Here is a 53,534-nt window from a genome sequence, read left to right on the forward strand (position 1 = left end):
GCTCTTGCCCCACCACTCGGCACCTCGCCTAGGCTCGGTGTGCCCGTAATCCGACATTGATTTGGGGGGCCGCCGCGATGGGCCATCCATGGCCCAGCGCGGCTAAACCGGCGTCCTGCCGGTTTACCCCCCAAATCAATATCGGATGACGGCCAGCGTGGTTCAACGGGGCGCTAAGATCAAAATCACAAGCAAAGCGAGGCGGCCTGACAGCCGACCTGATCGTCGAATCGTGCGCGTACCCCTTGTGGGAGCGGGCTTGCTCGCGATGGTCGTTAACGATGACGTTGGATATCTGGCACTTTGCGGGGCTCTTACTGACGCCATCGCGGGCAAGCCCGCTCCCACAGGTAGGCAGCTTTGCTTTTGCTGTTGATCTGGCTTTTGATCTTAGGCGCCCCGTCAAACCACGATGGCCGCAGGCAGGTATTGCGCAGTGGGCACCCCGGCAGGATGCCGGGGTAGCCGCGACACGGCCATGGATGGCCGATCGCGGCGGGCCCACGGAGCAATGCCTGACTGCGGGCATGCCGAGCCTAGGCGAGGCACCGAGTGGTGGGGCAAGAGCGTTTTGCTTACTTTTGCGCTGTTCAAAAGTGAGCCGCCGTAAGGGCGGAACCCATACCCGCCGCGACCGCGGCAACGGATATGTACACATACCCGGAAGAGCGAGTTGTGTAGATACTCATGGCCATCGCAGGCAAGCCAGCTCCCACATTTGTTTTGCGGTGTTACTCAGTAATTAGAACGCGCCCATATAGTCGCGCTTGCCCACTTCCACACCGTTGTGACGCAGCAAGGCGTAGGCGGTGGTGACGTGGAAGAAGAACTGCGGCAGGCCATAGGTCAGCAGGTAGGACTGGCCGCTGAAGCGCTTCTCTTTAGGAGTGCCCGGACGGGTGACGATCTCGATGCCTTCTTTGCCATCGATCTGCGCCGGGGTGATGGTGTCGATGAACCCCAGAACCTTGGCGATCAGCGCTTGCAGGTCAGCGAAGGTGACTTCGTTGTCTTCGTATTTCGGCACTTCAATCTCGGCCAGACGCGCGGAAACGCCCTTGGCAAAATCCACGGCGATCTGCACCTGGCGCACCAGCGGGAACATGTCCGGGAACAGGCGCGCTTGCAGCAAGGCGTTTGGGTCGATGTTCTTGGCGGTGGCGTGGGCCTCGGCCTTGTTCAGCACATCGCTCAAAGCGTTGAGCATTTGCTTGAAGACCGGAAGGGAAGCGGCGTACAGGGAAATAGTCATGACAGTCTCGACAATGGTGGCAGGGTTTGAACAGCCGCGATTATAGACATGAGCGCTGCTTGTCTTTTATTTTTTCGGGATTAGGCTAGTGGGTTCACTGCATAGGGAAAGCGCGATGACCGCCGAGCACGACACCACCTCCTCCGAGCCGCGCCTCAACAGCACGGAAATCCGTGTTCTGGGCTGCCTGATCGAAAAGCAGGCCACCAACCCGGAAACCTACCCGCTGACCCTCAATGCCCTGGTCCTGGCCTGCAACCAGAAAACCAGCCGGGAACCTGTGATGAACCTCAGCCAGGGCCAGGTTGGCCAGAGCCTGCGGGCCCTGGAAGGCCAGGGGTTTACCAAACTGGTGATGGGCAGCCGTGCCGACCGCTGGGAACACCGGGTGGACAAGGCCCTGGAACTGGTGCCGGCGCAGGTGATTCTTACTGGCCTGTTGTTCCTGCGTGGCCCGCAGACGGTCAATGAATTGCTGACCCGCAGCGGGCGCATGCATGACTTTGAAGATGCCGAGCAGGTGGTACACCAACTCGAACGCCTGATCGCCCGCGACCTTGCCGTGCTGGTCCCCAAGCAGGCCGGCCAGCGTGAGGACCGCTACACCCACTCTCTGGGTGACCCGGCGGATATCGAGGCGATCCTGGCCGCCCGTGGCAGCCCGGTGGAGCGCAGCAGCGCTGGCAGCGGGGTTTCTCTGGAGCGCATCGAGGAGCTGGAGGCGCGGATTGCGGCGCTGGAAGAACGCCTCTCACGCCTCGAATAACCGCCCCTTTGTAGGAGCCGGCTCCTACAAGGCCTGCCTTAGCCCTGTCGGGCAAACGCTACGGCTTTCTGGAACTGCTCATCCGTCGGGCGGATGCCGGTGTACAGCACGAACTGCTCCAGTGCCTGGATCGCGATCACTTCCAGGCCGGTAATCACCCGCTTGCCCTGGGCCCGGCCACGCACGATCAGCGGCGTTTCGGCGGGGATCGCCACCACATCGAATACAGTCTCTGCCGCATCAATGGCGTCGGCCTCGAATGCCAGGTCCTCGGCCTGGGCGCCGCCGGTCATGCCGATGGGCGTTACGTTGACCAGCATCTGCGGCCGCGCGTTACCCAATGTCGCCTGCCACTCATACCCCAGGTTGTGCGCCAGGGCACGGCCTGCTCCTTCGTTACGGGCAACGATCAGGCCATTGGCGTAGCCACCATCACGCAAGGCACTGGCCACGGCCTTGGCCATGCCGCCACTGCCGTGCAGGGCAAAGGTCGAGTCCTTGGGCACCGCGTGCTTTTGCAGCAGTTGCTCGATGGCGATGTAATCAGTGTTGTAGGCCTTGAGGTGGCCGGCGGTATTGACGATGGTGTTGATTGAGGCGATGGCGCGGGCCGAGTCGTCGAGTTCGTCCACCAGTTCGATACAGGCTTCCTTGAACGGCATCGACACCCCACAGCCACGAATGCCCAAGGCGCGGATCCCGGCTACAGCGCCGTTCAAGTCCTGGCTGCTGAAAGCCTTGTAGTAAAAATTCAGCCCCAACTGCTCATACAAATGGTTATGAAAGCGCAGGCCGAAATTACCCGGGCGGGCCGACAACGACATGCACAACTGGGTGTCCTTGTTGGGGTTCATCAGCATCGGTAACTCCTCTTCAAGTAAGCAAATCGGTACAGACCTTACACAACCTTTACCTAGCGGCAGTGCTGTTTTGCTGAAATACGTTGTCTTAAAAGTATCCCCGCGACAATCCTTGAGTCTCAGACCACAAGCGCAGGGGCCAACCGAGGAAAGACCATGATGCGTAAAATCCCCAAGATCGCCTTGCTGATCGGTGCACTTGCTGTAGCCGGCCAAGCCTCCGCCCATGGTGGTGGTTGGGGTGGCCCGGCCGTTTTGGGTGCAGTTGTCGGCGCAGCCGTGGTGGGCTCAGTGATCGCCAGCCATGATCGGCCGGTGTATGTGCAGCAACAACCTGTGTACTACCAGCCGCAGCCGGTGTATGCCGCCCCGCCACCGGTCTATTACCAGCCACCACCGGTGTACGTGCAGCAGCCGGTTTATTACCGCCCGGCGCCGGTGTATTACGGGCCACCACGCGGCTACTACGGCCCGCCCCGAGGCTATTACGGGCGCGGCTGGTAAGCCCGGTATACAAAGCCCCGCATTCCAGGCGGGGCTTTTTTGTGGGTGCAGGGTCTGAATAAATCTCGCCGGGGTCGTTATGGAGACATCGCCGACCGTTAAATCCGACATTATTAAGGCCAAAGTGTACTTGCCCAACCGGGGGGCGCGCTGTCATGTTTGTGGCACGCGGCACTCTCACTATCGAAACGGTCCCCCATAACAGGTCATAACAACAAGGACGCCCCAGCATGCCCACACAAAACCCGCACCGCACCGCCGGCCTCTGCACTTCCAGCAAGGTCTACAGCGCCTTGACTGAACTCAAGCACCTTGAAGGCCACCGCAGCGCCAAGTTTCTCTCGTTGCTGGCAGAAAACCTGGTCCACAAGGGCCTGCTCAATGAACAAGAAGTGCTGCACATGCTGGACCAGGTGGTGGACTGAGCCCTGTCGGCGCAGCCTCGATGGCAGTGATGTTGACTATCGAGCAGGGTGATTTTCCCTCGCCGCCCGGCCGCCGTAAGGTGAACTCCATCAGCAATGGAGGTACATATGCCCACTATCCAGATCATGTCCGTCGTTGGCAGTGCCGTCCCCGGCTCCCTGCGCAAACTGGGTTTGCTCGCCTGTTGGTACCTGGTACGCGACGGTGAAGCCATCAGCGGGCCCCTGGCCTCGTTGCCCGACGCCCAGGCCCTGTCCCGCAAGATGGCCCACTGCTTCTCAGCCTAGGGCAATGGCAGCCGCACCCGGGGTTTGGTCTCGACAAACAGCGCCCAGCTGGAGATAAACAGTGCGGCGATCAATGGGCCGATGACAAAGCCATTGAGGCCGAACACCGACAGCCCGCCCAGGGTCGAGATCAGGATCAGGTAATCCGGCATCTTGGTGTCCTTGCCCACCAGGATCGGGCGCAGCACATTGTCCACCAGGCCAATCACAAATACCCCGAACAAGGCCAGCACGACTCCTTGCCAGATTGAACCGCTGAGCAGGAAGTACGCAGCCACCGGCCCCCACACAATCCCCGCCCCCACCGCAGGCAGCAACGACAGGAACGCCATCAATACCGCCCAGAGCAACGCACTGGGAATGTCCAGGAACCAGAAGATCAGGCCACCCAATGCGCCCTGAGTCACCGCCACCAGCACATTGCCTTTGACGGTCGCGCGCACCACGCGGTTGAACTTCAGTTGCAGGCGACGCTTCTGCGGCTCGGCCAGCGGCACCGCCGTGCGCACTTTGCGCACCAGCTCGGGACCGTCGCGCAGCAGGAAGAACAGCAAGTACAGCATGATGAAAAAGCTCACCAGGAAATCAAAGGTGCCCTGGCCGAAGCTGAACGCCTGGCTGGCGAAGAACTGGCTGCCCTGCATCGCGCCCTTGACGATTTTCTCGCGCAGGCCCTCCAGGTTGCCCATGCCGAAGCGGTCCAGCAGGTGCTGGAAGTACGGCGGCAGGAAGTTCTTGAATTGTTCGATGTAGCCCGCCACATCCAGCTTGCCGCTCTCGACGTTCTTGTACAGCGTCGCCCCCTCCTGCACCAGCAAGGCGCTGGTGATGATCACCGGTAAAATCGCGATCACCAGGCACACCATCAAGGTGCACAGCGACGTGAGGTTGCGGTTCCAGCCAAACTTGAGCTGCAGGCGCCGCTGCATGGGCGCAAAAATGATCCCGAGGATGATCGCCCAGAACACCGCGCCATAGAACGGCAACAGGATCCAGAAGAAGCCGACAGTCACCACGACCAGCAGCAACAGCAGGGTTTTGAATTGCAGATTCGTTTGGTTCATGTCCGATCCGTACCAGAAAAACGCCGGGCGCCCAGCGCGCCCTGTTGCTTAGTCCACCGCGCATCCGGCGAGTGCCATCTTTATTTCTACAGCGTAGACCCAGATCAATAAGCGCCCGGCCCGGCTCGGCTACCCTGCCGCCCTTTTGCGACCTGAATCCCCATGCCCCCTGTCCTCGCTCCCGAATTGCTCGCCCCCGCCGGCACCCTGAAAAACATGCGCTACGCCTTTGCCTACGGCGCCGATGCGGTCTACGCCGGCCAGCCGCGCTACAGCTTGCGGGTGCGCAACAACGAGTTCGACCACGCCAACCTGGCCCTGGGTATCGCCGAGGCCCAGGCCCAGGGCAAGCGCTTTTATGTCGTGGTCAACATCGCGCCGCACAACGCCAAGCTGAAGACCTTTCTCAAGGACCTGGAACCGGTGATCGCCATGGGCCCGGACGCGCTGATCATGTCTGACCCCGGCTTGATCATGCTGGTGCGCCGGCACTTCCCGCAGATGCCGATCCACCTGTCAGTACAGGCCAATACGGTGAACTGGGCCAGCGTCGAGTTCTGGCAACAGCAAGGCATCTGCCGGATCATCCTGTCGCGGGAACTGTCCCTGGAAGAAATCGCCGAAATCCGCCAGCAAGTGCCGGCCATGGAGTTGGAAGTGTTTGTGCATGGCGCACTGTGCATGGCCTATTCCGGGCGCTGCCTGTTGTCGGGGTATATGAACAAGCGCGATGCCAACCAGGGCACCTGCACCAACGCCTGCCGCTGGAAGTACCAGGCCAGCCCCGCCGTCGAAAACAGCGTGGGCGATATCGTCCAGCAGTATCAGCCCGAACCGACCCTGGGCCTTGGCGCGCCCACCGACCAGGTGTTCCTGCTCCAGGAGGCCAACCGCCCCGATGAGCAGATGCCGGCCTTCGAGGACGAGCACGGCACCTACATCATGAACGCCAAGGACCTGCGGGCGGTACAGCACGTCGAGCGCCTGACGCAGATGGGCGTGCACTCGCTGAAGATCGAAGGCCGCACCAAATCCCACTTCTATGTGGCGCGCACCACCCAGGTGTACCGCCAGGCCATTGATGACGCGGTGGCCGGGCGCGCGTTCGACCGTGGTTTGATGACCAACCTCGAATCCCTGGCCCAGCGCGGCTACACCGAAGGCTTCCTGCGCCGCCATGTGCATGACGAGTACCAGAACTACCAGAACGGTAGCTCGGTTTCCGAGCGCCAGCAGTTTGTCGGCGAGTTGACCGGCGAGCGGCGCGGGGAACTGGCCGAGGTCAAGGTGAAGAACCGCTTTGCGCTAGGCAACCACCTGGAATTGATGACCCCGGCGGGGAATTTCCATTTTGACTTGGGGAGGATGCATAACGCCAAGGGCGAGGCGACCGAGGTGGCGCCGGGGGATGGGCATACGGTGTATGTGCCGGTGCCGTTGGAGATGGATATCGGGTTTGGGTTGTTGATGCGGGATGTGTAGCAGGCTTTAAAGATAGCGCTCTGTGGCGAGCGGGCTTGTCCCGCGCTGGGCTGCGAAGCAGCCCCAAAACCGGCTGCTAGGGAGTATTTGATACGCCGCATTCGGCTCACTGGGGCTGCTTCGCAGCCCAGCGCGGGGCAAGCCCGCTCGCCACAGGGGAGTTCGTCAGTGTCTACCGATGCCGCGATGAGGCCAGAACAAGCACCGCAATTGCCAGGTCAGATCCTGAACTGCCCCACCAACTGCCCCAATCGCTGCCCCAGATCCGCCAGGCTGCGTGAAGTCTGCGCGCCCTGCTGGGTCTCGTCCGCCACACTGTCCACTGCCACCGCAATCTGATGCACGCTGCGGTTGATCTCTTCCGCCACGGCGGTTTGCTCTTCCGCGGCGCTGGCGATCTGCGCGTTCATCGTGTTGATGGTGCCGATCAACTGCGCCATGGTATCGAGGGACGCCCCGGCCTCATTGGCCTGGGCCGAGGTGCCGTCGCCGGCATCGCTGGAGCGGCGCATGGATTCCACAGCCGCCTCGGTGCCCTTTTGCAGGCGGTCGATCATGCCCTGGATTTCCTGGGTGCTTTGTTGGGTGCGGCTGGCCAGTGCGCGCACTTCATCGGCCACCACCGCAAAGCCACGTCCGGCTTCACCGGCGCGGGCCGCTTCGATGGCGGCGTTGAGGGCCAGCAGGTTGGTCTGTTCGGCAATCGAGCGGATCACCCCGAGTACGCTGACAATCGACGATACGTCCTGTTGCAGGCTGTCCAGGGACACGCCGCTGCTGCGGATGTCATTCACCAGTGCATGAATCTGCGCGATGCTGCCATCCACCACGCGTTTGGCGGCCTGGCCTTCGGCGTCGGTCTGCTGCGCCGCCACCGCGGCGCCCTGGGCACTGCGGGCCACTTCATGGGCGGCAGACGACATTTCGTTGATCGCCGTGGCCACCTGGTCAGTCTCCTGGCGCTGGCGCTCCATGGCCTGCTCCGAACGGTGGGCCTGCTCGGACACCTGGCTGACCAGGCCGGTCAGTTGCGAAGTCATGTCGGTGATCTGGCGCACCAAGCCATGGATCTTGTCGACAAACCGGTTGAACGAACCGGCCAGTTCACCCAACTCGTCCTGGCTGGTGATTGCCAGGCGGCGGGTCAAATCACCCTCGCCGGCGGCGATGTCGTCGAGGTTGGCCTTCATCAGGTGCAAGGGGCGCAGGATGGTATTGGCCAGCACCATGCCCACTGCCGCAATCAGCAACAGAAGGACCACAGCGATACCGACGATGCTCAACAACACCCCTTCCATACGTTCGTTGACCTTGGCTTCCACCTCACTGACCAGGGCGTCGATACCGTCGAGGTTGACCGACGTACCGATCACCATGTCCCACTTGGGCAAGTATTCGGTGTAGCCAAGCTTGGGCACCAGTTCGGTTTGCCCCGGCTGGGTCGAGCTGTATTGCAGGTAGTGGGTGCCGTCCTTGCCGACCTTCACCAGGTCGCGGTTGACGTAGACACCGTTGGGGTCACGGTTGTCCTTGAAGCTTTTGCCCACACCGTCGGGGCTGTTGCCCTTGAACAGGCGGATGGTCTCGGAGTCGTAGCCAAAGAAATAACCGTCCTTGCCGTAGGTGGTGTTGGACAGCAGCTTGACCACTTGCGCCCGCGCCGCCGTGTCGCCAGGTGCGGCGGCGTCGTACAGCGGCTTGATGGTGGTCATCGCCACTTCCACGTAACTCTGCAGGGTGGCCTTGGCATTGTTGAGCAGCCGCTCGCGGGTTTCAGCCACCTCGCTGCGCGCCTGTTCCTTGAGGATCCATACCGTGGTCAGGCTGATGACCACGGCAAACAACAACACCGGCAGTACGGCGAGGGACAGGACTTTGGCCTTCAGACTCAGACGCATGGATCTTCTCTCTTATAGGGCAACGTTAAGAGGTTAACGGCCCTGAGAGAAAAAACTGTAGGAGCGAGCTTGCTCGCGAAAGTCGTCGGCAATAACACCAGGCATCCTGGATGGACGCGGTGCCCTTGAATCCTTCGCGAGCAAGCTCGCTCCTACAGGAGAGGTCAGAGGGTCATCGCGGCAAACCAGCCGAACACCAGCAGCGGCAGGTTGTAGTGCAGGAAGGTCGGGACCACGGTGTCCCAGATATGGTGGTGCTGGCCGTCGATGTTCAAACCCGAGGTCGGCCCCAGGGTGGAGTCCGACGCTGGCGAACCGGCATCGCCCAGGGCGCCAGCGGTGCCGACGATGCAGACAATGGCCAGGGGGCTGAAGCCCAGTTGCACACACAGCGGCACGAAAATCGCCGCCAGGATCGGTACCGTGGAAAACGACGAGCCAATCCCCATGGTCACCAGCAACCCCACCAGCAACATCAACAGCGCGCCCACGCCACGGCTATGGCCGATAAACGCCGCAGAGGCCTGCACCAGTGTCTGCACCTGGCCGGTGGCCTTGAGCACTTCGGCAAACCCGGAGGACGCGATCATGATGAAGCCGATCATCGCCATCATCTTCATGCCTTCGGTGAACAGGTCATCGGTGTCGCGCCAGCGCACGATGCCCGACACCGAGAAGATCAGGAAACCCGCCAGGGCACCGATGATCATTGAGTCTAGCCACAGTTGGATGATAAACGCCGAGGCAATGGCCAGCCCGGCTACCAGCAGGGTCAGCGGGTTGTATTGCACCGCCACTTGCTCGACCCGCTCGATTTTCTCCAGGTCGTAGACGCGCTTCTTGCGGTAGCTGATAAACACCGCCACCAACAGGCCGAACACCATGCCCAGCGCCGGGATGCCCATGGCGTGGGTCACATTGACCTGGCTGATATCCACCCCACTCTTGGCGACGTTGGCCAGCAGGATCTGGTTGAGGAAGATGTTGCCGAAGCCCACCGGCAGGAACATGTACGGGGTGATCAGGCCAAAGGTCATGACACAGGCGATCAGGCGCCGGTCAATCTGCAACTTGGTCAGCACATACAGAAGAGGCGGCACCAGCAGCGGGATAAAGGCGATATGGATCGGCAGGATGTTCTGCGAGGCAATCGCCACCGCGCCCAGCAGGCAGATCAGCAGCCATTTGACATGACTGCCGCCCGTCGCTTCCTGGCGATCCACCAGCAGCAGCGCCTTGTCCGCCAGGGCGTGGGCCAGGCCGGACTTGGCGATCGCCACGGCGAAAGCACCGAGCAATGCGTAAGACAGCGCCACCGTGGCGCCGCCGCCCAGGCCGCTGTTGAACGCGCTGAGCGTCGCGTCGATGCCAAGACCACCGGTCAAGCCGCCGACCAGGGCGCCGACGATGATCGCGATGACCACATGCACGCGGGACAGGCTCAGCACGAGCATGGTGCCGACCGCGGCGATTACTGCGTTAATCATGGTTACCTCAGGACAGAAACATAAAAACAACACGCGCCGGCACCCTGGCCAAATGGCGACCACGGCACACGCAGAAAAGGAGTTTTATTAGAGGGCGCGCACTTTGCAGCAGCCGACACGCCATGTCAAAGCGCGACGTCGTAAACAGAATTCAATTGATCGTATGAATAAAGAAAAAAACCGGGCGGCCGATACAACGGATCATCTCTGTCGTAACGAAGGTTAAAAGATCTCCATGTCGCTCAGGCAGCTGTCCATTCAATGGAAAATCACCCTCCTCGCCGGCCTTTGTCTGTTGGGGATCGTGACCCTGCTAGTGGGTCTTTCGCTGTATCGCATGGATCAGAGCTCACATAGGGTCCAGACCTCCAGCACGCAGATGCTCAATGTCGCGGCCCAATCGCGCATCGAAGCCCAGGGGGAAGTCCAGGCGCTGGGCATCCGCCAACAGTTTATGGACGCTTACCAGTACGGCCATGGTTTTTCGCGCCAGGTGCTGTTTTTGCGGGAACAGGCCGAGAAGCGCTTCCTTGATGCCTTTGACTTGCGTGAAGACCTGACCCGCCAAGTCAAGGCCGCGCTGCAGGCCAATCCGGACCTGCTGGGCCTTTCCCTGGTGTTCGAAGCCAATGCCCTGGATGGCAAGGATGAGTTGTTTACCGGCCAGGACGAGCTGGGCAGTAACGAGAAGGGCCGCTTCGCCCTGTACTGGTCGCAGCCGACACCCGGCAAGCTGACCTCGATGGCACTGCCGGAAAGCGACATGTCCGACACCAGCGTCGGCCCCAGCGGCGAAAAGGCCAACACCTGGTTCACCTGCCCGCGCACTACCCTCAAACCGTGCGTGATCGAACCGTACTTTTATGTGATCGACGGGCAAAACGTGTTGCTCACCAGCATCGTGTTCCCCCTCACGGTCAATGGCAAAGTCATCGCCTCGCTGTCGGTGGACATCAACCTCAACAGCCTGCAGGCGGTCAGCCAGAATGCCAGCCGCAAGCTGTATGACGGCCAGACCAAGGTCAGCATCATCAGCCCGGTAGGTTTGCTCGCCGGCTACAGCCCGGATGCAAGCAAGCTCAGCCAGCGCCTGGACAGCGTCGACACCACCAGCGGCGCACAACTGATCAGTGCCATGGCCAACAGTACCCAAACCTACAGCCTGCGCACCGGCCAGCAACTCAAGGTGCTGGCGCCGTTCCAGCCAATTCCCGATGGCAAGTCCTGGGGCGTGTTGCTGGACGTACCGGAACAAGTCCTGATCGGCCCCGCCCAAGCCCTCAAGGCCGAACTGGATGCCGACAACACCAAAGGCACCTTGCTGGAACTGGGCCTGGGCTTGCTCGCCGCGATTGTCGGTTTGCTGTTGGTGTGGCTGATGGCCCGCAGCGTCACCCGGCCAATCCTCGGCGTGGCCCGCATGCTGGAGGATATCGCCAGCGGCGAAGGCGACCTGACCAGGCGCCTGGCCTACGACAAGCGCGACGAACTCGGTGAACTGGCCAGTTGGTTCAACCGTTTCCTCGACAAGCTGCAACCGATCATTGCCGAGGTCAAACGCTCGGTGCAGGACGCGCGCAGCACCGCCGACCAATCGGCGGCGATTGCCAGCCAGACCAGTGCCGGCATGGACCAGCAATACCGCCAGGTCGACCAGGTGGCCACCGCCTCCCACGAAATGAGCGCCACCGCCCAGGACGTCGCACGCAGCGCTGCCCAGGCCGCACACGCCGCCCGCGATGCCGATCAGGCCACCCGCGAAGGCCTGACCGTGATCGACCGCACCACCACCAGCATCGGCCACCTCGCCGCCGATATGAGTACGGCGATGGCCCAGGTCGAAGGCCTGGCGGCCAATAGCGAGCAGATCGGTTCTGTGCTGGAAGTGATCCGCGCGATTGCCGAACAGACCAACCTGCTGGCCCTCAACGCCGCCATCGAAGCTGCCCGCGCCGGTGAGGCCGGGCGTGGTTTTGCGGTGGTCGCCGATGAAGTGCGCAACCTCGCACGGCGCACCCAGGAGTCGGTGGAAGAAACCCGCCAGGTGATCGAACAGTTGCAAAACGGCACCCAGGAAGTGGTGAGTTCCATGAGCAACAGCCATCGCCAGGCCCAAGGCAGTGTGGAACAGGTCGGCCAGGCAGTGACGGCATTGCGCCAGATCGGCGATGCGGTGACGGTGATCAGCGACATGAACCTGCAGATCGCCAGCGCCGCCGAGCAACAAAGCGCGGTGGCCGAGGAGATCAACAGCAACGTGGCGACGATTCGCGACGTGACCGAGTCGCTGTCGGGTCAGGCCAATGAGTCGGCCCGGGTCAGCCAGACACTCAACAGCCTGGCCAATCAGCAACAAGGCTTGATGGATCAGTTCCGGGTTTGATGGCAATTTGAGATGCACTGGGTTGGGCGATGTACGTCGCCAGCTCACAACTCCAGAGCTCCAACGCTGGCTGGCTCGCCTGTGGCGGGCCAAGCCAGGTACTCATCCAGTGGCAGTGCTGGTTGAAACACAGTTGATAATCCCCGGCCTCGGGGGTTCGCCCCAAGCGCAGGGGTTGCAACGGGGGCAGCTGACGCTGGTAATGCCAGCCGCCCTCACGCAGTTGGGCGCCGTCCGGAATCTCCATACCGGCCCCAGACCCCTTGACCCGTGCCTCACCCAGCACCAGCCCCTCCGGGGTCACGCGGTAATCCTCTTCCCAGCGCACTTTCTCGATCGTATGCGTCCAGGCCAGGGTGAAGGCCGGCGTGGGAACCTGCGCCCACACCGTCCCCGCCAAGCCCAGGCACAAACCGATCACACCGCGGCCACCTGGGCGCGATGGGCACGCCAGCAGTGCTGCGCAATCAACAGCGCTGCCAGGACGAAGCCGATTTCATCGCTTAACGGCGTTGCCAGAATCAAACTGGCACCGGCGGCAAAGCCCACCACCCGCTCCCACCCACTGAGCCTGGTCAGCAGGTAGCCAGTGAACACCGCGCCCCAGATACCGATGGCCAGCAGCGCCTTGGCCACCACATACAGGGTCGCCAGCAGGCTGTCGCCCTGCAGCATCAACGCCGGCTCGTACACCGCCATGAACGGCACGACAAACCCGGCCACGGCGATGCGGATCCCCCACAGGCTGATTTTCAGGCCGCTTGCCCGGGCAATCGGCGCCGCCGCGAAACAGGCCAGCGCTACCGGCGGCGTGAGGTCGGCCATGATGCCGAAATAGAACACGAACATATGCGACACAATCAGCGGCACGCCCAGGTCCAACAGGGCCGGTGCGGCAATCGAGCTGGTGATGATGTAGTTGGGAATGGTCGGTATGCCCATGCCCAACACCAGACAGGTAAGCATGGTGAGTACCAGCGAAAGGAACAGATTGTCCTGGCCGATAGCGAGGATGTAGCCGGCAAAGGTCGAGGCCACCCCGGTCAGCGACACCACCCCGATGATCACCCCCACCAGCGCGCATGCGATGCCCACCGGCACGGCATGGCGTGCGCCTTCAACCAGGGCATGCAGGCAGATTGTCAGGGTGTCGCGGCCGCCCTTGATGAACCAGCACACCGCCACCAACAGCGCCACGACTCCAAACACCATACCGATACCGAGCCGGAAGAAGCCCGCACACAGCACGCCCAGGACGATCCAGAAAACAAAACGCAGGGCCGTGGACGATACCCGCAGGATGATCGCCGAGCCCAGGATGACGATGGAGGTCAGTGCCAGGCCGACCATGCCGGAGAACAACGGAGTGCGTCCGGAGAACAGCAGGTAGATCAGCACGAATAACGGGATCAGCAGATACCAGCGCTGCTTCACCGCGGCCCAGGGGTTCGGGCATTCGCTCTTGGGCAAGCCGCACAGGTTGGAACGCTTGGCTTCCAGGTGAACCATCCAGAACACCGAGCCGAAGTACAACATGGCCGGAATCAACGCGGCCTTGGCCACTTCGAAGAACGGCACGTTGATCGTCTCGGCCATGATAAAAGCCACCGCGCCCATGATCGGCGGCATGATCTGGCTGCCCATCGACGAGGTCGCTTCCACGCCGCCGGCAAACGCCGACTTGTAGCCAAAGCGCTTCATCAACGGGATGGTGAATTGGCCGGTGGTCACCACATTCGCCACCCCCGAACCGGTGATGGTACCCATCAGCGCCGACGACACCACCGACACCTTCGCCGGGCCACCGAGCTTATGGCCGAACAGGCCCATGGCGAAATCGGTGAACAGCTTGATCATCCCGGCCTGTTCGAGGAACGCGCCGAACAGTATAAACAGGAAGATGTAGGTGGCCGAGACATAGGTCGGCGTGCCGTACAGCCCCTCGGTGCCAAAGGCCAGTTGGTTGACGATCTGGTCGATGGCATAGCCGCGGTGCATCAGCTCGCCCGGCAGGTACTGGCCAAACAGGCCGTAGGCCAGGAACAGCGCACAGATCAGCGGCAAGGCAATCCCCATCACCCGCCGCGCGGCTTCGAACACCAGCACGATCAGCACCAGGCCGACGACCATGTCGCTGCCGGTCAGGTCGCCGGAGCGTTGAATCAGCGCGGCTTCGAAATACCACTGGTAGAACGCCGTAGCCATCCCGGCCAGCCCCAACAGCCAGGCCAGCGGTTGCCAGGGCTGGGCCTTGCCCCGCGCCGGAAAGCACAGAAATACCACCAGCAGCAGAAAGCCCACGTGCACGGCCCGCAGAATCTGGCTGGAGACCGGATGGAAGGCTGCGGTGATGATTTGGAACACGGAAAACAACAGCGCGACATAAAACAGTGCTCGGGGCCAATCCCTGGGATTGGCGGCGAGGCTTTGGTCTTGCTCACTCATGCGGGTACTCCCACGTTACAACGTCGATAGACCAACAAAACCCGATGCGCGATGTACGAAGGTTTTATTCGCAGCCCAGGCAAGTGCGCGCAGCGGTGGGTGCTGCACACAGCACCCACCTGCCGCCTACAGGACGCCTGCCTCCGTATAGAAGCGCTCGGCGCCCGGATGCAGCGGGATCGGCAGGCCCTTGGCCGCGCCTTCCAACTGGATATCCTTGGCGGCCGAGTGGGCATTGCCCAGGCGATCGAGGTTGTCGAACATGAGTTTGGTCATCTGGTAGGCCACGTCATCGGGCACGCCGTCATGGCTGACCAGAAGGTTGGTGATGGCCACTGTGGGTACATCGCTGGCCTGACCGTCGTAGGTGCCTGCCGGGATCGTGCCGGCCTGGTAGGCCGCGTTGTCGATCTTGGCGATGACCTCTGGGGGAATGGCAACGAAGGTGACCGGCATCGTTGCGGCCAGGTCACGGATCGCCGCCATACCCAGCCCCGAGGACTGCAGGGTGGCATCCAACTGGCGGTTCTTGATCAATTCGACCGACTCGGCGTAAGGCAGGAACTCGACCTTGCCCAGGTCTTCATAGCTCAGGCCAGCCGCCTTGAAGATCGCGCGGGCGTTGAGCTCGGTGCCGGATTTCGGCGCACCGACGGAGATGCGCTTGTTTTTCAGGTCGGCCAGGGTAGTGATGCCGGACTCCTGGCTGGCAACGATCTGGATGTAGTTCGGATAGGTGCCGGCAATCGCCCGCAGTTTTTGCAACGGGGCCTTGAAGCCGGCCTCTTCGACTCCATTCCACGCATCGGCTACCGAGTCACCCAGGGCAAAGGCCAGCTCGCCGCGACCGGCTTGCAGCAGGTTGAGGTTTTCTACCGACGCCTTGGTGGCCTGCACCGAGGTCTTCGACCCTTCGATGCCATTGCTGTAGAGCTGCGACAGGCCCACGCCGATCGGGTAATACACGCCGCTGGTACCCCCCGTCAGCACGTTGATAAATGTGGGGGCGGCGAGTGCTGCAGTACTTGTGGCAAAGGCTGCGGCAGCAGCAAACACACTGAAACGCTTGGTCATTCGCATGGGAGTCACCTTTTATCTTTCTTATTAGGTACCGAGCAAGCGAGTGCCCGGCTGGCAAGTGCTCTGACAGACACCATGCCTTGAGCGAAAAAAAACACTCGGCATGGTCAGCCAGGTGGCTGTTATAAGCGAAATGGTTGTGGCCAGGCGTTACAAGGAAAAGCCTTGTTGCAAATCCCTACAAATCGAAAACAAAGTGCCATCAGCCCTGGCGTCGGGGTAACTCGATCAGCACCTTGAGGCCGCCGAACTCACTCTCATGCAACTGCAAAGTGCCACCCCACACCTCGACGATATCCCGCACGATCCCTAACCCCAGGCCATGGCCATCGGTCTGCTCATCCAGGCGAGTGCCTCGGCTGAACACCTGGCTACGCTGAGCCTCGGGAATCCCCGGCCCGTCATCCTCGACCCGCAGCTGAAAACTATGGGGCGCCTCGTCAATGCTCACGCGCACCTCGGCATCCGCCCATTTGCAGGCGTTGTCCAGCAGGTTGCCCAGCAGCTCCAGCAGGTCTTCACGGTCCCAAGGCAGCTGCAGGCCGGGGCGTACGTGGTAGCTCAGGTCCAGGTGCTCGCCGTGGATCATGTTCAAGGTCGCCAGCAGGCCTGGCAGTTCGCTGTCGCAGTCGAACAGTGCGCCGGGCAGGGTTTCACCGGCCAGGCGCGCGCGGTTGAGTTCGCGGTTGAGCCGTTGCTGCACCTGCTGCAACTGCTCGCGCAACAACTTGGCCAATTGCGGCTGGTCCTTGAGCTGCTCGCTGGACGCCACACTCAACAGCACTGCCAGGGGCGTCTTCAAGGCGTGGCCGAGGTTGCCCAGGGCGTTGCGCGAGCGTTTGAGGCTGTCTTCGGTATGGGCCAGCAGGTGATTGATCTGTGCCACCAGCGGCTCGAGTTCCACCGGCACCTGGGTGTCCAGTTGCGAGCGCTGGCCTTGCTGCAACTGCGCGATCTGCTCGCGGGCGGTCTCCAGCGGGCGCAGGGCCCGACGCACAGTGACCCGTTGCAGCAGCAGGATCAGCAGCAACGCCGCCATCCCCAGGACCAGGCCGACCTGGCGCATCAGGCGAAAACTCTCGCGCACCGGTGTGTAGTCCTGGGCCACGCTGATGGAAATCGCCTGGCCAAACCGTTTGTAGTCCGAGCGCAGTATCAGCAATTGCTGGCCTTCCGGGCCCAACTGCAGATTGCCCTGCAGGCCGGCCTGGGGCAGCTGCGGCAGTTCCTGGTCCCACAGGGAGCGGGAGCGCCAGTGGTTGTCGCTGAAGTCGATACGAAAATAATGCCCGGAGAACGGCCGCTGATAGGCCGGCGACAAGCGCTGTTCATCCAGTTGCACGCCACCGGGGCCACGCACCAGGGCCACCAGCAGGTTTTCACTGTCGTTGCGCAGGCCCGACTCCAGGTAGCGCTGCAAACCCATTTCGAACAGCCACAGGCTGGTTTGCGCCAGCACCAGGCCGACGATCACCATCACGCTGATCAGCCCCAGGCTCAAACGCCGCTGGATCGACCTCACGTGGGGCTGGCGCCAAAGCGATAACCCTGGCCGCGCCGGGTTTCAATCACGCTACGCCCCAGCTTGCGGCGCAGATGATTGACGTGCACTTCGAGGACGTTGGAGTCGCGCTCGGTTTCACCATCGTACAAGTGCTCGGCCAGGTGGCTTTTGGACAGGATCTGCTCGGGATGCAGCATGAAGTAGCGCAGCAGACGGAACTCGGCAGCGGTCAGTTGCACCTCGGCACCGTCGCGCATCACACATTGGCGGCCTTCATCCAGATGCAGGCCGGCGGCCTGCAGCGTCGGCTGGTTGGCCTGGCCATGGGAGCGGCGCAACAACGCCTGGATGCGCAGGTACAACTCTTCGGGGTGAAACGGTTTGCTCAGGTAATCGTCGGCTCCGGCCTTGAGCCCTTCGATGCGTTCGGCCCAGGAGTCACGGGCGGTGAGGATCAACACCGGGGTCGCCAGGGCGGCGGCGCGCCATTGGCTCAACACCTCAAGCCCCGGCAACCCGGGCAAGCCCAGATCGAGGATGATCAGGTCATACGGCTCGCTACGCCCCTGATACACCGCGTCACGACCGTCCGCCAGCCAATCCACGGCGTACCCCTGGGCTTTGAGCCCGGCCAGCAATTCATCGGCCAGGGGCACGTGGTCTTCCACCAGAAGCAGGCGCATCAGTCATCTTCCTCGTCTTTAAGCAGCGCGCCCGTGGTCGCGTCCAGTTTAATTTCCCGAACCACGCCATCGGTGGTCACCAGCTCTACTTCATAGACGTAGCGGTCGTGCTTGCTCTCAAGCTCGGCCTCCAGCAACCGGGACCCGGGATGCCGCGCCATGGCCTGCTGCAGCAGTTGCTCAAGGGACAGGATCACCCCTTGCTGGCGCAGCGCCAGGGCTTCGTCCTGATTGAGGTCTCGGGCAGCCACCACCGAGCAAAAGGCCAGGAGCACCAGCGCCAGTCGACTGCCGGTGCGTAGATTTACCTTCATTACGTATCCTGATGATCCTTGAGAACTTGCCCGGTGACAGCGTCCAATTCCACGTCCCACTCGACGCCCTGGGCATCGCGCAGGTCAACCTGGTAAATGTATTTGCCGTACTCCTGCTCCAACTCGGTCTCATGCACAGTGCCACCGGGATGTTTGGCCAGGGCGGCAGCGTTGAGCTTCTCGAACGACAGGATGGTACCAGCGTCACGCAGTTTCAGCGCTTCATCCGGTCCCAGGTCCCGGGCCTGGGCCAGGCCGGTGGTGAGGGCGATGATACTGGCGGCGATAACGGCTGTGAGGTATTTCATGATGATTCTCCATTTCAGGATGTTTTGCCTACGCTCCCTACAGTACGGATCGCAACTTAACTGAAACTGAATTGCCACCATGGCAATTGTCCCACAACACCTTGCCAGGCCCCCGGGAAGATTTCCTATACTGCCCTGCTCGCCTGCACAGAGATCGGTATGACCGCCATCCACATCAAGTTTCCAGCCCTGACGCTCAAGGCTGGCCAGCGCGCCTTTGCACGCATTCGCGAACAAGGCCTGCAGCCTGCCGACGTAGGAATTTTGCCCGGCGCAGCCGGGGGCCCCAAGGCCTTGGGCATACAGGGCCTGGACCTGGCGTTGTTCGGTGACTGGCTGGCACGCGCGCCCCGCGAGCGCTCGCTGATCGGTGCCTCCATCGGTTCCTGGCGCTTTGCCAGCGCCTGCCTGCCAGACCCTGTACAAGGCCTGCTCGACCTTGGTCGCTTGTACAACGAGCAACGCTTTGCCAAGGGTGTGACCATGGCCGAAGTCAGCCAGAGCTGCCAGCGCATGCTCGATGACCTGTTGGCCGGGCGCGATGCGACGCTGCTGGATAACCCGCACTATCGCCTGAATATCGTGGTCGTCAAAAGCCATGGCCTGCTGGCCGACGATCACCGTGGCCGCCTGGGCCTGGGCCTGTCCTCGGTAATCGCCGACAACCTGCGTGGCCGTGCGCGGCTGTCCCGGCATTTTGAGCGACTGATCATCCACGACCCGCGCCAGGCGCCGCCGCTGCACCCGCTCAAGGATTTCCCTTCGCGCTTCCTCGACCTGGAACTGGGCAACCTGCGCCAGGCACTGCTGGCGTCCGGCTCGATCCCCATGGTCATGCAAGGCGTGCGCGACCTGCCGGGCGCCGGTGCCGGCACCTATCGCGATGGCGGCCTGCTGGACTACCACCTCGACCTGCCCTACCACGGCGATGACATCGTGCTGTACCCGCACTTCACCGACCGGGTCATCCCCGGCTGGTTCGATAAGAGCCTGCCGTGGCGGCGCAGCAACCCCCAGGGTTTGCAGGATGTGTTGCTATTGGCGCCCTCACGGGAGTACCTGGCTCGCCTGCCCTACGGCAAATTGCCAGATCGCAGCGACTTCAAGCGCTTTGTGGGGGATGACGCCCGACGCAATCAGTACTGGCAAACCGCAATGAGTGAAAGCCAGCGGCTGGGTGATGAGTTCCTCGAACTGGCCGATAACGGCCGATTGGGTGAGCGCCTGATTGCCCTGTGACTCGATTTGATTCCTACCCCGAACGTTTAAGGATGCAGAGGGCGCCATTAGTTTTTTGGAAAAAATTATTGTAATTCGATAATTATTCATGGAATATTCGCCCCATCAACTGCGCTTGGAACGACACATGGACAACAATCTGGATTCCGTCTCCACCAACAGCCGCCTGCGCTCCATCGGAGCCTTTGCCGCGTTGCTGGCGTGGGCCGTGGCACTTGTCGAGTTCGGCTGTACCCCATTGCTCTGGATCTTCGACTATTCGAATATCCTGGCCAGTCACCTGAGCACCTATGGCAGCCAGATGCCTTTGCTGTTGGCCCCGGACTATCAGCCATCGTCCCTGGCAACCGGCCTGCTTCTGGTATTGGATATGCTGCCTGCCGACCTGATGGTGGTTGCCCTGTTACTGACCGGCATTTTTTTCATGCGTCTTTCCAAAGGACAGATCTGGATCGAATCAAATATAAAGATGCTGTGGTGGATGGGACTTCTTTTTATTATCAGCCCACTGTTGGCACCTGTGATTTACACCCTCCAGGGTTTGGCCCTGGCGATTGACATGCCTTCCGGAGAGCGCGCCATCAGCATCGACATTGGTATTTCATCCACCGCGATCTATGAAATCATCCAAGGCATATTTCTGTGTGCGTTCTCATTAATAGTGGCTGAGTCCAAGGCTATTAACGATGAAAACAAAAGCATCATATAAACCATGACGATCATTATTCGTTTGGACGTCATGATGGCGAAGAAAAAAATCCGCTCCAATCAGCTTGCAGAAGCCATTGGGATTACGGAAGCCAATCTATCGCTATTGAAAAACGGAAAAATCAAAGGTTTTAAACTCGAAACCCTGAACAAGCTATGTATCGCTCTGGATTGCCAGCCCGGCGACTTGCTGGAATTCGAGAGTGAAGAGGCCTAGGCCTTGGACCATGCTGCCCGGCTCCTGGGCAGCACTGTAGAACACTGATCAACTTAAAACGGATTACCTCCTATGAACCCCATAAAGCTCCTGGGCCTCTTTACTGTTGCCCTGATTACCAGCGGCTGCAGCACCGGTAGTTTCAACCCGTCCTCGTTCAAGGTTTATGAACCAGGCACGCAGTTCGGCAACCGCTACGGCTCTTCATTCTGGTTGGACACTCCATGCCCTAAACGCGGTTGCGATAACAATAAGTTGTTCTTCAATCCAGCCCATCAAGAATCAACCATGGAAAGATACAATCATGGGTTCTGATCGCCGAATAATGTATGGCCTTGGTTTGTTCCTGCTCCTGGCAGTGGGCCCAGCAAGCGCACAAGACTTGCCCAATCTCTCGCTGCTCAAGCGGTATGGTGTTACCGAAGATCAACTGCCAGCCGCCCCTGCCGAGCTGGCACTGAACATCGAGCCGACGAAAAGCCGGTTTGAAATCAAGCCCGAGCGGCCATTGATCCGGGTCGAGAAAAACGGCGACCTTGTGTCTGAAACCACCGGCAACATCAGCATTGATAACGCGGCGGCCCAAGGCCAGGTGCAGTGTGCCCGTGCACTCACAGAGTTGCAGCGGCGAGGGTCGCAGTACTCACTGCCGTGTGGGGACGGGGTCAAGGTCAGTACAACGTTGTGGTCCCAGGAATAACCACGCTTGATACACGCCACCAGGTCGGCCCTTAAAACAGGTTAGAATGCGCGCCAAGTCGGTCGCTTGGGCCCATCAAACGCCCACCCGACACTGACAACCGCACACCGCCCTAGAAACTCCTGCCTTACAGGTCATACCGTGGAAATTTTCAAAGATTCCACGGTAGACTCCCGCCTAAAACCCCTCAGTATCACTAACACCCTCCATCCCCCCAAAGCATGAAACATGCGTGTACCACTCCGTACCGCGCAATACCTTCCCATTGGCATTTTCTTAGTACATCATCCAGTACATCGGGAATATTTTTCAGAGGATGTACTAGTGGCTCTCACGGATACCGCAGCCAGGCAGGCAAAGCCAAAGGACAAGGCGTACACCCTCCCCGACACACTCGGGCTATCCCTATACGTGGCCGCCAGCGGAATAAAGAGCTGGCACTTTCGGTTCACATGGCTTGGCAAGCAGGCGAGGATTTCTTTTGGGACATACCCGGACACGGGCCTAAAGGACGCGCGCTCACGAAGAGATGAGGCGCGGGAAGATATTGCACGCGGAATTGATCCGCGTGAATCGAGGAAGGAAAAGAAGGCGGGATTGATTGAGGCCGGCAGTCGAACGTTCCGCAGGATCTACGATGAATGGTTGGCCTTCAGAAAGGGAAGTATCTCCCCAGGCACCTATCGAATTATCAGCAACCTGATGGAGTTGGATGTGCTTCCGGTCTTCGGTATCCGACAGATCGACTCTATCAAGCGATCAGATGTGATCAGCCTGATACGAAAGATTGAAAAGCGCGGCTCAGTCGTTACCGCGGTGAAGGCCCGGCAGCGCATGGGCCAGGTTTTCAGCTACGCCATTGCAACGGGGATCATAGAGTCGAACCCAACCGCTGAAATGCATGCTGTAACCGAAAAGGGCGCGCAGAGCAGCCACCACCCATTCCTGCCGATGAGCGAGCTACCTAAGACCATTGCGGCCATTCAACAGAACATTACGAGCTATCAGCTCCGATCTGCGGTAATGCTCATGATCTACACCGCGTCTCGCCCGGGCGAGGTCAGGCAGATTGAGTGGTCTGAAATCGACCTTGATGCTGCGACCTGGATAACCCCGGCGCAAAAAATGAAGGCTCGCCGCGAACATGCGGTACCGCTATCGACCCAGGCCGTTGAACTCCTGAGGGGAATGCTTCCAATATCTGGCAATCTTCGATACGTCTTCACCAACAGAAGCGACTCTACAGCCCCGATCGGCATCAACTATGCAAGCAACGTAATGGGGACGTGCGGGCTTACGGGGAAGCAGTCCCCGCACGGCTTCCGCCACCTATTCTCCACCGAGATGAACGGGCGCGGATACAACAGGGACTGGATTGAGAGGCAGCTTGCTCACGCCGATAGCAGCTTCATAAGGGACGTATACAACCACGCGGCCTATATTGAGCAGCGACGTGAAATGATGCAGGAGTGGGCTGATCTGGTGAGCGCAGAACTACTTCAACCACCCAACCCATCATAGGCCCGCTCGCACGTCACTCCGCGGCCTCGGCTTTGATCAGCATCTGCCGCCAAGTCTCCCGCTCTTTGATCAGCGCGCTTGAGCACGTCGGCAAACACCATGACGGCGCGGGTAGCTGCCTGGCTTGCGGCGGCAGTGCAGGAATGGCCGCCGGCTTGACTGGCTGCGACTCGACCGGCGGTTTCGTCGGCTGCGTCCCGCAAGCTGCGATCATCGCGAGAAGCGGCACCATCAGCATATGCTTGGTCAATGACTTTCTGGCCATCCTGAATCACCTTGTTGATTGTATTTTGCCGGGCTTGCTCTTTGGCGCGCTCGGTGGATTCGTTGAGGGCCTTCGCATCTGCGTCCAGGGCGTCCCGGGCGCTCCACTTGGCCTGCCACTCGGCATCCTTGACCGACTGGCCGTGGCTGTACGCCAGGAGCAGGCCGCCCAGGACCATAGCTACAGCTGCTATATAAGGAAGGATCCGCAGCCAGAGAGCGTTCATGCCAGCACCTTCAGCGCAGCGTTATAGAAGGCAACGCGCTCAGCCAGGCCGTTGACGCCGCCGTTGATTCGCCGGGTGATCATCTCGAACGACCCGGAGTCGGCCAGCTTGTTCAGGTCGCGGGAATTCCAGAACCAAGCCGCAGACTTGGCCGCCCACTCTGCCTGCTCCAGTAGCTCAGGGGTGCGCAGTAGGCGGTCATCGCCGAACAGGGCCTTGCTGCACGCCAGGTAGTTGTCGCGGCCCGTAACCTGAATCAAGCCGCGCCCGCGGTACTTCTGCCCGTCACCATCAGCCTCTGGCGTATTCCCAAGGCGCTTGGCCAAGGTGCCAGTATCGTACTTGCTCAGGTACTGGTCGCCGCCCAACTCGCGCACGTATCGGAACTGTCCCGACTCATGCCCGACCTGGGCAATGAAAGCCGCCATTCGCAGCTTTGTGCTGATCTGGTACCGCTCCATGGCCAGGCTCAGCGCAGATGCAAAAACGCCAGCTTGGCGGCCGGCGTTAGGGAGGATGCGCAGCAACTGCTGCTCGGTGATCGGCATGCTTTTCTCCAGTCAAAAAGAAACCCGCTCAATGGCGGGTCTCAATTAATCGCGCACGTTAAGTGCAGCTAATCTGATGTGTATTCAAGGATGAGAGCTATCCTCTACGGAGCACGGCACCCTCACTTAACTATTTCAATTTCCTGTGGAAACCCGACGACATTACCGTCAAGCGCTGGTCCATCAAGGTAGATATTAAGATACGGCGACGATCCGACCACGCTCACGATGGTTCTAAGCTCACCATTTGAAAATTTAACCACCGAGCCTACCTTATATTTTTTTATGTTTGAACTTTTGTCCTCTACAACAAAACCGTTCCCACTCCTTGACACACCATTCAGCCAGTTCGCATCGGTTAAGCTTAAAGCTGACTTAGAAGGAACCGCCCTCAACTCTGCTTGGCTGGCATAAATACCGCCGATGACAATTGCAGGAAAAAGAAAGTAAGCTAATACAAGCGCGCGAGAAAACATCAAATATCTGCCATCTCCCTCATTTACGCGCGCAGACAGAAAATCTCGTGAGTGCCTGTAGCTATCGACCCGCTTATCAACAAGGTGATAAACAACAAGACCAAGACAGCAAGAAATAATTGCTACCAGCGTCCCGAGGTTCACAAAGGAAAAGTACTGAGGGTGTGATACTGAATACTCTTTGAGGAACAGCAATATCGGGAAGTGCAGAATGTATGCCGGATATGACAATTCACCAACAAGCCGATCAACACGATTGCTTTTCGTGTACTTGAACACTACTGGAATTGAAATTGCAAAAAACAAAAGATGCCAAAACGGCATTACTGTTGTGGTGAATGCAAGCGCAAGCACTGTAGCGATGCTAAGAAAATAGCTTGGCTCCGAAGCTCTTTTGCTCAAGTGGTACGCCAAAGCGCCACCACCAAAGAATATGAAGGATGACGGGTAGAAATAGTAATTGAACACGGGCGAATTCGCCGCCCCTACTGGTGCGAGCCACTCCCCCAAGAGCGATAGTGCGCTTGTCGGGAACGAAACTCCATTCAGCAGCAAGAGATAGATACAGCCGACAGCAAAAAACAGATACGTCTTTTTGGCTGACTTCAAAACAAACGGCGCGATCAGATAAAACCCTAGCTCGACTGCAAGAGACCATGCAGGCGGGTTAATTGTCATCGCCACAGGGTGAGCGCACACACCGGTAGACGTTCCCACACAGAAAACGTAAGCCAGATCCTGGCCGACTATAAAAATATTTTGAAGTATGAAATATATCTTGGAGCCTATCGACAGCGTATCAAAATGAATCGATATTGCCGAATATGAAACGACAAGGGCCAGTATAAGCCCCACGTAGTAGGTTGGGAAAAGTCGAAAAATCCTGCTCTTGTAGAAAGTAACGGAACTAAGATCTTTGTATTTTTCATTAAGGACCATCGCCATATAGAACCCTGAAATAACGAAGAAAGCGTTTACAGCATACCAGCCGCTAACGCCCCAGAATCCAAACACCGGAGTATTTGAGTGCCCTGCAATTACAGACAACGCCAAGAACAGTCTCAAAAACCCCATTACCTACCCCAAAATAAAAACTAATCGACTAATCATTCTGTTGCGCCGCTTCTGTTTATTGGCGGTGCATTGCTTGCACGCCACTCACATTTCCTTGTTCAAATACAAAACTCCGTATCGCGCTAAAGAACGTTTGTTGATCGACTTCTATAGTGAAGCTCTAATCAGGTACCGCCAAAACAATCAATGAAAATAGCTTTGGCGGGGCGATTTTTGCCGAAGGTTACCATCCATCCATAGGCGAGTCGATGATATCACCATGGTGATTGCACCAGAAACAAGACGCCGGCATAAGCCGGCGCATCGCGTCTCAAGGCCTATTTGGACCTATCCACCGTGAACGTGAAGTCACTGTCTTGATATGGCGTGCTCGAAGGACCCCGGAACGCAAACTGGAACTCATTGGCGCTGTTCCTGGTGATATAGGCAAGACGAACATCTGCGACCAGGCCGATGGGAATAACCGAGGGCACATAGCCCTCCTTCGTGCTTCCGTAGCCGCCAGGCGTCGACATTTTATATTCCCCAGGATTGATTCTGGTGAGGAATGTGTTGAAGGGGGCGTTTAGGATGGTGCCGCCGCCCGTAGCCGATCCACTGATCCTCGCGCTGCTCGCAGAGTTAAAGGCGGAGCCAATTGAAACGACTTCACTTGTCGTGCAGGTATCCCAGCCGATCACATGACAGTCCGCGCCTTCATCAATGAATGGTCGTGATTGAGATGGGGCGTAATCCCCGCCACTCAAAAAACCACAGCCCTCCAGTATGAGTGTGAGTTTTCCGCCCCCACTTGATCTGAGTCGGATGTTACAAGTGGTGAAGTTGCTATTGGACAAGCGATGGAAATTACATTTTTTGAGGACAACAACTACGGGTTTGGAGCCAACGTTATCTAGGTCAAGGTCAGCGACTCCTGCATTACTCTCAAAGTAAACGTTGTCCATCTCAAGGCAGGCAAGGCCATTGTCACCGAGGAGGTTGGCCTTGAAGCCGAACGAATTTAGGGCGCCAGGCGTACCATTACCCTCAATGCTGCCATCGCGCCAAGAATTACCGGCCCCCATCAAGTCGAAGTAAATCGCCGTGGTTGAGCAACCTGTCGCGACGACCTTGCTGAAATTCATTGCATTAGGAAGTGTTTCTCCTGCAAAACGACTAACAACCATCCCGATGTTGTTTTCGCGCAGATAAATGTTCGTGTACTCGTTGCTCAGGCATCCCTGAATCAGAATCCCTGTATCCATGTGCTGCACGGACAGATCGGAAATGTGGTCATACCCAATCGTTCTATGGTGTACGCCAACCCCGGTACGGTTGGCCGGCACCATAGAACGATCCTTGCCAACGATCGTCATCCGCCCAAACCGGCTATACCCCCATCCGCCCTGGCTTCTGGTAAGGATGCCGCCCTTAAGCAAGAAGCCTACTGGCAGGCCTGCGGCAACCTCAAATATCGTGTTGCCAAGTGAGTTTCCGAGGAATGTCAGGCGCTTAGATGGCTCACCAGTGTGCGGAAAGTCCACCGCTGAATGGTCATACGAGACGGTAGAGCCCAGCAGGTACACGCCATCGGCGGCGCTCTTGGTCCCGCCGTCGTCGAATGCCTTTTGGGCTTGAGGGCTGGAAGAAGTGGCCGATCCATTTCTGGCGCCAAACTGCCGGATATCGACCACATCGGTAGTCGCCAACTTCCAGCGGGCTCCATCGGCGGCCACGATCACTGTGCCGCCGTTGTCGGCCGTAGTGGTATCAGTCAGGTCTGCGTAATAGACACCGCCGCCTCCATCGCCCTTGGCGTAATAGCCAATCACAGTAGCTCGCTGGATGTTTGAGGAGTCCAGCGCCTTAAGAGCAGCAATGCTGTCGACTGCGCGCGCACTATTGATCGCAGATTCATGGGCAGCCAGGGCAGATGCTTCTGCTGCGTCTGCGCTGTCCTGGGCCGCGTTAACAGCATCTTCTGCCGCCTGAGACGAGAGAGCGCGCTTACCGGTGTCCACCGCGACACCACCGACCTTTCTCCATACGACGTAGACCTCATCGTCTTCATCGGACTGCACAAGAAACATGCCGCCCTCAGATGTAGCAGCCAGGCCTGCCGCGACAGACGTATAGATCGAGGTGGATACGCTGGCCTTATCTTCAATCTCCTTGATAATCAGCTTCAGGTTTTTGATATCACCCGATTCGGTTGGGATTCCGCCTGCATCAATTGCGTCATTATTGAATCGGTAGGTGATGTTGCTGCCGATCTCCGCGCGAACTGTGGCGATCTCAAGACGCTGAGCCTGGTCAGTCATGTCATTTCCTTGGGGCGTGTTTAATGAGCGCAGCCGGGGTCGGCCAACGAAAGTCGGGGTTTGTTAGGGAGTTGGGTTAAAGCCAGTTGCCGGAGAAGAAGTCGCCGTTGTTGCTGATGAGCATGTCTGCGACCGCGTCGAACAGGGTGTCTACTTGGTCGTCGTGGTCGTGAGTGTCGTCCGCGGTGAAGGCGGATGCCTCTGTGAGAAACGGCGTTACCCAGTCCGTATAGGCAATAATCTCGCCGCGATGATCCTTGACGTGTTCGATCTTGCGGCCCTGATCGTCATAGATTGCCGGAACGAATACCCGGCCCGACTTGAGCCACGGAACCGCATCCATACAGCGCGTCACCTTGTTCGCAGCAGGGCCGCGAGGCTGAGGCTCGATTGGAATGGACCCCTTCTTGCTGATGGTTTGGATCAGGCCGGTGCCAGACGACTTGTCTTCGACGCGCATATACCGAAGTGCGGCCGGACGGAATTGGTCCCAGTCCTTCCACTTTTGCCACACGCGCAACGCTTCAGCCTCAAGATCGCCGGCGTCCCATTTACCGCGATGAACATCGATCAGGTATAGGTTTCCGTCGACGCCCAGTCCGCAGTGGTTGAAAACCGAGAAGTCGTGCTGCTCACCGGTTTTCTGTGCGGTATCGACGTACACCCCACGCCAAACCAGAAACGGTAACTGCTCGTAGGTCTTGAACCAGTCGGCATCGATCATGCCGCCAGTCAGCGCCACGGGCTCTTGCTGGTATTGGCTGACCATGGTGTATGGGTCGCGATCCCACAGCGCCATGAGGTCAGTAACGGACTCCTTGGCAGGCCAGTAGGACCAGTACTCAACGCCGCCACGGACGATGGACGGACCTCCGAAAACGTCACGCTCGGCGTGTTCACGGATCTCCGCAGGCAAGCTCGCGATGTAATCCCGCGTTACCAGTGCCGGAACCTTGATGTGCGCGAAGTCCAGACCCATGCCTCCCTTGAGCAGGAATCCAGACACATCGTCCGTGTGCAGGCGTTGCTGGGTGCAGATGACAGGGGTATCTGGTGAGGCCCTTCGACTGCGCAGGGTATTGGTGACAATGCGCTGGGCCTTGGCGCGCATAGTCGCGCTGAACGCACTGTCGGCCTTCTCTGGGTCGTCCAAGTTGACGAACCCTGTAAAGCCCTGGGATATGTAACCGCCACGAACACCGGTGATCTGGCCCCCAGTGGAGCGGCTGAATATCTGGTGTTTGTTGCGGCCGTCCTGGTCGGTGATGATCCAGTTGGCCACATCGGCCTTGCCGAGGTCGCAGGGCCACAAATCCTGATATTCAGAGCTGGTTATGATCGACTTGATGCGGTTTGAGTTCTCTTCGACCAGTGACTTCGAGTAGGAAACACTGAGGTTTCGCGTACGCTCGAACTTGGTCATCACGTAGGCCGGCAGGTGGATAGACCAGTATTCAGTCTTGGTGCCGCCAGGGGGCATGTTGAAAACGACGTTCTTGAGTTGACCAGACAAGACCTGGCGGGCCGTGTGGTCCATGTAGCGGTGGTGCCAGTTACAGAGAAACTTCATTCCTTGGTTGAGTTGAAACCAGACGCGCATGAAGGCAAGCGGCGAGTGTTCGCTTACTAACTTTGCTGCTTGCTTTTCTTCGCTGCTCATTGAATCCCAATCGAGCAGGTCACTCATAGGCGGTCAATAATTGAGTTCATGACCTTTTCAGACACCGTGACCGTGGAAGTGGTCTTGATGTCGCCGCCATTCTTTCCGGTGATTTCAACGATCTTCTTGTCCAGGCCCAACAGCTTTGCCTTGCCCATGGTGGCCGATACCGCCGCAGAGGTTTGCGGTGTTTCAGCGTCGAGCGCTGCCTTGCGCGCCTCTTCCAGCTCAGCAAGGAGCGTGTCCACGGTTATTTCGTGACGCTCCATGACCTTCTTCCTTAATTCTTCGAGCCTGGCTTGAACCTGGGGCTTCTGCAGGGTGTTGTAGCCTTCCCGGCCGATGGTGGCGGTTGCCATATTTTCGGTGTTGTAGGCGATTCGATAGGACTCAGCGGCGTTGGCCGTCTCGACATAGGCAAGACAGAACTTTTCCATCTTGTCGCTGAAGTGGCGCTTGCGCTTACGTTCCATGCTTCACCTACATACTGGTTATCTTCCACTTGTAGCCGGCCCATTGAGGGCGATTGCTACCGGTAAAAGGTGGTGGTTTCATTTCTACGCAGCCGGCCGGCAGAAGCCAGTGGCCCGGGTTTTGAGGGTCTGGGTCTGCCACTGTTTCGCCGACATAGAATTGGTCGGAGTCGGTCTGGTAGACGATCTTTTGTGAATCTCTTGGTTGAGTAGCCATCAGTATCTAATCCAGCAGTTCACGGTTTTGTTTCTTGGGCGCGTTTCAGATCCACCAGTGGTTCCGGTCAAGCCAATGTCATCTATGGAGAAAAGGCTTGCATTGCCCATCCCCCTGTCGATGTCATTCACTCTCAATGGCACGTTGCCATGTGAGTGAGCCTGAACCTCGAAACTCTGGAATGATCCAAAAACCCTGGATGGGTCAACTCCTTTTCCATCGTCAAAGACGCGAAGAAACTCCCCGCGAAAATCAGGAAGTCGAAACTGTAGGGAGCTCTCACCGCCGGTGTTCCAGGTTGTCCCGATTTGATCAAAAAGACGCGGGTAAGAAGCACGAAGTACTACGGCTCCGTTGCACTTCAGCCACCCAGCTGACGGTGGATTGTTGTGAGCCACCGTTTTTAGGTCGCCTGGGTCCGCCCCTGAAAAGAACGATGAGCCGACAAACCTCCAGAACCCGGAAGTGCTTACAGGGTCATTCCCGGTATTCCCCGAGGCAATGCTTTCGTAATAGTTGCCATCTGATGCATAAGTTGGTGCACCAGCGGAATAAACCGCCTGAGGGTGGAACGGCATGACGCCCATCCGCTCCAAGCCCTGCAAAGCAGAGTCAACGCGGTTGTGCCAATAGTTTTCGTGCCCTGCAGGTGGGGCATCCTTGTCTTGTCCGCCCTCCCAGCCAGTGCTGATGCGTACTGACCCAGGGTCTTTGAAGGTGTTCAGGTTGTCTTCTGACTCAACACCTTGCGCCCAGCGCGTATTGAAAGGCTGTCTTGGCATTAGGCTAAATCTCCGGGAAGAGTAAAGTTTCCGTACTCGTAGATGCGCCCTGACGCATGCTCAATTTCGGTGATGTTTACTGGAAGAACGAACACCTGGCCGATTCTTGTGCCCTGCGGCCTCGGGACCAGATCGAAATTTTGGATGAGGTAGAGCGTGGTGTTATCAAGCTGGGTTGCTACGCCAATATCGAACGACTTATCGCCGTTATCTACCAGGGCAGTTACCTTTGTATCGATGATGATTTCCAGCAGCTGGATAATGCTGTCAGCGGTTCCGTCGCTTATGTTTCTGGCAATCTTTGCCTTTATCAGCTTTCGGTAGAGATCGTTATTCAGCGGGGCATCAAAGGCTTCCCCATCGCCGATATAGGGGGCGATGTTGTAATTGGTATAACTGTCATTGCCGGCATACCCGAAAACATCAAACTCGGCCCCCCGCAGAATCGGACGGTCAACCCCAACAATTCTCCCTATCACGTCAAGCATTTCGCCCGAGACCGTATCCACGTCATAGCTGCCGTAGATCACATCCAATGGTGCTTCGAGGTGTTGATTTGCGATCTCTGGAGTGATTGTCAGCCACCGAACCATTCGGCTCTTATCGCGATACTCGTTGATGATCCTCGACTCGGCCTTTTCAACATGATTCATTCTCATGGGATCACCGTAACCGCGATATTGTCGGCATCAAAAGTGGCGATCTGCGCGATTGTCGGCTGAATCGGCGTAAGACCCTGGGCGCCGGCGCTTAGGCCAATAGTCAATGAGGTGACGTAGCTATCGCCGTACTTTCCGAGAATCTTGTTCACTGGCGTGTACAGGCGCCCAGGAACTACCTTCTCCCCTATGTCGTAACCGCCCTTGTTGAAGCCGGTGGTGGTTTCGCCGTTGAAAAGGCTTCGCGTTGAGTCTGCGACAATTGCGGCCTTTATCTGGTCTTCTATATCGCTTGGCAGGTCGCCTTCCTTCTGAACGGACAACGCCACGAAGATCGGCAACCCTGTAACTCGCTGAAAGGTCATTACAGCTTTATTGCCGGTCACTGGAGATACAACGTCTACCTTGACTCCATTCGCTCCAGGGGCATCAATCCAGGTGTCGGTCTTGGCACTGTAGCGCGGGAGCATTGGCGTGCCCGGATTGTGCTTCTGGTACATTGCCAGACCGATGTCGGCGTCTGAGCCGCCGTTAACAATCACGGCAATCCCGGTATAGGGAACTCCGTCAATGTCGAAAGGAGAGTCGCTGCTGTTCTCCAGGACCTTTACGTCAGTGACGCCAGTGACGCTAGCGATGTTGGCCTCCATGTTGTCCCGCATGTTGCTGCCGGCCCTGGAAACTGCGTTGGTTCGACGGATTCGAAAGTCTTCATCGCTCTCTGCGTTCTCTCCAGGCGCCGCCTCTCCGTTGGTGACGGATGACCATCCACCAATAGGCGTTCCAATGATGGTCAGCTCGCCAGGCGAGGCCAAAATCCGGCCAGGGGTAGAGCAGGTAGCAAAACCGGTTCCTGTCTGACTAATGCCAATGACGATAGATGCCGTGGTAAGCCATAGCGTGTTATCGATACGGCTCCTGATCTGAGAGCCAGCAGGGATTGCCGACCCTGATTGACCTGAAAGAGTGACGGGCGCAATCGAGTACGTTGCATCCCGAATGGGAACCCCTGATATCTTGCCGATATCACGCAACGCCTCTCCTGTTGCGCTGTCAGGATCTTTGCTGCGATAGGCGGCGACTACGGCCTCATCCAGGTTGGCCAGCATCTCGGCTTCGATCCCGATGCGCTGCCCGTCCGGACTATCCGCATCGATATTCCATTCTGGATCGATCGCAAGCGTCTTTTCCTTAAGATCGCCCAGGTACTCATTCAGCGAGCGTCCGGTGATTCCTTGATCTGTTATTTGAGCCATTAGACGATCGCCTGAACAAAATTGATTTCTGCGTTATCGCCTGAAGTGCTGACGATTGACGCGGTGACGTTGAGCTCGCGCGTGGCAATGTCCGTGGTGAGGCTGAAGGCCGTCATTCCCGCACAACCAGGTGTTAATAGGATGCGACGACGAATCACTGACTCGCGAGACGCCAGAACGGACCCCTTGCCCAGCACGCTGCCGAACCAGTCAGTGCCGTCAGTGGTATCAAGAAACCATTCACCCAGGAAGAACTTGAGTCGGGTAACCACGTTCTGCGCGACTTCCTCGGCGGTGTAGCCTGTAAGGAATTCCTGCGGGCCCAGCGCAAGGTCGCCGGCGGCGTCCAGTTTTCGTACCGTCATGGGTTCACTACTCCAGAGTTCCCGCTTCCTGACTGAACACCGTTATGGGTGTGCGTTCTGCCGATGTTCACACCCTGGTTATGGATCGTGGTCGCAGTGGTGACGGCCTGTTCAAAGTTGGCTGGACACTTCACGTTGAGCGAAACGCCGCCAATCTCCAGAGCCTTGTTGTCGTGGATCCAGAAATAAGCTGATCCATCGTTGCTGCGCAGGCGTATGCCATCATTTGAGAAGTCACTGATCGCTCCGGGGATTGATCGAACTCCCGGGATGAAGTAGGCATCGTTGATCGAGAAGCGCCGAGGCTCTGACTTGACCGCTACACCACCCTGGTCGACCCATGAGTCGATGCACTCTTGCGAGAAGAACAGAACGCCCTCAGTGCCGTTGTCCACCCGGCATTCCAGCGTACCGCCGGAAGCACCCCAGAACTGAACGGGGACGTGGATGATTGGCCGGCGGGGCTGTTGCGTTCCCAGACGGTCTTCCAGCATCAGGCCGATTTGAACCTCTGCCATCTGAGTTTCAGGATCGAAACTCAGGACATGACCAGGAACGCTGGTGCGCATGTTGTCTTTCAGGTACTCGCCGAATATCCCGCGCAGCATCTTGGAGTAATCAGCTTGCGTTCTTGAAGAGAGCGGATCACTCATCGGGTTGCCCTTTCTGAAATTCCGGCCTGGGCCGCCGCGCTGAGGCGTAGACAGCTGATCTGACTTTCCCACTGGTCGCCGTGGGAGTCGCCCGCGAACACCAATGAGTTGACCTTGTAGTAGCCCTCGCCGATCGTGCGCGGCACGTCGTAGAAGAATGCCCCGGAGAACTCGAAGCGCGGCGCCATTGATTCAAGCTTGATAGTGTCACCAAGCTTGAGCTTGGGGTTGAGGAGGTAGCGAATGCCTACCTCGGTGTCGCTCACCACTGGTGATCCGATCATGCCGCTGCCTGACGTGATTACCAATCCACTGAAAGGCATTGCGAACCCGTTCCTGATTATCTTTATCGCGTCGTTTTCAACCATCCACCTGAAGCCGTAGGTGGCTGAAAGCTCGTTTAGGCAGGCGGTCGGACTCCCCTGAAGGACAGAACCGCGTGATCGCCTTGGCAGGTCAGAGAAGTCGCCATAGAAGCGGATCTCAGCCCCGAAGGGCGCTGCGCATTCCTCGATGATCTGGACCGGGGCCGTCTCTGGCGATAGCGTCAGATTGATCAGCACTTGATCTTTGCGCTGGGCCAGCGACTGACAGAAGAAACGCACGCCCTGAGTGGCTCCACCATCCTCAAGCACCCGCTGCACGTTGACGATCTGGCCGGCGAAGACAGAGCCGAATGCCTTGTCATAGCCAGCTTCAAGTGAGATGAACTCATAGCGCTTCTCGGAGCCGTCACCCAGCATCTGGTTCGTGCTGCCGCGAGTCACGTTGTAGATCGTGATTTCAGCGATGCTGAAGGCGTTGCCTGCGAAGTGGGTTACCTGAAAAGTTATCCGCAGGCCATCAATGATCAGCGCCAACTCACCCTTTTTTGTCCCAGGGGTGCCGCTAGGAACCAGCTCGAAGATTTTGGTACCCGTACCGCGCCCGACCTTCAGGCGGTATCGACGCAAATAATATTCATCACTCATCGGACCATACCAGTGTGTTGGTTAGGCCCAGATTGTCCGGGCTCGGCTGATCCCCCTCTATCGTCAGGGAGCCATAGCTAACTTGTGGCGGAGGGTAGAGGTTGGCGAGCAGGTCGACGCCAGGCAACAAGAATCTGCCAGAGGTCAGCGGCACTCCCAGGGCGTTCAGAATGTTCACGCGGAACACCTCAAGCCTGGCCATCCATTGCAGCTCGATGACCAGTGCGGTCTTGCCAAATCTTGCGCTGAAGGTCTGAGCTGGAAGTGGTTGAACTGCTACGGAATAGCGGGTCATGCAATCACCTCTAGGGCGGCTTCACCCGTCCTGACCATAGGGGCTGCTTGCGCGGCCACGTCTGGCAAAAGCTGGTCAGCCGATTGAACGCCTTGACCGACAGTGCTGCTACCTGTACGCAGCTGCTGAAGCTCGGCAATGAAGATCAGGCCGTCTTCATCCTCGGGCCTGGTGCGCTGGCTCAGGCGAATCAGCACCATGTCCTTCATGATCTCAAGGCCCGTATCCAGCTCAAGGCGCGACCTTGAATCGCGGATGGCGCACAAGGCCGCCCAGGCAGTGCGAGCCTTTGTTTCTTCTGATCCGGAAAGAAGGTAGGCAGAGACCGCGCTAATCGCCGCGCCACCAATGCCGCCCACTGCCGTTGCGAGCGCACCCGCGCCCATCATCCCGATATCATTCAGGCCAAGCCCCAGCGGTGAGTTGGATACCGCTCCGACAAGAAGGTAATGATCCGGAAGAAGAATGGCATGGTCATTAGCAGGGGCGCCAAACTCGACCGGATATTGCGTCAGGTAGACCGCCTTATCCGTAGACCCTTCTAGCTTGGCGTCAAACTCCAATGTTCCAATTTTCGGAAGTGTCTTTGCAAAGATGCTCATCAGGCTCATTTTTCGGGGCTCTTGAAGTCTTGCATGGTCTGCTCGGTCATCTGCGACATGGACTCATTGAGGATCTGGCGAACCTTTCCGATGTCTGCGCCATTGATGTGGTACACGCGGTTGTCGGTGTAGCCCGCCGCGCTTGCTCCGCGCCTAGATGCCTCGCCTGCAGCATCTGCAGGCCGCTCGTACTCGCGAGAAACGATCGAGGCGGCATCGTATGCGCTGGTCGCGGCGCGCAGCTTGGTGCCTGCCGACTTCTCGTTGCCACGGGTGAGTTCGTGATTGATGAACTCAAGCTGCTCGGCGCCAGTAGAATTGCGAATGTCCTTGCCGTACTGCTTGGCGAACTCAGCCTGTCGGTCTGGGTGCCACTGAGCCAGGCCGTAAGCTTGACCGCCATCACCAGAGGCATTTGCCTTGAAGGCGCTTTCTGCCTCGATGTTGGCGGCAATCCCCTCGGCCTGGTCCTGGGTCCACCCTTTCGCCATGAAGTAATCCACGACCGCGCCAACCGCCTCTCCACCGCCCTTCTTCAGGCGGTTGTTGAGTAGTTCCGTGTCTTCGCCACTGTTCAGACTGCTGGAGTAAATAAGAGCGGCCGCGCCGCCGGCTGCCACGCCGAGCATAGATGCTCCCGCGCCGGCTGCTGCAGCGCCACCCGCAGCACCTGCACCTGCTGCTCCAAGGCCAACCATAGCACGTAGGGCGGCCAGGCCTTTCAGGGCGCCGGCGCCACCCATGAGGATCAGCGCAGCAGAAACCAGCTCGATATTGTCGGCCAGGCCACCGAAGAACTCTTTCAGGCCAGAATCGATCAAATCCTTGTTGTCGCGGTAGAAGGCCACGAAGTCCTCGGCCATTTCCGCCAAAGCCGGGGTAAGCTCGCCGGCGATGGTGTTGCCCATGTCGGTGAATACCTGGTCAAGCTCGCTGGTGGCGTGTGTGAGCCTGGCTGCGTCCTCGATCTGCTTCTGCGTCATAAGGGCGAGCTTGCCGCGCGAGTCCAGCTGCTTCTCCACCTCATCCCGGCCGCGCATCAGCAGGCGAACGGTAGAGTCGTCCAGCCCCAGGGCCTGGCCTGCCAGTCGCTGGTTGAGCGAGCTCATGTGCTCGAACTCGCCTGCAATACCCGCCAGGGCGTCCGCTGTGTTCTGTGCGCCGATGATCACGTCAGGGTTAAGCCCGAGCTTGGCCACGTCGCCAAACCATCCTGTATCACCGGTGATCGGCGATGCCATCAGGTCTTGAATCTTCTTCATTGCAGAAAAGGCATCAGAGGCGCTGCCGCCCTGGGCCTTCAATGCCTGGCCGAGAGATTGCACGTTTTGGGTGCTCAACCCGGTCAGCTTGTTGAAGTTGTTCAGCTCGGTACCGGCCTGCTTGAAGTCGCCCACCACCTTGTCGATTGCCAGCTTACCGGCGAACACTGCGCCAAGCTGAAGGGCTGACTTGGTCAGTCCACCAAACGCCGCGTCAGCCTTCTGGAATGACTTTTCGTCAACCTTCATGCCAAGGGCGATCAAGAAGCTCTCTAATACTTTCAAGTGCAAGCTCCCTGAAAAGCAAAAACCCCGCATTTGCGAGGCTATTTCGGTCGATTGGCTTCGGCCAGATGGCGTGCGTAGATCATTTCATCCATGACCAGGTTGGCCCGCTTAACCCATCCAAGCGAATGGGTGCCATCTGTGAGCTGGCTATAGGTGCACAGCGGCGGGCAAAGCCCAGGTATACCAACGCACGGGCGCCACAGCTCCCAATCGACAGCCGGGTTTAGGCGCTCTCCTGACTCGAATCCGGCGCCTCGGCTGAAGCGGTAGATTTCTGGAAGGGGGTCAGGAGCCCGGAAAAATCCTCGAAGGCATTCCCGAGGGCCAGAACCACGATGGTGAAGTAAGTCTTCAAGCGGCCGGAGAAATCTTCCATGGTTAGCGGAGTAGAGCTGCCTTCCTTGAAAAGCTTGCCCAGCATCGAGTCGCAGACGAAGTTGAAGTCGTCCTCGGGCATGCGTGAAAGCATGGAGCCGACGATTCCGCCTGCCACGATGAAGGATGACGCGCTACCGATCTCGGCCAGCGCCAAGCCTTTTATCATTGGCTCAACACCGTATTTTCCGAGGCGGAACAGCACGGCCCGCTGCTTCTCGGCACTGGGCATGCCAAAACGGTAGGTTACCCCGTCATGCTCAATGGTCCGGATATAGGATTCAGCCTGACTCATACAATCACGCCCTTGTTGAATTCCATGACGAAGGTGGCGTCATTCATACCTGGGCCGCCGCGGGCCATCGACTTGCCGCGGGTAATCACGCCCTCGGAGAAAACCGCTCCCTCCAAGCCTGCAATTGAGGCATAGGAGCCTGACATCTCGGTTCGAGCCAAGATAAGCGCCTGCATGGCCAGGGCCTGAGGACTACCTGGCATAAGGTTGGCGGTCACGCGAAGTCCAGGGTTTTTACGATGGAACCGCACAGCGTTGCCGCCCAGGCCTCGACTCAAGTTCGCCTGATCGTCGATCACCTCAACTGTGAATGGCGGATCAGTGCGGCCCCAGTCATCCAGCACGCCGACGCCAGTGATGACCATGATTGTGTTTTCTACGGAAAGATCAGCTACAGACATGGGTCAGAGCTCCTTATTCAACGTTGGCGGTCAGGTCGACAGCATGGATGGCGCCAGCGCGGAAGATGCGCATGCGGATTGGTGCGGATTCACGATTGGCGCGCTCAGAATCAGGAATCCGAAGAATTTCTTCCGCCTTGGTGAGCATCTCGTAGCCACGGCTGATTTTTTCTTCACCGGTTTCGTCATCGGTGAAGATCCGTTCGCCCAGATAGCCGTTGTCGATGAATACCTCACCGACCTGAGAGCCTGCGTTGATAAGCACTTGCTGGCCTGGCGGGGTCTGCCGGAGCTTCGTCGGAACCTTGGTGAGGGCGTTGTACAGCGCCACGCGCTCAAAGTTTACGAATGCATCCAGGTTGAACACATCGTCGATGTACTCGCCGAAGGTGGAAGTGGTCTTGGAGTTGATGATTCGCCCCATGTCCTTCTCGCCACCGGTCTCGACAACCGTGTAGAAGATCGCGCCCTTCGACTTCATGGTGCTGTAGGCGGTAGGCGTCAGGCTTTCGGCGTCGATGCCCGGGAGCTTTTTGAATTCACCGGTGATGGTCGAGTTGGCCGCATTGAAATTTACGCGGCTGAACACGGCCGCCAGCTCGAAGCCGGCGTATGGCTCGGTTGCGTGGCTCACAATGAACATGCGGCGAGAGCCCTGGACAAATGCCTTGCTAACAATGTCGGTAGTTACAGACGGGTCGCGAACCGTTGCCTGGTTGGTGGTAAAAGCAAAGAACTTGCTCGCGGCATCGCCAGCAGCAGCCAGGGCCAAAACATCAGCATCCACGGCACGAATAGAGGTTTCGAACTCGTACCAGTAGAACCAGATGCCCTTGCTGATCGCGTCATTCAGCGACTCGACAGGGGTGTCTTCCTCGATGCGCAGGTAGATTCGCAGTGTCTTCGGCTTGGGAATAGCAGAGAACCAAGCAAGCGCGGCAGCGTATGGGTCGGAGGCAATGTTGAAATCCTCCGCCACCTGAGCCGCTGTGCCGTAGTCCCGGTAGGTGCCGCCAAGGAACGCTGCATCACTCGATGAATCGAAGTCAGCAAACACCATGCCCGCGCCGAAGTTGGAAGTCCCCAGCCCGGCCGAGTTGATCAGGACGTTGATGTTGATGATTTCTTCAGCCGGATAAGCCATTTACTTCCCCTTGCGCGACAGCGCCAGATTGTTCGGTTTGCACGGAGAAGCCCGCGCGATAGATCCGCTGAACGCGGTCTTCTGCGATGGATTCGCCATACAGGTAGAGGGTGAGCTGGGATCGCTCTTCCATGGCGGCCTGATATAGGCCGGTCAGGTTGTTGATTGGTGACACACGGGACCAGCCAAGCTTTGCAGCGCGCAGAATGGTTTTCACCGGCTCGCGCTTATTCGCCTCACACAGGGCGGCGGCATACATTACGGCGCCGGACCGGTAGAAGTTGATGCTGAAGCCCAGCGTGAACTGGGTAGCCACCTTGGCGATGATGTCCTCGTACTGAGGGTCATCCACGGCCGGCACGTTTGTTTGCGAGTTGAGCGCCTGGCCCCATTGCTCTGGGTTCTGCAGGCGCACGGCGCAGTAGCTGCCAGATGGCGCCGCCGTGTTGTTGTCCGCAAGGATCACCTTGTCCGCCGGCAGCCCTGTAACAGCCACGACAATCCGGCAAACAGCCTTCGATAGAGCTTTGGAGTCAAGCATCAGTGTGCGCCTCCAGGCTGGCTATCTCGGCAGGGTCAAGCTTGGCCACCACGGCGCGGCAGAAGTTGTGCCAGGGCCGGTAGTCGGTCGCAATGGACTTCCACCAGGTGGCGGGCTTGTCTGGCGTCTCGGCGAACACCAGGATGTCGGCCAGCTTGCCTTGGGTCGAAACCTCGATTCCCTTGCCGTCGTTGCGGTGAATCACCCGAACATCGTTGATGCGTTCGGCGCCGATTTGCAGGAATTCGATCTCCTTGTCGCTGACCGGCTGCACGTTTGCGTCGAAGGCGTCGGTGTAGGTGATGGCCAGGACGGGCTCAAAGTCCACGATCTCGCTGGAGTAGCGGTTTAGCACCACGCCCTTGTGGGTAATGAATGGCCCGCTGACGTGGCCGCGCATGTTCAGGCCCATCACAAACCCTCTTCGAATGGTTCCGTGCTCTCGTCGATGACGTAGCGGATGGATTGACGAAGAGCCCCCGTATCAATCAGTGGGCTGCTTGAGCCCTTTCTGTCGATGGTGGACTGCGCGTTTGGCGGAGTATCCAGATCGGTGATTTCTTGCTTTACATGCCCTTCGGCCAGGTTCCCCATCTGTTCAAGTAGGGTCGTCATGGCCATAGAGCCCGAAAGCACCTTTGGAATCATTATCTCGGCGAGTCGCTGGTACTGCGGCGCGCCCTTCGTGATTGCAGGCTCAAGGAACGGTCGAGCCGGGATATGCCCATCTGCAGAGCCGAAGTTGTTCACCGCGGCGATGGTGGCGATGGTCAATCCGTCTTCGTATGAGCCGGCACCTTCTGGCACCCCAACCAATACGCGGGTCTGTCCTTCAAGTCGCTTGGCGAGCTGCTTCAGCGCCTCTTCAACCTGCTGCTTACCTATCAGGCCTATGGTTGGCTCGATCATACGCAGATCGCTCCCATTCCAGCCCGTGAGCGCAGGTGCAGGTATTCGACACCGTACGGGGTTAGGGCTAGGGCCGCCTCCCAGGTCGTCAGCGAGGCGTTCGCGCCGGGAATGGCGTAGGACACCGACTCGTCGCGTACGCTCTTGCTGGACTGCGCGTAGGGTGTCGAGGCGCTACCGTCTGCAGTTGTGGCATCAGTCGCCAGCTTGTTCCATGTCAGGTAATGCGCCGCGAGGGCGAACCAGCCGCGCTGGAGGAATGAGTAGGGCTTGTAATCCCCCCAACCAGCACAGCCACAGCCGCCAAACTCGCCGCGTGCGATGTACAGCGCCTTGGTGATCTTGGTATCAGACCAGACGGCACTGTCTGTGAATTCTTCGTAGAACGCTCGGAAGTCCGCAATGATCGCCGGCGTCACTTCAATTGTCAGTTCAGCCACGGGTCAGACTCCAGAATGAAACAGCCCCTCGGGTTAGGAGGGGCTGCGGGGTGTTACTTGGCTTTCGCCCTGTGCTCGATCTTCAGCCAGCCAGCCTTGACGAACAGGTCGTCTTTCAGCTTGTCGGCTTCCTTGTCGTCGAAGTCGGTGATGACCTCGCCGGGCTGGATCGTGCGGTCAGGCATAACCAGCGGGCTAGCGCTGGTATTGGTCAGAGTTGCCATGCGACCCCCTTAGATGCCATCTACGTACAAATGGCTCAAAGGAACCCGCAGTTCGGTGCCGGCAGTGCGCACAACACCCGCAGCCTCGAAGCGCAGACCGCCATGCGACGGGATCGGCGCATTGAGGGTGAATGGCATCGGCAGGTGGAACTTGGCGAACTGGGCGTTCTTGGTGTAGATCATCATGCGGTTGCCGCCGCCAGCACCGGCGGTTGCCGCCTGCAGGATTGGCTCGATGGTGATCTTAAGCACGCGCTCCAGGTAGCTGATCAACGTTTCCGCGGTGTTCGGGATACGGAAGGTGGTCAGCAAGCCGTATTCGATCAGCGGCAGCAGGATGTGCGTTGGGCGGAAAATAGAGTTGGTCTGAGTGCCGTAAACGCGAAGGATGCCGTTGTTCAGCAGGGTCAGGATCTCGTTTGCCGCGGTCTCGCCGCCAGCAGCCAGGATCGCCGCGATGGTCTTGTTGGCGCCGCCCAACAGAGTGCCGGTGGCAACGACTGGTACGCCTGGATACTTCAGCAGGCCACCAGTGGTCAGCGAAGGCCAGCGAGCGTCACCAACGAATGCCACGCGGTCCAACCACTGCTCGGTCAGAGTGCGGGTCGCGATTGGCTTCTCGGCCAACAGGTTGATCGCGCCGCCGAAGCCGACAGAGTTGGCGATTTGCATGGCCTTGCCGACTTCGATCTGGGTGTAGGTGTAGCCCAGGCCAGCCTGAACCACGTCAACACCGCCGACCTTGGCAGCGATTTCAGCCAGCGGGAAGTCGTGGGAAACATCACCGATTGGTGCCGGCTCACCCTTGTAGTCGAGAACCTTGAAGGCGATCGACTCGGTATAGTCAGGCGCCGAGGTGTCCACGGTCAGGATCGAAGGGTATTTGATTTCTGGGTACGGCTGGCGCAGGACTTCCTGTTCAACGTAGGTCAGTTGACCCAACAGGAAGCCCAGTTGCGCCTGGGGGGAAGTGTCGAAAGTCTTCATTCGATCTGATCCTTAAGCGGCGATGGTGGTAGGCGCGATGGCTTTGATCTGTACCAGCACCAGCTCACCGGCGGCGGCGTCCGTCAGGAACGTGCAGCCGGCCAGGACGTGGTTGCCAGCGGTCGCGGCGTTGGTGATCTCGCCGGTGGTCGGCAGGGCGTACACCTGCGCGCCCTTGACGGCGCCGGCCAGGGTCTTGACCCAGATGCGGCCGTGGGCCAACAGGCTGACCTCTTCGCCGGCACGATAGCCTCCGACTGCGTTGCCGCTATCCGAGACTTGGCCGGTGAGGTAGCTGCCACTGACACCGACAGGCTTGCGCACCGAGATACCGAGGAAGAAACCGGCGCCGGCGGCAGGCAGCTTGCCCGAGCGATCAGCAGTGTCCGACACGACGACGCGACCGAAGGGGATGGCGACCGTGGCAACAGCGGTAGTTACATCCGCCATGCTCAGGTCATTGATCTGGCCTTCGTAAGCCTTGCCGGCGTACTGGCCAAAGGTATCAATTGCAGTACCCATTATTTGCCACCACTCAGGAATTTGTTGTAGGCGTCAGTGCCATCAGTGGTCGGCTTCAGGCCGCGAGCAGCTGCGTCCTTGGCAAACTGCTTGAGGCTGTCGTTGACTTTCGACTTGTCGTCATCGTCATCTTCGTCCTCGGTTTTCTTCTCTTCGGCCTCTTCAGCGGCGGAGTCGAATACGTGAGTGACATAAGCGTCAGACTTGCTGGCCCAGTCACGAGTCGGCTTAAGCTTCGCCATCGCTGCGCGCTTGATTTCGATTGGGGAAACCAGGCCCTTGGCGTCAAAGCTCTTCACGAGCTTGGCTGCCACGGCAATGGTGTCGAGAGTTGCTTTCACGCGCAGGCCGATAGCGGCGTCGGAAGTTTCCTTCTTGGCCTCTTCCAGCTTCTCTTCGGCTTCGTCCTTGGTGGCTTCAGCTTTGTCTGCGCGCTCCGCTTCTTCGTCCGCGAACTTTTGCAAGGCTGCCACGGCGTCTTCGACTACCGTTGCTGCCTCTTCGTCCAGGATGATGGAGCGGCTTTTCTTGGAGTCCAGAAAGACTTTCCGGGTCGCCATATGGGTAATACCTTTCGGTTTGTGGTCAAAAATGCGGGCGACCTTTCCGGCCCGCGCTGCTGCTACAACGGCGTTGTGATTGATTTGAATGTCACGCTGCTCGTATTCGTAGGCGGTGCCTGATACAGGGTCTACGCCGGGGGCTTCCACGTATTCAGCGAGGTAGCCAGGGGAAAGTTCGGCCTTGCCGGACTGGATGTCGTCGATGGCCGACTGATCCTTGATGATCATGTCCACCACCAGATTGTCGCCGTCACGCTCAACACCGCGCACATGACCTACCGACACTTCCTTGAAGGTGGTCGAGTCGACCAGGTCGTCCGGGTGGTCGTTGGTCACGTCCTTGTCGAGGTAGGTCGCCATTGATTCGGGCGAGAACACTTCCTCTGGGGAGCGGTAGACGTTGACGATTCGCTCAGGCCCATCCAGATCCAGCTCGCTCGACAGGTACTGATAAACCCCTGTTCGAGCTGCAATGCCCTTCACGCAGAGGAATCCTTCAGGCGTGAGCGTTCGCGACGTAGGCTTGAAGGCCTCATCGATGGTCATTCTTTTCATAAGGTTGGTTTCGCCTATTGCGATACAGGAACACTGTTCCTATATTGGTAGCCATGCCAGCCGGTTGGGCTAGGCGAACAGGAGTAGTGCGAGATGAGTTCCGAAAAAATACGCGAGCAATTCGAGTCCTGGGTTGTCGAGGAAGCAAAGAGGCGCGATTACAAATTCATGGACAACGTGCTTAAGCGCGATCCATCGGGCGAATACTCAACAACTTGGGTTGATATGGCGTGGATGGGCTGGGAAGCATCCCGCGATGCATTGTTTATCGCTCTTCCTGAGAAGGACTGGGCGCCAGATTACGGAGAGGTCATATTTTATGAAGAGGCCGTCTCAGCCATTGAGGCTGCTGGCGTGAAGGTTAAAACCTAATGAAGCCTGATGCGTCCAATCACAACCCAAGCCCGCACTACCTGCGCGGCGTTCTGGAGCAGGCTGGCATCAGTCAGCGAGAGGCAGCAACGATGCTGGGCCTGTCCGACAGGGTTATTCGCTACTACCTGAGCGACACTTCATCGCCCAGTCACAGGCCGGCGCCGTATGTCGTTCAGTTCGCTATCGAATGCCTGGCGGATCACCCCTTGCTGGGGAAGTAATTCACGCCGGGGATCATGGCGATGGCGATGCAGCGGCAGAGAACGTGGTGCTTTCCGGGGTGCAGGCCGGTCTTTCCACCCCACGGAGCGCCGTCGGCGACCTTGTACACGCCTGGCCCGTAGCCAATGTCCTGGCGGGCAATTCCGTAGCAACTGATCTTGGCGTTTGGGTATTTCCCGCCTGGCGCACCAGATACACGTTGATCGCCTGCATCTACGGCCTTGTAGAGCTCTATGCCGGCCGCTGCCTGGCGCTGGCGGGTCAGGTCGCTATTGAGCTGAGACACTTGGTCCCGCGCAATGAGCTTGGCCCGCCTGGCGCTTACACCGGTCTGTTCCTGTATCTGCTTGGCGATGGCGGTTGGCGCGAGCCCATCCTTCATGCCGCCAAGTACGATGGTCTCGACGTTTTTGAAGTACTCGTCGGGGATCGACTTAATCAGGTTGACGTTTTCAGCCGTGGAGGCTTCCAGATAGTCCTGCATACCCTTGGGCCGCGTGATTAGCTGGAAGTCGACACCGACTGCCTGATTTACCGACTTTCGGAAGTCTTCGGCGTTATCTGCCTCGGCTCGGCTGACAGTGCTGGACGCCACCCGCTGGATCTGGGATTCGAACAGGGATGAGCTGAAACGGCGCGACACCCCGCGTATTGCTGCGAGAACTTCATCAGTCCAGCCGTCCATGGTCGGCAGGGCGTCGGCGATGTAGTCGCGCTTCAAGCGCTTCAGCTCAGGCTCAAGCGCCTTTACCAGTTCCCCAGCCATCAGCCTAACCATGCCTCGAAGCTGGCCGCTGTAGTAGCGCTCAGCCTCTTGGCTTGGCAGAACAGGCTTAGGGGCGCGGGGTTTCTTTTTCCGCTGCTCCATCATCGCCAGGTTTGTCGCCTTCAGTTTCTCCAAGGGAGAAGCCGGGGAGACCTTCGCCGTCATCGCCGATTCCATTGTCTTGATCCTTCTCGATCTTTTCTTGGGCGGCGATCTGTTCGTCGGTGATGGCGTACGTGCCTTTCGACTGTACGCGGCGCATGGCGTGGCTGCGACGAATGACCCCGGCCTCAATGCTCAGCGCGTCAGATTGAGCGTCCGCCAGATCTTCCTGGGCCTGTTCAGTACCCGTAGGCAGGGATAGAGGCTTCCATTCAAATTCAAGACCTTCAGGGTAGTCACCCAGGGCGGACCGAATAAGAACCTGGTCAAGCGCCTCAAGGTCGAGACGCATCTGGCCGTCTTGCTTGCCTTTGATCGTGCCTTCGTAGGTCTTGCGGTCACCTTCACCTGTAGCACTCAAGCCCGAGGCTGATTGCCCCCACAACTCAGTGACAGGCATCTCAGCTGCGCCAGCAGTCCATACCATGAATTGCTCCATGATCTGGCTCAGGCCGGAGAAGGCGATGCTGTTGCGCTCGTACTTCTCGTTGTCCTGGTCAAGCAGGCCGAGGTTGATTAGCGACTTCATCATGCCGAACAGACGATAGCGCTCGGTGATCTTGTCGCTCTGGGCGCTGGCGAGAGCTCCCTGCAAGCCCTTCACACTGACAGTGTCGACGTTCGCCTCAAGCACCAGGGAAGCAATACCGCTCTTGGTCGCCACCACATCGCGCAGGTCAGACATGCAGCGACGTAGGCGGCTGTCACCCCAGCCATGCTCAAACATGCGCATACGGCGCGGCAGGCGAGCCCCAGTGCGGCGAATGATGTGGTTGTAGTGAATACGCTGCTCGCCGTTCACCATCATGTAGTACTCGGGGAGCATCCAGTTTGGCTTGAGCGGGTCGGTCAGGTTGAATTCTGTTGGCTGGATGTCCCAGCGGTCGAGGACGACAAGGTTCTTCAGGTCACCCTTCTTGATCTTCTTCAGGTCGAGGGGCTCACTCAGGTCCTGGCCGGTCACCATCAGCAACGCGGCACCACCGTACAGGTCAGCCCAGCAGCACGTATCAAGGTAGGCCTGCTGCACGCCCAGGCGGCGCTCTTCGTTCGCGATGTCCTTGGCCTGCTTGCCATTGAACGTGCGCCACTCACGCAGGGCGTCTTCGTTCGGCTTGTCCACGATACGGCGGGCAATCCAGTTCGACTGATACGCCGCTTCAAGCTCAATCTGGTTGACGAACTCAAAGCCGAATACGTTGTGGGTGCGCTTGTCGCGATTGGTGCCGATGTTGGCAACCATGTTCGACAAACTATCAGTTGACACGACCTTGCCGGCCTGAATCTGAATTCGCGGTTTTGATGTGGTCATAAATTGATCTATCTCGCGCCACGAAACGGCGGTTGTGAAAACGTGGCGCGGATTAATCGACCTTGCGGCCTGGCAGCTTGAAGTCTGTTACCCGATCAGCGATGGACCGGATCTTCTCCACGCCGAGGAAGCCAACCCAGCCACCTACAAAGGTAGCCATGCTCTGTGGGAGCGAGAAGAACTCAAGCCCGCTAATGATGGTAAGGGCCAATCCACCACAGATAGCGCCCTCCACGATCATCTGACGCCGGGTACCACCACCGTAGGTGATTCGCAGAACAGCCATCGCACAGGACAACGCAGCCGCATAGAGGATTGGCGAATGCTGGCTCAACCACGCAAGCGCTATCGCCCAGGTGTCTGGATTTTTCTCTGGCATATTCATTCTCTACTCGCCTCATCTGGGCGCTAAACAGCTACGGCCTTCAGTGGCCCTGGAACACCATGTAGCTGGTGATAGCCGAGCTCTACCTCAAGCGCCTTACGAGCCTTGGCAGCATCATCAATTGATGAGTAATAGCCGATACACCTGTGCTTGCCGTTCGCGGTTATTTGCCCAGTCCACTTCATTGTCTTACGACACCAATAAACGCCAATCACCCCGCTCCGATTTGTAACCCGGAGCGCTTGATTCCTTTGATTGTCTGAATGGGTGACGAGTCGCAGATTCGCCAGACGGTTGTCCGTCCCTACCCCGTTCAGATGGTCAATGACTAGGGCCTCATCAATACTCCCGTGCAGCAAAATCCATATCAGCCGGTGGCATGGATAGACACGTCCATCCACGCCCACTTGAATGTATTGCTTTCCCGCACTCTGTTTCTTGGTTCCAGCTATAGCACCAGCAAACCTGGCATTCCATCCACGACAACGGCTATCGCTAGCGAACAATGAACGATCCCTTGCCCGCCATCGGAGAAGGCCGCTATCTGCCTCATATTCAAAAAGCAGGCGCAGCTCTTCCTGGCTGAGGCTTATTGGCCTGGCCATCTTCAAGGGCATGTTGGACATCTCGGTTCCTCCCCGTCAGGGAGTTAGGGATACGACAGGCCATGACCTGCGGAATTGAATCGGCTCACACAGCACTCCCAGCTCGGAGCAATGGGTGTGGTGGAGCCGAAAACTGAAAGGCCCCGATCAATGTCGAGGCCCTGAATAGGTGCGCGCGTCTTTCCGCGCTGTCTGCCAAAGACGATCCCAGCGTCGACGCCCCTATGCACCGATCTCGCCGTTTCTGTCTCGCGCCACCCTGTAAGCATTGAGGTAAGGGTGCGCGGGCTGCCGGGGTTGTTCTCGTACGTCGCACTGTCCGGCTATCGACGTCCAGGCCTTCCCGAAGGCTGCCCTGGCTACAGGTGAAACTCAGGCAATAAAAAACCCGGCGCGGTGGCCGGGTTCTTTTTAGTCAGTCCTACACACGCAGGAATGACAGGATGGGTGAATAATGCGACATGGCGACATGATATTGCAAGCCCTTTTGAGGGACTATTTTCATGCGGCCTCACCAGACAGAACCCCTACGGCCTCAAGCATGTGCTGTGCATCGACCAAAGCCTCGTCCACCATCGACTCCAGCGCTCCCTTGATGCTCTTGTTCCAGCGCTGATAGGTGCGCTCCGTCAGACCCTGGGCATCCCAGTTCGTCATGTCGTAGTTCGACTCGGCGAGGACGATCATCTCGCCCGGCTTCGTCTCGGCCACCGACCTGGCGTGCTTGTTGGCGCGCGCAACATCTGCGTCGGCTGCTTTGTTGCGCCAGTCCCACTGGCCCTCACCCTTGTTTTCTCGATGCTTTGGAGCTTTGACCTCGATCACGGCGCGCTTGATGCCTTTCGACTGCTGCGGCACAGCCCACACCAGTACCGCCTGCTGAGTGAAGCGCAGTGGCGCCGGCGAAGGCACAACCGCGACAAGCCGCCCGATGGAATCGATCTTGCGCCCGCGGTGGGTGCTGTACTTCGCCACCAATGCATTCCAGTGGCGCGGGCTGAGCTGGGCATGCAGAAGCTTGTGCACGATGCAGTCAGCAAGTAGGGCCGCATCCTTGCCAGTGATTTCCCCCTTCAGTTTGCTGGTCTGCACTCGAGGCTCGACGTTGCTCCCACCGGCACTGTTGATGGTTTCCGCTGCCAGAGCGCGGACGACTGCAGAAATGACGTTTTGGTAGTTCATGCTGCAGCCCTCTTGAGTTCTCTGGTCTTTGTCCGGTACGCAGACTTGATGGCCTTGATCTCATCCACGGTGTACTTGCGCACGCTCTGGTCGGATTCCAGGGCGTCGACGGCCTCCTGGCCAATCCGCGCTATCAGACCGATCCGGTAGTCCACGGCATTCCCGGAAAGGAACCGGTTATCCTGCTTACTTTGGGCATGGCAGTTGCGCTCATCGAAGCGCAGGTGCGGTGCTGAGCCAACGCTGCGGTAATGGCCTGCATCTACCGCGTTACCGCTCCAGTCCAATGGCTTGCCGCTGGATATGCAGAAGTGGCCGGCGGCCTGGTCCCGGGTGCGGATGTACTCGTTGAACGCCTGCTGTGCTTCGCGAATGTGGTAGCCACGAGTCTTGAGCGCCTCCTTGCGCACCTTGATCTCCCGGCGGCCGGCCTGGGCCAGCGACTTCTTCTCCTTGGCCTTCTGCACCTCTACGGTGGCCAGCGCACACTTAGGGCTGCACACCGCCTGACCGAGGCGCTGCGGGACAAATGAGGCCCTGCATGCTGGGTTCTTGCAGGTCTTTGGCTTGGGTTGTTTGGCGGGAAGGCTCATGCGTCGCGCCCCCACAGAAACCCAACGAGGGCCATTGCATCCGCAATAGCTGCTACCGCCCAGAACGAGGCAGGAGCATCAAACGGGCCTATTCCGGCCTGCTTCAGCACTGCGCACATTGCAATGACGAGGATGCACTGAATCATTAAAAAGATAGGGGCCGGGCTCATGCCTCCACCTCCTTGGCTTTCTGCTGCTCGGGGGTGAAGTCACCGCGCAGAGGCATCAGGTTCTTCTCAAGCACCATGGTGTATCCTGTTGATCCAGACGTAGAGACAAGTGCATCCCCAGCGACAAACCAACCAGGCTTATCACCCGTGTGGCGCACGCCGTCGAACCCGATGACAGGGAAATCAATCCGATCCCCAGGGAGTAGGAAGGCCACCAGCTCACAAGACTTCCCCACATTCTCAGGCGATCTGCTGTACCCAACGATCAGCGCCAGGTCGCCCGGCTTGAAGTTATGGCTCATGCCGCCACCTCGCCCAGCAGATCAGTGAACACCACACCCTTGGCGCTGAACTCGGCAACGATCTGGTCCGTGTATGCGATGCCCTGGGCGCGATTGAACAGGCGAGTCACTGGGAAGCCATCCGGGCCGAAAAGCGAGCAAGGCCCCATCAGTTCGATCTTTGTCTCGTAGTCCAGGTGCAGGAACATCAGGTTCCAGCCATTGCGGAAGTCGGCGTCGGCGCTGCGCATGATCGGCACGCCGAAATGCAGCTTGCAGTACTTGCGGGCGTCCTCCACGTCGCCGATCTGGGTCATCTGGGCGATTCGCTGGTACAGGGCGAACCACAGGGCGTTCTGGTCAAGGGTGCGGTCCTTGCCTGGGCGCAGGGAGACCACCACGAACTTCTTGTCCCGGTACATGGCTGTCAGGGCGTTGATGGCCTCGGATAGCTTGGTGGAGCTGTTTACGCTGATCTTGTCGGTCATTGCCCGCCACCCTTCGACCCTTCTGGATCGGCGCTTTGAGACGTTTTTGAGGTCGATTGCCCGCCACGCTCTCCCTGGCCCAGGGCGGCGTTGGCAATTTCCTTGATAGCCTCGCACTCGTCGTAGAAGTCATTCGGGTTGATCCTTGGCGTACCCCAGTTAACCAAGTCGCGCACCAAGCACTCGGTGTTGCCCTCGACGTGGTTGAAGATGTCAGTCAGCGCTTGGCGCAGCGCTTTCAGTTCATCAGGAGTATCGAGGTGAGGCTCGACCCTCCCATTAGCGGCATCGCAGTTCTCGCAAACATCCCCGTTGGCAGCCATGAATCCGGCACCGTAGCTGTTAACTGGATAGCCGTCACCGCAGGCGCACCAGATGATTGCATCCGTCTCGTCTCGATTCTTTGGGCGCCGCGCATCCCGAAGTCTGTTGACAGTGGCAATCACCGCTCCTGCAGCGCTTGATATCAGCGCATGCTGCGATCCTGTGAGTTCGGGCCATGGCGTAGACTCGAATCGCGAGTACTTGTGAAGCTCCATTGCCGCCGCCCGGAAATCACCGGAAAACAGGTGCCCTTCAGCGGACTTGGCGCGCTGTTTCCAGTACGCAGCGCGGTCAGCATCCTTGCGCAGTACCTCCACCTCAGCCTTCAGCTCAGCATTCACCCGCTCGTAGGCTTCGTAGCCGGTCTTGAGGCCGGCGTTTTCGGCCTGGAGTGCTTCAACCTCCTGCCAGAGTCGGTCGGAAAGCGGATCGAACCAGCCAGCCATTTTTTGCAAGCTGCGAATGTGTGCGGAAAGCTCTGCGGATGTTTGTTCGCGGACGTATGTCATAGCTCTTGCTCCAGTGACTCACCGCCATCACCCGGCACAGAACCGGCCTTGGCCATCGCAATGACCTTCTCGGCCTGCTCAAGCAGCTCTGGATAATGATCGTTCCAATTCTGTTTGTAGGCCTTGGCCATCATCGCTTCAAGGGTCTTCAGCAGCTCTGGAGCGGTGCGCATCAGATAAGCATTCGCCCAGCTTTCGTCGCCGATCACGAACTTGATGCCGTTGTGGTCCATCGCGCCAATCGTGGCTATCTCAAGCGGCTCACCGTCTCGCTCTACGCTGATGCAATAGTCCTGGCGGTCTACGAGCCATTGCTCTTTGGTGTGGTTGCTCATGTCCGCTTCTCCGCTGCTTCTGCGATCAATGCCATGTGCTCCAGGCGCTCGGCGGCCTGGCTGGCCAGATTCATACCGTCCGCCTCATCCACCACCGGCATGCACACGAAACGGATTCCGTGCTTGACCATTGTGTTGGCCATCTCAAGGGATTGGAGTAGCTGGGCTGGGTTTGCTCGTTTCATCAGAAACCACCCCGTGGGTTAAAGTCGTTCAAAAGGGATTTGGAGGATTTACGAGGTGGTGGTGCTGAAGCTTCCTGCTGCTGCTCGCGCTGGCCGGCGTAGTTGACGAAGCGTGCGAACTCACCCTGGTGCTGGAGCAGGCAATGACCTACCGATGCGTGGCGGTGCTTAACCACGTCGATCTCGGTCACGCCGCTGCGCCCGAGGTCAGAATCGGCGTCACGGTGGGCAATCATGATGATGTCGGCGTCCTGCTCGAGCTCGCCGGAGTCGCGCAGGTCGGACATTTGCGGCTTCTTGGTCGAGCGCGTTTCGATGCTGCGGTTGAGTTGGGCCAAAACGATGATCGGGATGTCCAGTTCCTTGGCCATCGCCTTGATGCCCCGACTGATCGCGCCAAGCTCCAGGTTCCGGTTCTGCTGGCGAGAGGTAGCCTCTGGTGCGATCAGGCCGATGTAGTCGATGACAATCAGGTCCAGCGGCTTGGCGCGGTGCTGAAAACGGGCGATGTTGCGGATGCGGCTCAGTGGCAGCCCGCCCTTCTGGCAGATGCGCAGGTCGGCAGAGTGCATGCGGCTCACGGCGCCGGTGATTCGAGTAATCGATTCGCCGTTGCCCATGGCCTGGCCGGTGTCGATGCTGCCAAGCGTTACCGCCGAAGAAGACGCCAGGCTGCGTTTGGAAAGCTCCTTGGCAGACATTTCGAGCGAGAAAACCAGCGCTGACTTGCTTTCGCGGATGGTCAGGTTTTCGGCGATACCCAGGCCCAGCGTGGTTTTACCGGTGCCTGGGCGACCGGCTATGATGATTACGTGCGAGCCGCGCAGGCCTTGGACCAGTTCATCCAGATCCTTCAGGCCTGTTGCGTGGCCGTTGATGCCCTCGCCATTGAAGCGAGCGTCCATTTCGTCAACGACCGGGCCGAGCGCTTCATGCAGGCTGATCACATCCGGCTCGTCGTCTTCGCTGTTCAGGGCCAGGACGGCCTCTTGAGCGTCGGCGATGATCCCGGCCAATGGTCGTGCGTGGCTCGCCATGTCGATGATGGCTTGACCGATCTCCGCGACTTTGCGGGCTTTGGAGCGCTCTACCACGATTCGGGCGTACTCAAGCCCATTCGCGGCGCTTGGTACGCCGTTGTAGATCTCCGAAGCGCGGATCATCGTCAGCTCGCCGCTGGACAG

General features: G+C 58.7%; 62 protein-coding genes and 2 pseudogenes (1 of these 64 running past the window's edge). 13 read left to right on the top strand and 51 right to left on the bottom strand.

Annotated elements, in window-relative coordinates:
• Positions 1 to 742: 742 nt before the first annotated feature.
• Complete coding sequence (locus FIV38_RS23780) at positions 743 to 1,252, bottom strand: DUF1993 domain-containing protein (RefSeq protein ID WP_070995567.1); 510 nt, start codon at positions 1,250 to 1,252, stop codon at positions 743 to 745.
• A gap of 115 nt (positions 1,253 to 1,367) precedes the next feature.
• Here FIV38_RS23780 and FIV38_RS23785 point away from each other — a divergent pair, with 115 nt between their 5' ends.
• Entirely contained in the window at positions 1,368 to 2,018 is a 651-nt protein-coding gene (locus FIV38_RS23785; RefSeq protein ID WP_029296621.1) for a YceH family protein, read from the top strand.
• A gap of 38 nt (positions 2,019 to 2,056) precedes the next feature.
• Here the strand turns inward: FIV38_RS23785 and FIV38_RS23790 are convergent, their stop codons facing one another.
• A complete protein-coding gene (locus FIV38_RS23790; RefSeq protein WP_029296623.1) occupies positions 2,057 to 2,878 on the bottom strand; it encodes a shikimate 5-dehydrogenase in 822 nt (273 codons plus the stop codon).
• Positions 2,879 to 3,034: 156 nt separating this feature from the next.
• Here FIV38_RS23790 and FIV38_RS23795 point away from each other — a divergent pair, with 156 nt between their 5' ends.
• The 3 genes from FIV38_RS23795 (at position 3,035) to FIV38_RS23805 (ending at position 4,095) form a co-directional block, all read left to right on the top strand.
• A complete protein-coding gene (locus tag FIV38_RS23795) occupies positions 3,035 to 3,382 on the top strand; it encodes a hypothetical protein (RefSeq protein WP_092238920.1) in 348 nt (115 codons plus the stop codon).
• Positions 3,383 to 3,612: 230 nt separating this feature from the next.
• Positions 3,613 to 3,807: a hypothetical protein gene (locus FIV38_RS23800; protein WP_029296627.1), complete on the top strand. Its 195-nt coding sequence runs from the start codon at positions 3,613 to 3,615 to the stop codon at positions 3,805 to 3,807.
• Positions 3,808 to 3,915: 108 nt separating this feature from the next.
• Positions 3,916 to 4,095 carry a hypothetical protein gene (locus FIV38_RS23805; protein WP_092238918.1) on the top strand — a complete coding sequence of 60 codons (180 nt, stop codon included), beginning with the start codon at positions 3,916 to 3,918 and terminating at the stop codon, positions 4,093 to 4,095.
• Here FIV38_RS23805 and FIV38_RS23810 read toward each other — a convergent pair.
• Positions 4,092 to 5,159 carry an AI-2E family transporter gene (locus tag FIV38_RS23810; protein ID WP_029296631.1) on the bottom strand — a complete coding sequence of 356 codons (1,068 nt, stop codon included), beginning with the start codon at positions 5,157 to 5,159 and terminating at the stop codon, positions 4,092 to 4,094. The genes FIV38_RS23805 and FIV38_RS23810 overlap by 4 nt on opposite strands.
• Positions 5,160 to 5,321: 162 nt before the next feature.
• Between FIV38_RS23810 and trhP the strand changes: the two genes are divergently transcribed.
• Positions 5,322 to 6,641, top strand: a complete 1,320-nt coding sequence (gene trhP, locus FIV38_RS23815; RefSeq protein ID WP_092238916.1) for a prephenate-dependent tRNA uridine(34) hydroxylase TrhP — start codon at positions 5,322 to 5,324, stop codon at positions 6,639 to 6,641.
• A gap of 218 nt (positions 6,642 to 6,859) precedes the next feature.
• Here trhP and FIV38_RS30995 read toward each other — a convergent pair whose 3' ends face one another.
• The 3 genes and pseudogenes from FIV38_RS30995 to FIV38_RS23825 form a co-directional block, all read right to left on the bottom strand.
• Positions 6,860 to 7,681, bottom strand: a complete 822-nt coding sequence (locus FIV38_RS30995; protein ID WP_371923830.1) for a methyl-accepting chemotaxis protein — start codon at positions 7,679 to 7,681, stop codon at positions 6,860 to 6,862.
• A gap of 36 nt (positions 7,682 to 7,717) precedes the next feature.
• Positions 7,718 to 8,539 (bottom strand): annotated as a pseudogene (locus FIV38_RS31000) (cache domain-containing protein); the annotation flags it as partial.
• A gap of 164 nt (positions 8,540 to 8,703) precedes the next feature.
• On the bottom strand, positions 8,704 to 10,023 hold the full coding sequence (locus tag FIV38_RS23825) for a Na+/H+ antiporter family protein (protein ID WP_166647879.1): 1,320 nt from the start codon (positions 10,021 to 10,023) through the stop codon (positions 8,704 to 8,706).
• A 238-nt stretch (positions 10,024 to 10,261) separates the two neighbouring features.
• Between FIV38_RS23825 and FIV38_RS31110 the strand changes: the two genes are divergently transcribed.
• Positions 10,262 to 12,409 (top strand): methyl-accepting chemotaxis protein, encoded by a 2,148-nt coding sequence (locus FIV38_RS31110; protein WP_029296640.1) that lies wholly within the window; start codon positions 10,262 to 10,264, stop codon positions 12,407 to 12,409.
• A 34-nt stretch (positions 12,410 to 12,443) separates the two neighbouring features.
• Here FIV38_RS31110 and FIV38_RS23835 read toward each other — a convergent pair.
• From FIV38_RS23835 to FIV38_RS23865, 7 genes and pseudogenes are all read right to left on the bottom strand, one after another.
• Positions 12,444 to 12,830, bottom strand: a pseudogene (locus FIV38_RS23835) (DUF1850 domain-containing protein); the annotation flags it as partial.
• Positions 12,827 to 14,854, bottom strand: coding sequence for a TRAP transporter permease (locus FIV38_RS23840; protein ID WP_092238910.1), 2,028 nt, complete (start codon positions 14,852 to 14,854; stop codon positions 12,827 to 12,829). The gene FIV38_RS23840 and the pseudogene FIV38_RS23835, both read right to left, overlap by 4 nt.
• Before the next feature lie 126 nt (positions 14,855 to 14,980).
• Entirely contained in the window at positions 14,981 to 15,934 is a 954-nt protein-coding gene (locus FIV38_RS23845) for a TAXI family TRAP transporter solute-binding subunit (protein WP_070995559.1), read from the bottom strand.
• A 202-nt stretch (positions 15,935 to 16,136) separates the two neighbouring features.
• The gene (locus FIV38_RS23850; RefSeq protein ID WP_070995558.1) at positions 16,137 to 17,456 is read right to left on the bottom strand and encodes a sensor histidine kinase; all 1,320 of its coding nucleotides are present in this window, start codon (positions 17,454 to 17,456) and stop codon (positions 16,137 to 16,139) included.
• Positions 17,453 to 18,121: a response regulator transcription factor gene (locus tag FIV38_RS23855; RefSeq protein WP_029296647.1), complete on the bottom strand. Its 669-nt coding sequence runs from the start codon at positions 18,119 to 18,121 to the stop codon at positions 17,453 to 17,455. Before FIV38_RS23855 ends, FIV38_RS23850 begins: the two co-directional genes overlap by 4 nt.
• On the bottom strand, positions 18,121 to 18,435 hold the full coding sequence (locus FIV38_RS23860; protein ID WP_029296649.1) for a PepSY domain-containing protein: 315 nt from the start codon (positions 18,433 to 18,435) through the stop codon (positions 18,121 to 18,123). The genes FIV38_RS23855 and FIV38_RS23860 overlap by 1 nt, the downstream gene beginning before the upstream one ends.
• Positions 18,435 to 18,743, bottom strand: a complete 309-nt coding sequence (locus FIV38_RS23865) for a PepSY domain-containing protein (RefSeq protein ID WP_029296650.1) — start codon at positions 18,741 to 18,743, stop codon at positions 18,435 to 18,437. Before FIV38_RS23865 ends, FIV38_RS23860 begins: the two co-directional genes overlap by 1 nt.
• Before the next feature lie 159 nt (positions 18,744 to 18,902).
• On the opposite strand from FIV38_RS23865, the gene FIV38_RS23870 reads away from it, so the two are divergent.
• The 5 genes from FIV38_RS23870 to FIV38_RS23890 all read left to right on the top strand — a co-directional run bounded on the left by FIV38_RS23870 (position 18,903) and on the right by FIV38_RS23890 (position 23,128).
• A complete protein-coding gene (locus tag FIV38_RS23870; protein WP_092238909.1) occupies positions 18,903 to 19,982 on the top strand; it encodes a patatin-like phospholipase domain-containing protein in 1,080 nt (359 codons plus the stop codon).
• A 127-nt stretch (positions 19,983 to 20,109) separates the two neighbouring features.
• Positions 20,110 to 20,691: a hypothetical protein gene (locus FIV38_RS23875; protein WP_029296654.1), complete on the top strand. Its 582-nt coding sequence runs from the start codon at positions 20,110 to 20,112 to the stop codon at positions 20,689 to 20,691.
• Between the two features lie 3 nt (positions 20,692 to 20,694).
• Positions 20,695 to 20,907, top strand: a complete 213-nt coding sequence (locus FIV38_RS23880) for a helix-turn-helix domain-containing protein (RefSeq protein WP_029296656.1) — start codon at positions 20,695 to 20,697, stop codon at positions 20,905 to 20,907.
• 304 nt (positions 20,908 to 21,211) lie between these two features.
• A complete protein-coding gene (locus tag FIV38_RS23885; RefSeq protein WP_211368510.1) occupies positions 21,212 to 21,607 on the top strand; it encodes a hypothetical protein in 396 nt (131 codons plus the stop codon).
• 324 nt (positions 21,608 to 21,931) lie between these two features.
• Positions 21,932 to 23,128, top strand: coding sequence for a tyrosine-type recombinase/integrase (locus tag FIV38_RS23890; protein WP_092238907.1), 1,197 nt, complete (start codon positions 21,932 to 21,934; stop codon positions 23,126 to 23,128).
• On the opposite strand, the gene FIV38_RS23895 is transcribed toward FIV38_RS23890, so the two are convergent.
• The 26 genes from FIV38_RS23895 to FIV38_RS24015 form a co-directional block, all read right to left on the bottom strand.
• Positions 23,107 to 23,619 (bottom strand): DUF2514 family protein, encoded by a 513-nt coding sequence (locus FIV38_RS23895; RefSeq protein ID WP_092238905.1) that lies wholly within the window; start codon positions 23,617 to 23,619, stop codon positions 23,107 to 23,109. The two genes, FIV38_RS23890 and FIV38_RS23895, sit on opposite strands and share 22 nt — an antisense overlap.
• Positions 23,616 to 24,167, bottom strand: a complete 552-nt coding sequence (locus FIV38_RS23900; RefSeq protein WP_092238903.1) for a glycoside hydrolase family 19 protein — start codon at positions 24,165 to 24,167, stop codon at positions 23,616 to 23,618. The genes FIV38_RS23895 and FIV38_RS23900 overlap by 4 nt, the downstream gene beginning before the upstream one ends.
• A gap of 122 nt (positions 24,168 to 24,289) precedes the next feature.
• Positions 24,290 to 25,717, bottom strand: coding sequence for an acyltransferase family protein (locus FIV38_RS23905; protein ID WP_092238901.1), 1,428 nt, complete (start codon positions 25,715 to 25,717; stop codon positions 24,290 to 24,292).
• Positions 25,718 to 26,034: 317 nt separating this feature from the next.
• Positions 26,035 to 28,017, bottom strand: coding sequence for a hypothetical protein (locus FIV38_RS23910; RefSeq protein ID WP_092238899.1), 1,983 nt, complete (start codon positions 28,015 to 28,017; stop codon positions 26,035 to 26,037).
• 76 nt (positions 28,018 to 28,093) lie between these two features.
• Positions 28,094 to 29,704, bottom strand: a complete 1,611-nt coding sequence (terL, locus tag FIV38_RS23915; RefSeq protein ID WP_092238897.1) for a phage terminase large subunit — start codon at positions 29,702 to 29,704, stop codon at positions 28,094 to 28,096.
• Positions 29,701 to 30,150 (bottom strand): terminase small subunit, encoded by a 450-nt coding sequence (locus tag FIV38_RS23920; protein ID WP_092238895.1) that lies wholly within the window; start codon positions 30,148 to 30,150, stop codon positions 29,701 to 29,703. Before FIV38_RS23920 ends, terL begins: the two co-directional genes overlap by 4 nt.
• A gap of 216 nt (positions 30,151 to 30,366) precedes the next feature.
• Positions 30,367 to 31,149 (bottom strand): phage tail protein, encoded by a 783-nt coding sequence (locus FIV38_RS23925; protein WP_092238893.1) that lies wholly within the window; start codon positions 31,147 to 31,149, stop codon positions 30,367 to 30,369.
• A complete protein-coding gene (locus tag FIV38_RS23930) occupies positions 31,149 to 31,808 on the bottom strand; it encodes a baseplate wedge 1 family protein (protein ID WP_092238891.1) in 660 nt (219 codons plus the stop codon). The genes FIV38_RS23925 and FIV38_RS23930 overlap by 1 nt, the downstream gene beginning before the upstream one ends.
• On the bottom strand, positions 31,805 to 33,064 hold the full coding sequence (locus FIV38_RS23935; protein ID WP_092238889.1) for a baseplate J/gp47 family protein: 1,260 nt from the start codon (positions 33,062 to 33,064) through the stop codon (positions 31,805 to 31,807). Before FIV38_RS23935 ends, FIV38_RS23930 begins: the two co-directional genes overlap by 4 nt.
• Positions 33,064 to 33,429 carry a contractile injection system sheath initiator gene (locus tag FIV38_RS23940; RefSeq protein WP_092238887.1) on the bottom strand — a complete coding sequence of 122 codons (366 nt, stop codon included), beginning with the start codon at positions 33,427 to 33,429 and terminating at the stop codon, positions 33,064 to 33,066. Before FIV38_RS23940 ends, FIV38_RS23935 begins: the two co-directional genes overlap by 1 nt.
• Entirely contained in the window at positions 33,426 to 34,082 is a 657-nt protein-coding gene (locus tag FIV38_RS23945; RefSeq protein ID WP_092238885.1) for a Gp138 family membrane-puncturing spike protein, read from the bottom strand. Before FIV38_RS23945 ends, FIV38_RS23940 begins: the two co-directional genes overlap by 4 nt.
• A complete protein-coding gene (locus tag FIV38_RS23950) occupies positions 34,079 to 35,053 on the bottom strand; it encodes a baseplate hub protein (RefSeq protein ID WP_092238883.1) in 975 nt (324 codons plus the stop codon). Before FIV38_RS23950 ends, FIV38_RS23945 begins: the two co-directional genes overlap by 4 nt.
• Positions 35,046 to 35,348 (bottom strand): phage baseplate plug family protein, encoded by a 303-nt coding sequence (locus FIV38_RS23955; RefSeq protein ID WP_092238881.1) that lies wholly within the window; start codon positions 35,346 to 35,348, stop codon positions 35,046 to 35,048. Before FIV38_RS23955 ends, FIV38_RS23950 begins: the two co-directional genes overlap by 8 nt.
• Positions 35,345 to 35,959 (bottom strand): phage baseplate protein, encoded by a 615-nt coding sequence (locus FIV38_RS23960; protein WP_092238880.1) that lies wholly within the window; start codon positions 35,957 to 35,959, stop codon positions 35,345 to 35,347. Before FIV38_RS23960 ends, FIV38_RS23955 begins: the two co-directional genes overlap by 4 nt.
• Positions 35,956 to 37,497, bottom strand: coding sequence for a phage tail tip lysozyme (locus FIV38_RS30120; protein WP_139273595.1), 1,542 nt, complete (start codon positions 37,495 to 37,497; stop codon positions 35,956 to 35,958). The genes FIV38_RS23960 and FIV38_RS30120 overlap by 4 nt, the downstream gene beginning before the upstream one ends.
• A 226-nt stretch (positions 37,498 to 37,723) precedes the next feature.
• A complete protein-coding gene (locus tag FIV38_RS23970; protein ID WP_092238876.1) occupies positions 37,724 to 38,170 on the bottom strand; it encodes a phage tail assembly chaperone in 447 nt (148 codons plus the stop codon).
• On the bottom strand, positions 38,167 to 38,571 hold the full coding sequence (locus FIV38_RS23975; protein WP_092238873.1) for a hypothetical protein: 405 nt from the start codon (positions 38,569 to 38,571) through the stop codon (positions 38,167 to 38,169). The genes FIV38_RS23970 and FIV38_RS23975 overlap by 4 nt, the downstream gene beginning before the upstream one ends.
• 13 nt (positions 38,572 to 38,584) lie before the next feature.
• Positions 38,585 to 39,715 (bottom strand): DUF3383 family protein, encoded by a 1,131-nt coding sequence (locus FIV38_RS23980; protein ID WP_092238869.1) that lies wholly within the window; start codon positions 39,713 to 39,715, stop codon positions 38,585 to 38,587.
• The gene (locus FIV38_RS23985) at positions 39,699 to 40,256 is read right to left on the bottom strand and encodes a phage neck terminator protein (protein WP_092238867.1); all 558 of its coding nucleotides are present in this window, start codon (positions 40,254 to 40,256) and stop codon (positions 39,699 to 39,701) included. Before FIV38_RS23985 ends, FIV38_RS23980 begins: the two co-directional genes overlap by 17 nt.
• A complete protein-coding gene (locus FIV38_RS23990) occupies positions 40,249 to 40,668 on the bottom strand; it encodes a hypothetical protein (protein ID WP_092238865.1) in 420 nt (139 codons plus the stop codon). Before FIV38_RS23990 ends, FIV38_RS23985 begins: the two co-directional genes overlap by 8 nt.
• A complete protein-coding gene (locus tag FIV38_RS23995) occupies positions 40,668 to 41,165 on the bottom strand; it encodes a hypothetical protein (protein ID WP_092238863.1) in 498 nt (165 codons plus the stop codon). The genes FIV38_RS23990 and FIV38_RS23995 overlap by 1 nt, the downstream gene beginning before the upstream one ends.
• On the bottom strand, positions 41,162 to 41,605 hold the full coding sequence (locus FIV38_RS24000) for a DUF4054 domain-containing protein (RefSeq protein ID WP_092238860.1): 444 nt from the start codon (positions 41,603 to 41,605) through the stop codon (positions 41,162 to 41,164). The genes FIV38_RS23995 and FIV38_RS24000 overlap by 4 nt, the downstream gene beginning before the upstream one ends.
• A gap of 53 nt (positions 41,606 to 41,658) precedes the next feature.
• Entirely contained in the window at positions 41,659 to 41,829 is a 171-nt protein-coding gene (locus tag FIV38_RS30040; protein WP_159439631.1) for a hypothetical protein, read from the bottom strand.
• Between the two features lie 9 nt (positions 41,830 to 41,838).
• Complete coding sequence (locus FIV38_RS24005; protein ID WP_092238857.1) at positions 41,839 to 42,816, bottom strand: major capsid family protein; 978 nt, start codon at positions 42,814 to 42,816, stop codon at positions 41,839 to 41,841.
• Between the two features lie 12 nt (positions 42,817 to 42,828).
• The gene (locus tag FIV38_RS24010) at positions 42,829 to 43,338 is read right to left on the bottom strand and encodes a structural cement protein Gp24 (protein ID WP_092238854.1); all 510 of its coding nucleotides are present in this window, start codon (positions 43,336 to 43,338) and stop codon (positions 42,829 to 42,831) included.
• Positions 43,338 to 44,447 carry a DUF2213 domain-containing protein gene (locus FIV38_RS24015; RefSeq protein ID WP_170228391.1) on the bottom strand — a complete coding sequence of 370 codons (1,110 nt, stop codon included), beginning with the start codon at positions 44,445 to 44,447 and terminating at the stop codon, positions 43,338 to 43,340. The genes FIV38_RS24010 and FIV38_RS24015 overlap by 1 nt, the downstream gene beginning before the upstream one ends.
• 102 nt (positions 44,448 to 44,549) lie before the next feature.
• Between FIV38_RS24015 and FIV38_RS24020 the strand changes: the two genes are divergently transcribed.
• The gene (locus FIV38_RS24020; protein WP_092238848.1) at positions 44,550 to 44,828 is read left to right on the top strand and encodes a phiTE_015 family protein; all 279 of its coding nucleotides are present in this window, start codon (positions 44,550 to 44,552) and stop codon (positions 44,826 to 44,828) included.
• Positions 44,828 to 45,052 carry a helix-turn-helix domain-containing protein gene (locus FIV38_RS24025; protein ID WP_092238844.1) on the top strand — a complete coding sequence of 75 codons (225 nt, stop codon included), beginning with the start codon at positions 44,828 to 44,830 and terminating at the stop codon, positions 45,050 to 45,052. The genes FIV38_RS24020 and FIV38_RS24025 overlap by 1 nt, the downstream gene beginning before the upstream one ends.
• On the opposite strand, the gene FIV38_RS24030 is transcribed toward FIV38_RS24025, so the two are convergent.
• The 12 genes from FIV38_RS24030 to FIV38_RS24085 all read right to left on the bottom strand — a co-directional run.
• Positions 45,031 to 45,996, bottom strand: a complete 966-nt coding sequence (locus tag FIV38_RS24030; protein ID WP_249043019.1) for a phage head morphogenesis protein — start codon at positions 45,994 to 45,996, stop codon at positions 45,031 to 45,033. The genes FIV38_RS24025 and FIV38_RS24030 overlap by 22 nt on opposite strands.
• Complete coding sequence (locus FIV38_RS24035; RefSeq protein ID WP_092238841.1) at positions 45,887 to 47,293, bottom strand: DUF1073 domain-containing protein; 1,407 nt, start codon at positions 47,291 to 47,293, stop codon at positions 45,887 to 45,889. Before FIV38_RS24035 ends, FIV38_RS24030 begins: the two co-directional genes overlap by 110 nt.
• A 52-nt stretch (positions 47,294 to 47,345) precedes the next feature.
• Positions 47,346 to 47,678 carry a phage holin, lambda family gene (locus tag FIV38_RS24040; protein WP_092238838.1) on the bottom strand — a complete coding sequence of 111 codons (333 nt, stop codon included), beginning with the start codon at positions 47,676 to 47,678 and terminating at the stop codon, positions 47,346 to 47,348.
• Between the two features lie 23 nt (positions 47,679 to 47,701).
• Complete coding sequence (locus FIV38_RS24045; protein ID WP_092238834.1) at positions 47,702 to 48,304, bottom strand: HNH endonuclease; 603 nt, start codon at positions 48,302 to 48,304, stop codon at positions 47,702 to 47,704.
• A gap of 480 nt (positions 48,305 to 48,784) precedes the next feature.
• Positions 48,785 to 49,465: a hypothetical protein gene (locus tag FIV38_RS24050; protein WP_092238831.1), complete on the bottom strand. Its 681-nt coding sequence runs from the start codon at positions 49,463 to 49,465 to the stop codon at positions 48,785 to 48,787.
• Positions 49,462 to 50,058 (bottom strand): recombination protein NinG, encoded by a 597-nt coding sequence (locus FIV38_RS24055; protein WP_092238828.1) that lies wholly within the window; start codon positions 50,056 to 50,058, stop codon positions 49,462 to 49,464. Before FIV38_RS24055 ends, FIV38_RS24050 begins: the two co-directional genes overlap by 4 nt.
• Before the next feature lie 166 nt (positions 50,059 to 50,224).
• Complete coding sequence (locus tag FIV38_RS24060) at positions 50,225 to 50,530, bottom strand: hypothetical protein (protein ID WP_092238825.1); 306 nt, start codon at positions 50,528 to 50,530, stop codon at positions 50,225 to 50,227.
• The gene (locus tag FIV38_RS24065; RefSeq protein WP_092238822.1) at positions 50,527 to 50,997 is read right to left on the bottom strand and encodes a NinB/YbcN family protein; all 471 of its coding nucleotides are present in this window, start codon (positions 50,995 to 50,997) and stop codon (positions 50,527 to 50,529) included. Before FIV38_RS24065 ends, FIV38_RS24060 begins: the two co-directional genes overlap by 4 nt.
• Entirely contained in the window at positions 50,994 to 51,830 is an 837-nt protein-coding gene (locus FIV38_RS24070; RefSeq protein WP_092238819.1) for a coiled-coil domain-containing protein, read from the bottom strand. The genes FIV38_RS24065 and FIV38_RS24070 overlap by 4 nt, the downstream gene beginning before the upstream one ends.
• A complete protein-coding gene (locus FIV38_RS24075) occupies positions 51,827 to 52,165 on the bottom strand; it encodes a hypothetical protein (RefSeq protein WP_092238816.1) in 339 nt (112 codons plus the stop codon). Before FIV38_RS24075 ends, FIV38_RS24070 begins: the two co-directional genes overlap by 4 nt.
• Complete coding sequence (locus tag FIV38_RS24080) at positions 52,162 to 52,350, bottom strand: DUF1382 family protein (protein ID WP_092238813.1); 189 nt, start codon at positions 52,348 to 52,350, stop codon at positions 52,162 to 52,164. Before FIV38_RS24080 ends, FIV38_RS24075 begins: the two co-directional genes overlap by 4 nt.
• Positions 52,350 to 53,534, bottom strand: partial view of a DnaB-like helicase C-terminal domain-containing protein gene (locus FIV38_RS24085; RefSeq protein WP_092238810.1) — the 3' portion only. Its footprint extends 216 nt past the window's final position; only the last 1,185 of its 1,401 coding nucleotides appear in the window; the start codon falls outside the window, past its right edge — the gene reads right to left on this strand; its stop codon occupies positions 52,350 to 52,352. Before FIV38_RS24085 ends, FIV38_RS24080 begins: the two co-directional genes overlap by 1 nt.

It is taken from the genome of Pseudomonas proteolytica, from assembly GCF_007858275.1.
GTDB lineage: Bacteria > Pseudomonadota > Gammaproteobacteria > Pseudomonadales > Pseudomonadaceae > Aquipseudomonas > Aquipseudomonas proteolytica.

Bases quoted from the DNA above. Each gene is read 5' to 3' on its own strand.
- FIV38_RS30040 (WP_159439631.1), bottom strand. From the start codon at position 41,829: ATGGCAACTCTGACCAATACCAGCGCTAGCCCGCTGGTTATGCCTGAC.
- FIV38_RS23865 (WP_029296650.1), bottom strand. From the start codon at position 18,743: ATGAAATACCTCACAGCCGTTATCGCCGCCAGTATCATCGCCCTCACC.
- FIV38_RS24020 (WP_092238848.1), top strand. From the start codon at position 44,550: ATGAGTTCCGAAAAAATACGCGAGCAATTCGAGTCCTGGGTTGTCGAG.
- FIV38_RS24080 (WP_092238813.1), bottom strand. From the start codon at position 52,350: ATGAAACGAGCAAACCCAGCCCAGCTACTCCAATCCCTTGAGATGGCC.
- FIV38_RS24045 (WP_092238834.1), bottom strand. From the start codon at position 48,304: ATGTCCAACATGCCCTTGAAGATGGCCAGGCCAATAAGCCTCAGCCAG.
- FIV38_RS24065 (WP_092238822.1), bottom strand. From the start codon at position 50,997: ATGACCGACAAGATCAGCGTAAACAGCTCCACCAAGCTATCCGAGGCC.
- FIV38_RS23855 (WP_029296647.1), bottom strand. From the start codon at position 18,121: ATGCGCCTGCTTCTGGTGGAAGACCACGTGCCCCTGGCCGATGAATTG.
- FIV38_RS24025 (WP_092238844.1), top strand. From the start codon at position 44,828: ATGAAGCCTGATGCGTCCAATCACAACCCAAGCCCGCACTACCTGCGC.
- terL (WP_092238897.1), bottom strand. From the start codon at position 29,704: ATGAGTGACCTGCTCGATTGGGATTCAATGAGCAGCGAAGAAAAGCAA.
- FIV38_RS23785 (WP_029296621.1), top strand. From the start codon at position 1,368: ATGACCGCCGAGCACGACACCACCTCCTCCGAGCCGCGCCTCAACAGC.
- FIV38_RS23880 (WP_029296656.1), top strand. From the start codon at position 20,695: ATGACGATCATTATTCGTTTGGACGTCATGATGGCGAAGAAAAAAATC.
- FIV38_RS23840 (WP_092238910.1), bottom strand. From the start codon at position 14,854: ATGAGTGAGCAAGACCAAAGCCTCGCCGCCAATCCCAGGGATTGGCCC.
- FIV38_RS23925 (WP_092238893.1), bottom strand. From the start codon at position 31,149: ATGCCAAGACAGCCTTTCAATACGCGCTGGGCGCAAGGTGTTGAGTCA.
- FIV38_RS23795 (WP_092238920.1), top strand. From the start codon at position 3,035: ATGATGCGTAAAATCCCCAAGATCGCCTTGCTGATCGGTGCACTTGCT.
- FIV38_RS23780 (WP_070995567.1), bottom strand. From the start codon at position 1,252: ATGACTATTTCCCTGTACGCCGCTTCCCTTCCGGTCTTCAAGCAAATG.
- FIV38_RS23800 (WP_029296627.1), top strand. From the start codon at position 3,613: ATGCCCACACAAAACCCGCACCGCACCGCCGGCCTCTGCACTTCCAGC.
- trhP (WP_092238916.1), top strand. From the start codon at position 5,322: ATGCCCCCTGTCCTCGCTCCCGAATTGCTCGCCCCCGCCGGCACCCTG.
- FIV38_RS23885 (WP_211368510.1), top strand. From the start codon at position 21,212: ATGGGTTCTGATCGCCGAATAATGTATGGCCTTGGTTTGTTCCTGCTC.
- FIV38_RS23950 (WP_092238883.1), bottom strand. From the start codon at position 35,053: ATGAGTGATGAATATTATTTGCGTCGATACCGCCTGAAGGTCGGGCGC.
- FIV38_RS24070 (WP_092238819.1), bottom strand. From the start codon at position 51,830: ATGACATACGTCCGCGAACAAACATCCGCAGAGCTTTCCGCACACATT.
- FIV38_RS23810 (WP_029296631.1), bottom strand. From the start codon at position 5,159: ATGAACCAAACGAATCTGCAATTCAAAACCCTGCTGTTGCTGCTGGTC.
- FIV38_RS24075 (WP_092238816.1), bottom strand. From the start codon at position 52,165: ATGAGCAACCACACCAAAGAGCAATGGCTCGTAGACCGCCAGGACTAT.
- FIV38_RS23985 (WP_092238867.1), bottom strand. From the start codon at position 40,256: ATGCTTGACTCCAAAGCTCTATCGAAGGCTGTTTGCCGGATTGTCGTG.
- FIV38_RS23870 (WP_092238909.1), top strand. From the start codon at position 18,903: ATGACCGCCATCCACATCAAGTTTCCAGCCCTGACGCTCAAGGCTGGC.
- FIV38_RS23895 (WP_092238905.1), bottom strand. From the start codon at position 23,619: ATGAACGCTCTCTGGCTGCGGATCCTTCCTTATATAGCAGCTGTAGCT.
- FIV38_RS23955 (WP_092238881.1), bottom strand. From the start codon at position 35,348: ATGACCCGCTATTCCGTAGCAGTTCAACCACTTCCAGCTCAGACCTTC.
- FIV38_RS23860 (WP_029296649.1), bottom strand. From the start codon at position 18,435: ATGAAGGTAAATCTACGCACCGGCAGTCGACTGGCGCTGGTGCTCCTG.
- FIV38_RS23905 (WP_092238901.1), bottom strand. From the start codon at position 25,717: ATGGGGTTTTTGAGACTGTTCTTGGCGTTGTCTGTAATTGCAGGGCAC.
- FIV38_RS24055 (WP_092238828.1), bottom strand. From the start codon at position 50,058: ATGAGCCTTCCCGCCAAACAACCCAAGCCAAAGACCTGCAAGAACCCA.
- FIV38_RS23980 (WP_092238869.1), bottom strand. From the start codon at position 39,715: ATGGCTTATCCGGCTGAAGAAATCATCAACATCAACGTCCTGATCAAC.
- FIV38_RS24035 (WP_092238841.1), bottom strand. From the start codon at position 47,293: ATGACCACATCAAAACCGCGAATTCAGATTCAGGCCGGCAAGGTCGTG.
- FIV38_RS23960 (WP_092238880.1), bottom strand. From the start codon at position 35,959: ATGAGCCTGATGAGCATCTTTGCAAAGACACTTCCGAAAATTGGAACA.
- FIV38_RS24005 (WP_092238857.1), bottom strand. From the start codon at position 42,816: ATGAAGACTTTCGACACTTCCCCCCAGGCGCAACTGGGCTTCCTGTTG.
- FIV38_RS24050 (WP_092238831.1), bottom strand. From the start codon at position 49,465: ATGAACTACCAAAACGTCATTTCTGCAGTCGTCCGCGCTCTGGCAGCG.
- FIV38_RS23930 (WP_092238891.1), bottom strand. From the start codon at position 31,808: ATGAGAATGAATCATGTTGAAAAGGCCGAGTCGAGGATCATCAACGAG.
- FIV38_RS30995 (WP_371923830.1), bottom strand. From the start codon at position 7,681: ATGACTTCGCAACTGACCGGCCTGGTCAGCCAGGTGTCCGAGCAGGCC.
- FIV38_RS23995 (WP_092238863.1), bottom strand. From the start codon at position 41,165: ATGATCGAGCCAACCATAGGCCTGATAGGTAAGCAGCAGGTTGAAGAG.
- FIV38_RS24060 (WP_092238825.1), bottom strand. From the start codon at position 50,530: ATGAGCCATAACTTCAAGCCGGGCGACCTGGCGCTGATCGTTGGGTAC.
- FIV38_RS24010 (WP_092238854.1), bottom strand. From the start codon at position 43,338: ATGGGTACTGCAATTGATACCTTTGGCCAGTACGCCGGCAAGGCTTAC.
- FIV38_RS23940 (WP_092238887.1), bottom strand. From the start codon at position 33,429: ATGACGGTACGAAAACTGGACGCCGCCGGCGACCTTGCGCTGGGCCCG.
- FIV38_RS23990 (WP_092238865.1), bottom strand. From the start codon at position 40,668: ATGGGCCTGAACATGCGCGGCCACGTCAGCGGGCCATTCATTACCCAC.
- FIV38_RS23970 (WP_092238876.1), bottom strand. From the start codon at position 38,170: ATGAGTCAGGCTGAATCCTATATCCGGACCATTGAGCATGACGGGGTA.
- FIV38_RS23935 (WP_092238889.1), bottom strand. From the start codon at position 33,064: ATGGCTCAAATAACAGATCAAGGAATCACCGGACGCTCGCTGAATGAG.
- FIV38_RS23900 (WP_092238903.1), bottom strand. From the start codon at position 24,167: ATGCCGATCACCGAGCAGCAGTTGCTGCGCATCCTCCCTAACGCCGGC.
- FIV38_RS23790 (WP_029296623.1), bottom strand. From the start codon at position 2,878: ATGCTGATGAACCCCAACAAGGACACCCAGTTGTGCATGTCGTTGTCG.
- FIV38_RS24030 (WP_249043019.1), bottom strand. From the start codon at position 45,996: ATGGAATCGGCGATGACGGCGAAGGTCTCCCCGGCTTCTCCCTTGGAG.
- FIV38_RS23845 (WP_070995559.1), bottom strand. From the start codon at position 15,934: ATGCGAATGACCAAGCGTTTCAGTGTGTTTGCTGCTGCCGCAGCCTTT.
- FIV38_RS23920 (WP_092238895.1), bottom strand. From the start codon at position 30,150: ATGGAACGTAAGCGCAAGCGCCACTTCAGCGACAAGATGGAAAAGTTC.
- FIV38_RS23910 (WP_092238899.1), bottom strand. From the start codon at position 28,017: ATGACTGACCAGGCTCAGCGTCTTGAGATCGCCACAGTTCGCGCGGAG.
- FIV38_RS23875 (WP_029296654.1), top strand. From the start codon at position 20,110: ATGGACAACAATCTGGATTCCGTCTCCACCAACAGCCGCCTGCGCTCC.
- FIV38_RS31110 (WP_029296640.1), top strand. From the start codon at position 10,262: ATGTCGCTCAGGCAGCTGTCCATTCAATGGAAAATCACCCTCCTCGCC.
- FIV38_RS23805 (WP_092238918.1), top strand. From the start codon at position 3,916: ATGCCCACTATCCAGATCATGTCCGTCGTTGGCAGTGCCGTCCCCGGC.
- FIV38_RS23945 (WP_092238885.1), bottom strand. From the start codon at position 34,082: ATGAGTGATCCGCTCTCTTCAAGAACGCAAGCTGATTACTCCAAGATG.
- FIV38_RS24015 (WP_170228391.1), bottom strand. From the start codon at position 44,447: ATGACCATCGATGAGGCCTTCAAGCCTACGTCGCGAACGCTCACGCCT.
- FIV38_RS23975 (WP_092238873.1), bottom strand. From the start codon at position 38,571: ATGTCTGTAGCTGATCTTTCCGTAGAAAACACAATCATGGTCATCACT.
- FIV38_RS24040 (WP_092238838.1), bottom strand. From the start codon at position 47,678: ATGAATATGCCAGAGAAAAATCCAGACACCTGGGCGATAGCGCTTGCG.